This window comes from Nocardioides sp. B129/18 (assembly GCF_055282735.1).
On sequence record NZ_JBUZJI010000015.1, the window covers coordinates 1 to 56,303 of the forward strand.

The 56,303-nt window shown below is 73.7% G+C and carries 46 protein-coding genes, 2 tRNA genes, 2 pseudogenes and 3 riboswitches (1 of these 53 running past the window's edge); of the genes and pseudogenes, 22 read left to right on the forward strand and 28 right to left on the reverse strand.

The genetic code is table 11. From position 1 onward, the window contains the following. Positions 1-103 precede the first annotated feature (103 nt). Positions 104-919, forward strand: a pseudogene (locus ACZDWJ_RS11870) (tyrosine-type recombinase/integrase); the annotation flags it as partial. Between the two features lie 151 nt (positions 920-1,070). Here ACZDWJ_RS11870 and ACZDWJ_RS11875 read toward each other — a convergent pair. Continuing rightward, positions 1,071-1,167: transfer RNA gene (locus ACZDWJ_RS11875), tRNA-Phe, on the reverse strand. Positions 1,168-1,293: 126 nt separating this feature from the next. On the opposite strand from ACZDWJ_RS11875, the pseudogene ACZDWJ_RS11880 reads away from it, so the two are divergent. Next, positions 1,294-2,352 (forward strand): annotated as a pseudogene (locus ACZDWJ_RS11880) (recombinase family protein); the annotation flags it as partial. A 117-nt stretch (positions 2,353-2,469) separates the two neighbouring features. Here ACZDWJ_RS11880 and ACZDWJ_RS11885 read toward each other — a convergent pair. From ACZDWJ_RS11885 to ACZDWJ_RS11940, 12 genes are all read right to left on the reverse strand, one after another. Continuing rightward, entirely contained in the window at positions 2,470-2,625 is a 156-nt protein-coding gene (locus ACZDWJ_RS11885; protein WP_463521169.1) for a hypothetical protein, read from the reverse strand. 334 nt (positions 2,626-2,959) lie between these two features. Then, positions 2,960-3,035: transfer RNA gene (locus ACZDWJ_RS11890), tRNA-Ala, on the reverse strand. A gap of 124 nt (positions 3,036-3,159) precedes the next feature. Continuing rightward, positions 3,160-3,774: a histidine phosphatase family protein gene (locus ACZDWJ_RS11895; RefSeq protein WP_463521170.1), complete on the reverse strand. Its 615-nt coding sequence runs from the start codon at positions 3,772-3,774 to the stop codon at positions 3,160-3,162. Beyond that, positions 3,771-4,148, reverse strand: coding sequence for a ribosome silencing factor (gene rsfS, locus ACZDWJ_RS11900; protein WP_463521171.1), 378 nt, complete (start codon positions 4,146-4,148; stop codon positions 3,771-3,773). Before rsfS ends, ACZDWJ_RS11895 begins: the two co-directional genes overlap by 4 nt. A gap of 22 nt (positions 4,149-4,170) precedes the next feature. Then, the gene (nadD, locus tag ACZDWJ_RS11905) at positions 4,171-4,881 is read right to left on the reverse strand and encodes a nicotinate-nucleotide adenylyltransferase (RefSeq protein WP_463521172.1); all 711 of its coding nucleotides are present in this window, start codon (positions 4,879-4,881) and stop codon (positions 4,171-4,173) included. A 10-nt stretch (positions 4,882-4,891) separates the two neighbouring features. After that, on the reverse strand, positions 4,892-5,041 hold the full coding sequence (locus ACZDWJ_RS11910; protein WP_463521173.1) for a hypothetical protein: 150 nt from the start codon (positions 5,039-5,041) through the stop codon (positions 4,892-4,894). 28 nt (positions 5,042-5,069) lie between these two features. After that, positions 5,070-5,273, reverse strand: a complete 204-nt coding sequence (locus tag ACZDWJ_RS11915) for a hypothetical protein (RefSeq protein ID WP_463521174.1) — start codon at positions 5,271-5,273, stop codon at positions 5,070-5,072. Positions 5,274-5,334: 61 nt separating this feature from the next. Next, entirely contained in the window at positions 5,335-6,606 is a 1,272-nt protein-coding gene (locus ACZDWJ_RS11920; protein WP_463521175.1) for a glutamate-5-semialdehyde dehydrogenase, read from the reverse strand. A 116-nt stretch (positions 6,607-6,722) separates the two neighbouring features. Next, positions 6,723-7,676, reverse strand: coding sequence for an electron transfer flavoprotein subunit alpha/FixB family protein (locus ACZDWJ_RS11925; RefSeq protein ID WP_463521176.1), 954 nt, complete (start codon positions 7,674-7,676; stop codon positions 6,723-6,725). 29 nt (positions 7,677-7,705) lie between these two features. Then, positions 7,706-8,473, reverse strand: coding sequence for an electron transfer flavoprotein subunit beta/FixA family protein (locus ACZDWJ_RS11930; protein ID WP_463521177.1), 768 nt, complete (start codon positions 8,471-8,473; stop codon positions 7,706-7,708). Positions 8,474-8,703: 230 nt separating this feature from the next. Next, complete coding sequence (locus ACZDWJ_RS11935) at positions 8,704-9,057, reverse strand: hypothetical protein (RefSeq protein WP_463521178.1); 354 nt, start codon at positions 9,055-9,057, stop codon at positions 8,704-8,706. 13 nt (positions 9,058-9,070) lie between these two features. Then, complete coding sequence (locus tag ACZDWJ_RS11940; protein ID WP_463521179.1) at positions 9,071-9,850, reverse strand: enoyl-CoA hydratase/isomerase family protein; 780 nt, start codon at positions 9,848-9,850, stop codon at positions 9,071-9,073. 127 nt (positions 9,851-9,977) lie between these two features. Between ACZDWJ_RS11940 and glgX the strand changes: the two genes are divergently transcribed. Then, positions 9,978-12,158 carry a glycogen debranching protein GlgX gene (gene glgX / locus ACZDWJ_RS11945; RefSeq protein WP_463521249.1) on the forward strand — a complete coding sequence of 727 codons (2,181 nt, stop codon included), beginning with the start codon at positions 9,978-9,980 and terminating at the stop codon, positions 12,156-12,158. A 130-nt stretch (positions 12,159-12,288) separates the two neighbouring features. On the opposite strand, the gene glgP is transcribed toward glgX, so the two are convergent. Continuing rightward, a complete protein-coding gene (glgP, locus tag ACZDWJ_RS11950; RefSeq protein ID WP_463521180.1) occupies positions 12,289-14,874 on the reverse strand; it encodes an alpha-glucan family phosphorylase in 2,586 nt (861 codons plus the stop codon). Between the two features lie 111 nt (positions 14,875-14,985). Between glgP and ACZDWJ_RS11955 the strand changes: the two genes are divergently transcribed. The 5 genes from ACZDWJ_RS11955 to ACZDWJ_RS11975 are packed head-to-tail and all read left to right on the forward strand — an operon-like array spanning position 14,986 to position 23,075. Beyond that, entirely contained in the window at positions 14,986-16,962 is a 1,977-nt protein-coding gene (locus ACZDWJ_RS11955) for an alpha-1,4-glucan--maltose-1-phosphate maltosyltransferase (protein WP_463521181.1), read from the forward strand. Further along, positions 16,959-18,701 (forward strand): maltose alpha-D-glucosyltransferase, encoded by a 1,743-nt coding sequence (gene treS / locus ACZDWJ_RS11960; RefSeq protein ID WP_463521182.1) that lies wholly within the window; start codon positions 16,959-16,961, stop codon positions 18,699-18,701. Before ACZDWJ_RS11955 ends, treS begins: the two co-directional genes overlap by 4 nt. Continuing rightward, positions 18,698-20,203 carry a maltokinase N-terminal cap-like domain-containing protein gene (locus ACZDWJ_RS11965; protein WP_463521183.1) on the forward strand — a complete coding sequence of 502 codons (1,506 nt, stop codon included), beginning with the start codon at positions 18,698-18,700 and terminating at the stop codon, positions 20,201-20,203. Before treS ends, ACZDWJ_RS11965 begins: the two co-directional genes overlap by 4 nt. Then, positions 20,203-22,416: a 1,4-alpha-glucan branching protein GlgB gene (gene glgB / locus ACZDWJ_RS11970; protein WP_463521184.1), complete on the forward strand. Its 2,214-nt coding sequence runs from the start codon at positions 20,203-20,205 to the stop codon at positions 22,414-22,416. Before ACZDWJ_RS11965 ends, glgB begins: the two co-directional genes overlap by 1 nt. Next, positions 22,413-23,075, forward strand: a complete 663-nt coding sequence (locus tag ACZDWJ_RS11975; protein ID WP_463521185.1) for a hypothetical protein — start codon at positions 22,413-22,415, stop codon at positions 23,073-23,075. Before glgB ends, ACZDWJ_RS11975 begins: the two co-directional genes overlap by 4 nt. A 6-nt stretch (positions 23,076-23,081) precedes the next feature. Here the strand turns inward: ACZDWJ_RS11975 and ACZDWJ_RS11980 are convergent, their stop codons facing one another. Both ACZDWJ_RS11980 and ACZDWJ_RS11985 read right to left on the reverse strand, forming a co-directional pair. Then, entirely contained in the window at positions 23,082-24,587 is a 1,506-nt protein-coding gene (locus ACZDWJ_RS11980; protein ID WP_463521186.1) for an LCP family protein, read from the reverse strand. Positions 24,588-24,710: 123 nt separating this feature from the next. Further along, a complete protein-coding gene (locus tag ACZDWJ_RS11985; protein ID WP_463521187.1) occupies positions 24,711-25,223 on the reverse strand; it encodes an acyl-CoA thioesterase in 513 nt (170 codons plus the stop codon). 22 nt (positions 25,224-25,245) lie between these two features. On the opposite strand from ACZDWJ_RS11985, the gene ACZDWJ_RS11990 reads away from it, so the two are divergent. Continuing rightward, complete coding sequence (locus tag ACZDWJ_RS11990) at positions 25,246-26,481, forward strand: LCP family protein (RefSeq protein WP_463521188.1); 1,236 nt, start codon at positions 25,246-25,248, stop codon at positions 26,479-26,481. Then, positions 26,478-27,350, forward strand: a complete 873-nt coding sequence (locus ACZDWJ_RS11995) for a crotonase/enoyl-CoA hydratase family protein (RefSeq protein ID WP_463521189.1) — start codon at positions 26,478-26,480, stop codon at positions 27,348-27,350. The genes ACZDWJ_RS11990 and ACZDWJ_RS11995 overlap by 4 nt, the downstream gene beginning before the upstream one ends. Positions 27,351-27,425: 75 nt before the next feature. Here ACZDWJ_RS11995 and ACZDWJ_RS12000 read toward each other — a convergent pair whose 3' ends face one another. Both ACZDWJ_RS12000 and ACZDWJ_RS12005 read right to left on the reverse strand, forming a co-directional pair. Then, positions 27,426-27,974 (reverse strand): Dps family protein, encoded by a 549-nt coding sequence (locus ACZDWJ_RS12000; protein ID WP_463521190.1) that lies wholly within the window; start codon positions 27,972-27,974, stop codon positions 27,426-27,428. A 39-nt stretch (positions 27,975-28,013) separates the two neighbouring features. Next, positions 28,014-28,766 (reverse strand): dienelactone hydrolase family protein, encoded by a 753-nt coding sequence (locus tag ACZDWJ_RS12005; protein ID WP_463521191.1) that lies wholly within the window; start codon positions 28,764-28,766, stop codon positions 28,014-28,016. Between the two features lie 242 nt (positions 28,767-29,008). Further along, positions 29,009-29,190, forward strand: a riboswitch (cobalamin riboswitch). Positions 29,191-29,244: 54 nt separating this feature from the next. Here ACZDWJ_RS12005 and ACZDWJ_RS12010 point away from each other — a divergent pair. The 3 genes from ACZDWJ_RS12010 to ACZDWJ_RS12020 are packed head-to-tail and all read left to right on the forward strand — an operon-like array spanning position 29,245 to position 32,377. Further along, positions 29,245-30,129, forward strand: coding sequence for a nitrite reductase (locus ACZDWJ_RS12010; protein ID WP_463521192.1), 885 nt, complete (start codon positions 29,245-29,247; stop codon positions 30,127-30,129). Then, on the forward strand, positions 30,126-30,845 hold the full coding sequence (locus ACZDWJ_RS12015) for a precorrin-8X methylmutase (protein ID WP_463521193.1): 720 nt from the start codon (positions 30,126-30,128) through the stop codon (positions 30,843-30,845). The genes ACZDWJ_RS12010 and ACZDWJ_RS12015 overlap by 4 nt, the downstream gene beginning before the upstream one ends. After that, positions 30,845-32,377: a precorrin-2 C(20)-methyltransferase gene (locus tag ACZDWJ_RS12020; protein ID WP_463521194.1), complete on the forward strand. Its 1,533-nt coding sequence runs from the start codon at positions 30,845-30,847 to the stop codon at positions 32,375-32,377. The genes ACZDWJ_RS12015 and ACZDWJ_RS12020 overlap by 1 nt, the downstream gene beginning before the upstream one ends. Here ACZDWJ_RS12020 and ACZDWJ_RS12025 read toward each other — a convergent pair. Together ACZDWJ_RS12025 and cbiE are read right to left on the reverse strand one after the other, a co-directional pair. Next, on the reverse strand, positions 32,325-33,104 hold the full coding sequence (locus ACZDWJ_RS12025; RefSeq protein ID WP_463521195.1) for a cobalt-precorrin-4/precorrin-4 C(11)-methyltransferase: 780 nt from the start codon (positions 33,102-33,104) through the stop codon (positions 32,325-32,327). The two genes, ACZDWJ_RS12020 and ACZDWJ_RS12025, sit on opposite strands and share 53 nt — an antisense overlap. Further along, on the reverse strand, positions 33,101-34,339 hold the full coding sequence (cbiE, locus tag ACZDWJ_RS12030) for a precorrin-6y C5,15-methyltransferase (decarboxylating) subunit CbiE (protein WP_463521196.1): 1,239 nt from the start codon (positions 34,337-34,339) through the stop codon (positions 33,101-33,103). The genes ACZDWJ_RS12025 and cbiE overlap by 4 nt, the downstream gene beginning before the upstream one ends. Before the next feature lie 69 nt (positions 34,340-34,408). Beyond that, positions 34,409-34,538: riboswitch (cobalamin riboswitch) on the forward strand. A 33-nt stretch (positions 34,539-34,571) separates the two neighbouring features. Between cbiE and ACZDWJ_RS12035 the strand changes: the two genes are divergently transcribed. The 7 genes from ACZDWJ_RS12035 to ACZDWJ_RS12065 are packed head-to-tail and all read left to right on the forward strand — an operon-like array spanning position 34,572 to position 41,995. Then, complete coding sequence (locus tag ACZDWJ_RS12035) at positions 34,572-36,533, forward strand: VWA domain-containing protein (RefSeq protein WP_463521197.1); 1,962 nt, start codon at positions 34,572-34,574, stop codon at positions 36,531-36,533. Continuing rightward, positions 36,530-37,219, forward strand: a complete 690-nt coding sequence (gene bluB / locus ACZDWJ_RS12040) for a 5,6-dimethylbenzimidazole synthase (RefSeq protein WP_463521198.1) — start codon at positions 36,530-36,532, stop codon at positions 37,217-37,219. Before ACZDWJ_RS12035 ends, bluB begins: the two co-directional genes overlap by 4 nt. After that, entirely contained in the window at positions 37,212-37,826 is a 615-nt protein-coding gene (cobO, locus tag ACZDWJ_RS12045) for a cob(I)yrinic acid a,c-diamide adenosyltransferase (RefSeq protein ID WP_463521199.1), read from the forward strand. The genes bluB and cobO overlap by 8 nt, the downstream gene beginning before the upstream one ends. Continuing rightward, the gene (locus ACZDWJ_RS12050; protein WP_463521200.1) at positions 37,823-39,223 is read left to right on the forward strand and encodes a cobyrinate a,c-diamide synthase; all 1,401 of its coding nucleotides are present in this window, start codon (positions 37,823-37,825) and stop codon (positions 39,221-39,223) included. The genes cobO and ACZDWJ_RS12050 overlap by 4 nt, the downstream gene beginning before the upstream one ends. Then, positions 39,220-40,227, forward strand: a complete 1,008-nt coding sequence (cobC, locus tag ACZDWJ_RS12055; RefSeq protein WP_463521201.1) for an Rv2231c family pyridoxal phosphate-dependent protein CobC — start codon at positions 39,220-39,222, stop codon at positions 40,225-40,227. The genes ACZDWJ_RS12050 and cobC overlap by 4 nt, the downstream gene beginning before the upstream one ends. Beyond that, on the forward strand, positions 40,224-41,291 hold the full coding sequence (gene cobT, locus ACZDWJ_RS12060) for a nicotinate-nucleotide--dimethylbenzimidazole phosphoribosyltransferase (protein WP_463521202.1): 1,068 nt from the start codon (positions 40,224-40,226) through the stop codon (positions 41,289-41,291). The genes cobC and cobT overlap by 4 nt, the downstream gene beginning before the upstream one ends. Continuing rightward, complete coding sequence (locus ACZDWJ_RS12065; RefSeq protein ID WP_463521203.1) at positions 41,291-41,995, forward strand: adenosylcobinamide-GDP ribazoletransferase; 705 nt, start codon at positions 41,291-41,293, stop codon at positions 41,993-41,995. Before cobT ends, ACZDWJ_RS12065 begins: the two co-directional genes overlap by 1 nt. A gap of 14 nt (positions 41,996-42,009) precedes the next feature. On the opposite strand, the gene ACZDWJ_RS12070 is transcribed toward ACZDWJ_RS12065, so the two are convergent. Continuing rightward, entirely contained in the window at positions 42,010-42,540 is a 531-nt protein-coding gene (locus tag ACZDWJ_RS12070; RefSeq protein WP_463521204.1) for a bifunctional adenosylcobinamide kinase/adenosylcobinamide-phosphate guanylyltransferase, read from the reverse strand. Positions 42,541-42,563: 23 nt separating this feature from the next. On the opposite strand from ACZDWJ_RS12070, the gene cbiB reads away from it, so the two are divergent. Beyond that, on the forward strand, positions 42,564-43,475 hold the full coding sequence (cbiB, locus tag ACZDWJ_RS12075; protein WP_463521205.1) for an adenosylcobinamide-phosphate synthase CbiB: 912 nt from the start codon (positions 42,564-42,566) through the stop codon (positions 43,473-43,475). Here the strand turns inward: cbiB and ACZDWJ_RS12080 are convergent. From ACZDWJ_RS12080 to ACZDWJ_RS12110, 7 genes are all read right to left on the reverse strand, one after another. Continuing rightward, positions 43,378-44,181: a cobalt-precorrin-6A reductase gene (locus tag ACZDWJ_RS12080; protein ID WP_463521206.1), complete on the reverse strand. Its 804-nt coding sequence runs from the start codon at positions 44,179-44,181 to the stop codon at positions 43,378-43,380. The two genes, cbiB and ACZDWJ_RS12080, sit on opposite strands and share 98 nt — an antisense overlap. Further along, the gene (locus tag ACZDWJ_RS12085; protein ID WP_463521207.1) at positions 44,181-45,563 is read right to left on the reverse strand and encodes a cobyric acid synthase; all 1,383 of its coding nucleotides are present in this window, start codon (positions 45,561-45,563) and stop codon (positions 44,181-44,183) included. The genes ACZDWJ_RS12080 and ACZDWJ_RS12085 overlap by 1 nt, the downstream gene beginning before the upstream one ends. Beyond that, positions 45,563-46,294 (reverse strand): SAM-dependent methyltransferase, encoded by a 732-nt coding sequence (locus ACZDWJ_RS12090; protein WP_463521208.1) that lies wholly within the window; start codon positions 46,292-46,294, stop codon positions 45,563-45,565. The genes ACZDWJ_RS12085 and ACZDWJ_RS12090 overlap by 1 nt, the downstream gene beginning before the upstream one ends. After that, complete coding sequence (gene cobN, locus ACZDWJ_RS12095) at positions 46,291-49,944, reverse strand: cobaltochelatase subunit CobN (RefSeq protein WP_463521209.1); 3,654 nt, start codon at positions 49,942-49,944, stop codon at positions 46,291-46,293. The genes ACZDWJ_RS12090 and cobN overlap by 4 nt, the downstream gene beginning before the upstream one ends. A gap of 269 nt (positions 49,945-50,213) precedes the next feature. Further along, positions 50,214-50,412, reverse strand: a riboswitch (cobalamin riboswitch). A 55-nt stretch (positions 50,413-50,467) separates the two neighbouring features. Continuing rightward, a complete protein-coding gene (locus ACZDWJ_RS12100; protein ID WP_463521210.1) occupies positions 50,468-51,277 on the reverse strand; it encodes a CheR family methyltransferase in 810 nt (269 codons plus the stop codon). A 44-nt stretch (positions 51,278-51,321) separates the two neighbouring features. Continuing rightward, on the reverse strand, positions 51,322-52,305 hold the full coding sequence (locus ACZDWJ_RS12105; RefSeq protein WP_463521211.1) for a methyl-accepting chemotaxis protein: 984 nt from the start codon (positions 52,303-52,305) through the stop codon (positions 51,322-51,324). Between the two features lie 715 nt (positions 52,306-53,020). Further along, on the reverse strand, positions 53,021-54,112 hold the full coding sequence (locus tag ACZDWJ_RS12110) for an acyltransferase family protein (protein ID WP_463521212.1): 1,092 nt from the start codon (positions 54,110-54,112) through the stop codon (positions 53,021-53,023). A 124-nt stretch (positions 54,113-54,236) separates the two neighbouring features. On the opposite strand from ACZDWJ_RS12110, the gene ACZDWJ_RS12115 reads away from it, so the two are divergent. Continuing rightward, positions 54,237-56,303 carry the 5' portion of a carbon starvation CstA family protein gene (locus ACZDWJ_RS12115; RefSeq protein WP_463521213.1) on the forward strand. The gene runs 138 nt beyond the window's last position, so 2,067 of the gene's 2,205 nt are visible here — the first part of the coding sequence; its start codon is at positions 54,237-54,239; the stop codon falls past the right edge of the window.

Consider the following 56,303-nt stretch of genomic DNA (forward strand, 5'->3'; position numbering starts at 1 on the left):
CAGCGCCGACACACATCGACGCAGATCAGATGTCACCTATCCGTGCAGCAGACCCAAGAGCGGGATCGTAAGTCCCGAGCGCCGGTGGCGTCTCGGGGCCTACTTGGACTACTGGCTGCCGATCGTGAAGACGACGCGGCGACCGACGACCTATACGTCCTACGAGATGATCATCCGTCTCTACCTGAAGCCGGACCTCGGGCACTACGACCTGGTGCACCTCACCGTCGCGAACGTGCAGACGTACCTCGACGGCCAGTTGGCCGCCGGATGTTCTATTCGCACCGTTCAGAAGATCAGGACCGTCCTCTCCGCAGCGCTCACACGCGCCCAGCGGGAAGAACTCGTCGTGCGCAACGTCGCGCACTCGTTAGAGCTGCCGACATGGCACCGGCGGAAGATCACGCCGTGGACCTTCGAGCAGGCGAAGACGTTCCTCAGCGCCACACAGAACCACCCGTGGCAACCTGCATTTCTAATGCTCATCGTCTACGGCATGCGCCGTAGCGAGGTCCTTGGTCTGCGATGGTTGGACATCGATTTTCAGAATCAAGTCCTCCACGTGGAACACCAGATCCAACGGGTAGATGGCGACTGGCAACTTGGACCGGTCAAGACCAACGCCGGCAAACGGGACCTGCCACTCCTTCCCGTCGTTGCCAGCGCACTTGAGGGCCTCCGTGGACCGGACTCCAGGCCATCTGACTTGGTGTTCCAGACCCGATTCGGAACGCCCGTTGAGGGAGGAAACCTCCTCCGAGCGTTCACACGAATCAGCGAGCAGGCCGGGCTGCCCCGAATCACCCTCCATCACCTACGCCACACGGCGGCGACGTTCCTGAAGAACATCGGGCTTCCCGCACGCGACACTCAGCTTCTACTTGGCCACGCCAACATCACAACGACGCAGCAGATCTACCAGCACGGCGACGTCGAGAGTCAGACCGATGCCCTCGCCGAGGTTCAACGTGCGGTGACGGAAGCCGATGACAGCACGCGTTGCTGTCAATCGTTGCTGTCAGACACCAAAAACGGACCCGAAATGGGTCCGCATGGATTGATTCTCTCTCTGGTGGCTCCTCCCGGACTTGAACCGGGGACACAAGGCTCTTCAGGCCTCTGCTGGCCTCGCTCTGCGCTGACTTCAACAGGGGTGACGCCGTTGCTCGACGGCATTCGAAGGACGGCGTTGGTAGGCCGCGTTGCTGTCAACTTTGCTGTCAAACCGACTCCGCTGGAGGCCCATGCCGCGTGACCCTGCTCGACCGATTCCTACGCCCACTGGAGAAGCACATGACCGCACAATCCCACTCCCCCACCCTGACGGCGGTGAGCTACTACCGCGTCTCGACGAGCGACCAAGCACGCCGCGGTGGCCTGGCTGAGGGCCTCTCAATTCCCGCCCAGCGCTCGGCGTGCCGCACCAAAGCCGACGGCCTCGGAGCGACGTTGCTTCGCGAGTTCATCGATGCCGGCGAGTCGGGCAGATCTGCCGACCGCCCGGAGCTGCAGAAGCTCCTCGCCTATATCCGCGAGAACCACGTCGACCTCGTCATCGTCCACAAGATCGATCGCCTCGCGCGCAACCGCGCAGACGACGTGGCAATCAACCTCGCCATCCGCCAGGCCGGCGCAACCTTGGTCTCCGTGACGGAGAACGTGGACGAGACGCCCCAGGGACAGCTCGTCCACGGCATCTTCTCCGCTGTCGCCGAGTGGTACAGCCAGAACCTTGCGCAAGAGGTCATCAAGGGTATGGAGCAGAAAGTTCGCCATGGCGGCGCCCTTGGCAGGGCTCCAGTCGGCTACGCGAACGTGCGCACGACGGTCAACGGCACGGAGGTCCGCACGATCGAGGTCGACCCAGAGCGGGCACCGATCGTGAAGTGGGCCTTCGAGACCTACGCCAACGACCAGGACATGACGCTGTCCTCGCTGACAGAACTGCTCGAAGACCGCGGGCTGACAATCCGAGCGACGCCGAGGCAACCCGAGCGGCCACTCCAGCGAAGCCACGTACACAAGATGCTGCTCAATCGCTTCTACTGCGGGTACGTGACCTTCCGCGACGTCGAACACCCGGGGGCGCACGAGCCGCTGATCGACGAGGCCACCTTCCACGCCGTGCAGGACCGGCTCGCGGGAAACCGCCTCGGCGGCAATCGAGAACGAAAGCACGCCAACTACCTCTCCGGCAGTGTCTTCTGCGGCCGCTGCAAGTCGCGCCTGATCTACATGATGCCGACCGGCAAGAACGGGGCGCGGTACGAGTACTTCGTCTGCTCAGGGCGGCAGACCAAGAGCAACGACTGCGACGCCCCCTACATCCCCCTGGAGCAGGTCGAAGCCGCCGTCACCAAGGTCTGGGACACGGAGCACGAACCATGGCTCGGGGACGCCCTCCCCCAGATCCGTGGCAGCCTCATCGACCACCTGCGCGCGATCCAGGACGAGGCCCAACAGAACACGTCAGGCCTCCAGCGCAAGATCGAATCGATCCACCGTGACCAGCGCAAGCTCGCCGACCTCAGCATGGACGGCGTCATTCCCGCGCATATCGCCCAGGAACGACAAGCACGATTCTCCCGACAGCTCGCCGCGATGGAGCAGGAGTTGGCCGCTCACGAGCGCTCGGGTATCGATACCGAAGCGACCCTGGACGCCCTGCTCGACCGCCTCGGAGACCCCGGCCGGCTCTACCGCGACATCACGGATCCCGACCGACGCAGGTACAACCAAGCGTGGTTCTCCCGGATCTACATCGACGCGATCGATCCCGACGAGCCAGGAGGCACCGCGGCCGCTCAGGCAGCGCGTACACCGCTCGCAGCAGCCCTCGACGACAGCAGGCGCCTCGTCATGGCGTCAGGTGCCGGAAACGCAGAAGCGGACCCCTCGGGGTCCGCTTCTGTCTTCACCCTGGGCAGTCAGCCTGTCCAGGTTTCTACTAATCCACTTTTGGTGGAGCTGAGGGGACTCGAACCCCTGACCCTCTGCATGCCATGCAGATGCGCTACCAGCTGCGCCACAGCCCCAGGCTTGGCCATCTCCGCTCGCGCGGTGACGACCTGCGGAACATTAGCCGATGGGGGCACGGGGAGGAAAATCGGGGTGGCTCCCCCGTGTCGCACCCCGTCCTGCTCGCAGGCGCCCACCGGCTCAGACCGACGCGAGCCGGTTGTAGGCCTGCAGCCGCAGGGGACCGCCGGGCTCGACGACGTCGAGCGCGACCCACGCGCAGTTGTCGAGGCCGCGCAGCGACGCGCCGGTGCCCAGCGGCCAGCCGAGCAGCGCGGGCACGGTGTCGCGGATGGCCGCGCCGTGGGAGACGGCGATGCCCAGGCCGCCCTCGGGGATGCGGTCCAGCAGCTCGTGCAGGGCCGCGGACATCCGCGCGGCGACCTCGGCGGCGCTCTCCGCACCCGGCACGACCGACCACTCGCCCCGACGGAAGGACGCGAACTCCTCGGGCGCCATCGCCTCGTACTCGACGTGCGTGAGCCCCTGGCGCTCGCCGAGGAAGTACTCCCGCAGCCGCGCGTCGGCCCGGGCCTCCAGGCCGGTGGAGGCGGCGACGTAGGCCGCGGTCTGGCGGGCCCGGCGGCTGTCGGAGCACCACAGCACCGACGGACCGAAGCGCGCCAGCACGGGGGCGACAGCGGCCGCCTGGGCGTGACCGGTCTCGTCGAGCTCGGACTCGGCCTGCCCCTGGATGCGCCGCTCGGCGTTCCAGGAGGTCTGACCGTGACGCAGCAGGAGGAGCCGGCGGCTCACCGCTCGGAGGAGACGACGTCGGCCGGCAGCTCGATGAGCGGGCAGTCGCGCCAGAGCCGCTCGAGGGCGTAGAACTGCCGCTCCTCCTCGTGCTGCACGTGGATGACGAGGTCGCCGTAGTCGAGCAGCACCCAGCGGCCCTCGCGGTGGCCCTCGCGACGGATCGGCTTCGCACCGGCCTCGCGCAGCTTGTCCTCGACCTCGTCGACGATGGCGCCGACCTGGCGCTCGTTGCTCGCCGAGGCGAGCACGAAGGCGTCGGTGATGGCCAGCTGCTCGCTGACGTCGAAGGCCACGATGTGCTGGGCCAGCTTGTCGCTGGCCGCGCGGGCGGCGACGGTGACCAGCTCGAGGGCGTAGTCGGTGGCGGTCATGGGGTCTCCCTGGGGACGGTGGTCACGGGGTGTCGTGGACGGCGCTGAGCGTCACCGGATCGGTGAGGTGCTCGACGGGCTCGGCCGAGGCCGAGCGGGCCGTCGCCGGGTCGCGGCGGTGGGCCGCGGCGTCCACGACGGGATAGAGGTCGTGCTTGGCGACGTACTGGACGACGCCGTCGGGCACGAGGTACCAGACGGGCTCGCCGCGGCGCGCCCGGTCGCGGCAGTCGGTGCTCGAGATGGCCAGCGCCGGGATCTCCAGGATCGTGACGCGGTCGGCCGGGAGCCCGCTGATCGAGGTGAGGTCCATCTCGTAGCCCGGCCGGGTGCACCCGACGAACCGGGCGAGGTCGAAGAGCTCGCCGGCGTCACGCCAGGTGAAGATCTCGGTGAGGGCGTCGGCGCCGGTGATGAAGTACAGCTCGGCGTCGGGCAGCGCGGCCCGCAGGTCACGCAGGGTGTCGATGGTGTACGTCGGGCCCGGCCGGTCGATGTCGACCCGGCTCACGGTGAAGCGCGGGTTGGCGGCCGTGGCGATCACCGTCATGAGGTAGCGGTGCTCGGCTGCGGTGACCTGACGGTCGGACTTCTGCCAGGGGTCGCCGGTGGGCACGAACACGACCTCGTCGAGGTCGTACCAGGACTGCACCTCGGAGGCGGCCACCAGGTGACCGTGATGGATGGGATCGAAGGTCCCGCCCATGACGCCGACCCGGCGCCGACGCGTCATGCGACGCCGCTCAGCTGTGCTCGCGGCCGTTGCCGAAGGCGATGAGCGCGAACAGGAGGATCAGGAGGATGCCGAGGGCGAGGCCACCGATGACCCAGTGGTTGGGGCCGCCGCCCTCGGAGGAGGTCTCAGCGGCACGCACGAGGAGCTGCAACGTCATGGGAGAAGCGTACCGGGCATCGGGGCCCTCAGCCGACGTGCCCGCCACCGGTGGCGCGACCGGCCCGCCGGGAGCGGACCAGGAGCACCACGAGCAGCACGATCGCGGCGGTCACGCCGAACGCGAGCAGTGCGCCCAGCAGCAGCTCGACGCCGTCGGGGAGGAGCGGGTTCGGCTCGCCCTCGCCGGCGGCCTGCACCAGGGACGGGGACGTGATCAGGTCGAGGGCCATGCCGGGACCCTCGTGCCGGCTCGAGCCCGTGTCACCAGGGGCCGGCACGAGCCAGCAGGGATCAGCGGACGTGGCCGTCGCCGGTGACGACGTACTTGGTCGACGTCATCTCCGGCAGGCCCATCGGGCCGCGGGCGTGGAGCTTCTGGGTGCTGATGCCGATCTCGGCGCCGAAGCCGAACTCCCCGCCGTCGGTGAAGCGGGTGGAGGCGTTGACGAGCACCGCGGCGGAGTCGACGGCGGCGGTGAACAGGCGCGCGGCCCGCTGGTCCTCGGTGACGATGGCCTCGGTGTGCTGGCTCGACCAGCGTCGGATGTGGGCGACGGCGTCCTCGACGGAGTCGACGACGCGGGCGGCGATGTCGAGGGAGAGGTACTCGGTGCCCCAGTCGTCGTCGGTGGCCTCGACGACGCCGTCGAGCACGGCGAAGGTGGCGTCGCCGTGCACGGTGACGCCGGCCTGCTGGAGCGCGGCGGTGATCCGCGGGACGAACAGCTCGGCGACGTCGGCGTGCACCAGCAGGGTCTCCGCGGCGTTGCACACGCTGGTGCGGTGGGTCTTGGAGTTGAGGACGATCGCGACGGCCATGTCGAGGTCGGCGGCGGCGTCGACGTAGACGTGGCAGTTGCCGACGCCGGTCTCGATCACCGGCACCGTCGACTCCTCCACGACCGTGCGGATCAGGCCCGCTCCCCCGCGCGGGATGAGCACGTCGACCAGCCCGCGGGCGCGCATCAGCTCCTTGACGGTGTCGTGGGAGTCGGCCGGCACCAGCTGCAGGACCTCGGGATCGAGCCCGGCGGAGGCGACGGCGTCGCGGAGGACCGCGACGAGCGCGGCGTTGCTGGCCGCGGCGCTGCCCGAGCCGCGCAGCAGCACGGCGTTGCCGGACTTCAAGCAGATGCCGGCGGCGTCGGCGGTGACGTTGGGACGGGCCTCGTAGATCATGCCGACGACGCCGAACGGCACCCGGATCTGGCGCAGCTCCAGGCCGTTGGCCAGCGTGCTGCCGCGCACCACCTCGCCGACGGGGTCGGCCAGGCCCGCGACGTCGCGCAGGCCCTGCGCCATGCCGCCCAGGCGCTCGGGGGTCAGTCGCAGGCGGTCGACGATGTTGGCGGGGGTGCCGCCGGCCTCGGCGCGCGCGACGTCGTCGGCGTTGGCGGCGAGGATCTCCTGCGAGCGCTCCAGCAGGGCCGCGGCCATCGCCTCCAGGGCGGCGTCCTTGACCAGCCGGGTGGCCAGCGCCAGGCCGTGGCTGGCCTCGCGGGCGCGCAGGGCGAGGGTGGCGACGGACGCCTCGGAGCGGACGGGGCCGGGCGCGTCGGTCATGGCGCCATCGTAGTGAGCGCCGCCCGCTCCCCCGGCGGCGTTTGAGGAGCCGAGACGCGCACGAGCCCCCACCGCGGACGGTGGGGGCTCGTGACGGGGAGCAGATCCTCGGGGGATCAGCCCTTGCGCTGGTTGATCTCCTCGGTGGCCTTGGGCAGCACCGCGTGGAGGTCGCCGACGACGCCGAAGTCGACGAGCTCGAAGATCGGCGCCTCCTCGTCCTTGTTGACCGCGACGATCGTCTTCGAGGTCTGCATGCCGGCCCGGTGCTGGATGGCACCGGAGATGCCGTTGGCGACGTAGAGCTGCGGCGAGACGACCTTGCCGGTCTGGCCGACCTGGAAGCTGTGCGGCTTCCAGCCGGAGTCGACGGCGGCACGCGAGGCGCCGACCGCCGCGCCCAGCGCGTCGGCCAGGCCCTCGACGGAGTCGAAGTTGCCGCCGGTGCCACGGCCGCCGGAGACGACGATCGCGGCCTCGGTGAGCTCGGGGCGACCCGAGGCCTGACGCGGCTGCGACGCCACGATCTGGGCCTTCTTGGCGGAGTCGGAGATGGTCGCGGTGAACGCCTCGGTGGCGCCGGCGCCGGCCGACTCCTCCGGAGCGGCCGAGTTCGGCTTGACCGTGATGATCGGCGTGCCGGTGGTGACCTTCGCCTTGGCGGTGAAGTTGCCCGCGAACACCGACTGGGTGGTCGTGCCGTCGGCGTCGACGTCGACGGCGTCGGTGATCAGGCCGGAGCCGGTCTTGATCGCCAGGCGACCGGCGATCTCCTTGCCCTCGTAGCCGGAGACGATCAGGACGGCGGCCGGCGAGGTCTTCTCGATCAGCTGCTGGAGGACCTCGGCCTTGGGGGCGACGAGGTAGCCCTTGATCTCGGCGTCGTCGACCACGTAGGTCTTGTCGGCGCCGAAGGCCGCCAGCCGCTGCGCGGCGGCGTCGGCCTGGTCGGCACCGCCGATGAAGACGGCCGAGGGCGAGCCGATGCGCTTGGCGATGGCCAGCAGCTCGAGGGTGGGCTTGCGGATGGCTCCGTCGACGTGATCGACGAGCACCAGGACTTCGGACATGAGTGCTTCTCTTCCTCTCGCAGCGCTCGTCAGATGAACTTCTTGGACGCCAGGAAGCCGACCAGCGCGGTGGCGCCGGCGCCGTCCTCGTCCTTGACGATCTCGCCGGCGGTGCGCGGCGGACGGGCGGCGGTCTCCTCGACGGAGGTCCAGGCGACCGACAGGCCGACCGAGGCGGCGTCGACGCCGATGTCGGACAGCGACCAGGTCTCCAGCGGCTTCTTCTTCGCGGCCATGATGCCCTTGAAGGAGGGGTAGCGCGCCTCGCCGGTCTGGTCGGTGACCGACATGACCAGCGGCATGGTGCCGCCGATGATCTCGGTGGCGGTGTCGCCGTCGCGCTTGATGCGCACCTGGTCGCCCTGGGTCTCGATGACCGCGGCGAAGGTGACCTGCGGGAGGTCGAGGCGCTCGGCGAGCATCGCGGGGACGACCGACATGCCGGCGTCGGTGGAGGCCATGCCGCACATGACGAGGTCCGGCACGCCGATCTTCTCGATGGCCTTGGCGAGCACCAGCGAGGTGGCGATGGCGTCGGAGCCGGCGATGGCGTCGTCGACGACGTGGATGCCCTTGTCGACGCCCATCTGCAGCGCCTTGCGGACGGCGTCCACGCCCTTCTCGGGACCGACGCAGAGCGCGGTCACCTCGATGTCCTCGCCCTTCTCCTTCAGCTGGAGGGCCTGCTCGACCGCGTACTCGTCGAGCTCGGACAGCAGGCCGTCCACGCCGACGCGGTCGACGGTGTTGTCGGACTCGAACTGGCGGTCCGCAGTGGCATCGGGGACGTACTTCACACAGACAACAATGTTCATGGTGGTGATCGGCCGGTTAGGGCCCCTCCTGTGCACTCGGATGTGATCGTGAGGTTACCGCCCAGTCACCTGGCCGCACACGAGGATGCGCGGGTTGGCTATCTCACACCGCTGACAGCGTCACTGTCAGCCTCGCGGCTCGTGGCGCCGTCCCCGGCGTGAGGTCGGACGGGGGGTTGTTCCGGTGTTCGGGTGATGCGGGGCTGTGGCGGTCAGGGACGCAGCACGCGCTCGAGCAGACGTCCCACGATCAAGTAGAACACCGCACCCAATCCCCAGTTGACAAGAGCGTTCTTGCTGGCCGCGGAGTCGCCGGTGAAGGTGAAGATCCCGTTGTCGCGGGAGAACACCGACAGGTCGACGGCGTCGGCGAGGTCGAGGACCTGGCGCACCAGGGCGTTGTCGCGGTTCGCGTCGAGCGCCACGAGCAGGGCGCCGACGGCGAGGATCAGGGCCAGGACGAGGCAGATCGTCCACACGGCACGGGCCAGGGCGAGGCGCAGCGCTCGGGTGCTCTGCTCGGGTCCCTGGCCGTCGCCGCCCTTGCTCCGGGTCAGGCGCGCCATGCGCCCGCCCCGCTCACCGGCCAACGAACTGCGCCTTCCCGGGACCGCTCTCCACGAACGAGGTCATGCCGATGCGGCGGTCCTCGGTGGCGAACAGGGAGGCGAACTGCATGCGCTCGATCTCCAGACCGGTCTCGAGGTCGACCTCGAGACCGCGGTCGATGGCCTCCTTGGCCGCGCGGACGGCATAGGTGGCCGCCGTCGCGAACTGCGCGGCCCAGGCCACGGCGGCGTCGTAGACCTCCGCGGCCGGGACGACGCGGTCGACCAGGCCGATGGAGAGCGCCTCGTCGGCCTTCACGAACCGGCCGGTGAGGATGAGGTCCTTGGCCTTGGAGGGGCCGACGAGCCGGGTCAGGCGCTGCGTGCCGCCGGCGCCGGGGATGATGCCGAGGAGGATCTCGGGCTGGCCCAGCACGGCGTCGTCGGCGGCGAAGCGGACGTCGGCGCACAGCGCGAGCTCGCAGCCGCCGCCCAGGGCGTAGCCGGTGATCGCGGCGACGACCGGCTTGGGGATGCGGGCCACCGCGGTGAAGGCGGTCGTGAGGCCGGCGGAGCGCTTGATCATGTCGGTGTGCGACATGTCGGCCATCTCCTTGACGTCCGCGCCCGCGGCGAAGACGCGCTCGCCGCCGTAGAGGACGACGGCCTTGACGTCGTCACGCTCGGTGGCCTCGGCGGCGGCGGCGCGGATCTCCTCCTGCACCTGCTCGCTCAGCGCGTTCATCTTGGGTCGGTCCAGTCGCAGCGTCGCGACGCCGTCGCTCACCTCGAGTCGGACGAACTCGCCCATCGTGTCTGCCACCTCTCCCGACCCGCACGGGCCGGCGTCGTGTCGTCGCGACCGGGGCCGATGCCGCCGGAGTCGCCCATCCGCTCCGCACTCTGCCAGGTTCGGCAAGAATGAGGCGGTGAGCGCGATGACGTGGACGCACCTGGGACAGACCTCGCGGGTCTGGCCCGGCCGCAACTTCCCCCTCGGAGCCACCTGGTCGGCGGAGTCGACGAACTTCGCGGTGTACGCGCCGGCCGGCACCGCCGCCTGGGTCTGCCTGTTCCACGAGGTCGACGGGATCGAGGAGGAGGAGCGGTACGCGCTCACCGAGCGCTCCCAGGGCATCTTCCACGGCGCCATCCCCGACGTGGCGCCGGGCACCCGCTACGGCTTCCGCGTCGACGGCCCGTGGGACCCCGCGCAGGGCCTGCGGTTCAACGTCGACAAGCTGCTGCTCGACCCCTACGCCCTGGCCATCGCCGGCGACCTCGACCCCCAGCAGCCCGCCTTCGGCTACGTCTTCGGCGAGCCCGAGACCCGCCAGGGCGACGACTCCGCGCCCTACGTGCCGCGCAGCGTCGTCGTCGACCCGACCTTCGGGGGTGGGTTCGACTGGGAGGGCGACGCGCCGATGCACCGGCGCTGGCGCGACACCGTCATCTACGAGGCCCACGTCAAGGGCATGACCGCGCTGCACGACCGCGTCCCCGAGGAGCTGCGCGGCACCTACGCGGGCCTGGCCACCCCGGCGGTCATCGACTACCTGTGCGACCTCGGCGTCACGGCCGTCGAGCTGCTGCCGGTGCACCAGTTCGTCTCCGAGCCGGCGCTGACCGAGCGCGGCGCGGCCAACTACTGGGGCTACAACTCCATCGGCTACTTCGCCCCGCACAACGCCTACGCCGCCTCCGGCGAGCACGGCGAGCAGGTGCGCGAGTTCAAGGAGATGGTCAAGGCCTTCCACCGCGCCGGCCTCGAGGTGATCCTCGACGTCGTCTACAACCACACCGCCGAGGCCGGCCCGCTCGGGCCCACCCTCAGCTTCCGCGGGCTCGACGACCGCGGCTTCTACAAGCGCGTCGCCCCGCAGGCCGACCCCGCCACCGGCGCCCCGGGCGCGTTCGACGACACCTACTGGGACGTCACCGGCTGCGGCAACACCGTCAACTCCGGCGACCCGCTCGCGCTGCGGCTCATCCTCGACTCCCTGCGCTACTGGGTCACCGAGATGCACGTCGACGGCTTCCGCTTCGACCTCATGTCGGCGCTGACCCGCACCGGCTACGACATCGACATGGGCTGCGACCTGCTGGTGGCCATCGGCCAGGACCCCGTCCTGCGCCACGTGAAGCTCATCGCCGAGCCGTGGGACGCCTCCATGGACGGCTACCTGGTGGGCCGCATGCCCCCGCCGTGGACGGAGTGGAACGACCAGTACCGCGACGAGATCCGCGACTTCTGGCGCAACCACACCTCCGGCATCCGCACCGTCGCCACCCGGCTGGCCGGCTCCTCGGACCTCTACGCCGACGACGGCCGCTCCGCGTACGCCTCGATCAACTTCGTCACCGCCCACGACGGCTTCACGCTGCGCGACGTCGTCACCTACGAGAGCAAGCACAACGAGGCCAACGGCGAGGACAACCGCGACGGCACCGACAACAACCGCTCGTGGAACCACGGGGTCGAGGGCGAGACCGACGACCCCGCCCTCGTGGCGGTCCGCCGGCGCCAGGCCGCCAACATGATGGCCACCCTGTGCCTGTCCAACGGCGTCCCGATGATCACCGCCGGCGACGAGCGCGGGCGCACCCAGCGCGGCAACAACAACGCCTACTGCCAGGACAACGAGATCTCCTGGATCGACTGGCGTCCCGACGACGCCTGGCTCGACGTCTACGAGGTCACCAAGACCGCCCTGCGACTGCGGCGCGAGCACCCCGCCCTGCGCCAGCGGCACTGGTTCGAGGGACGTCCCGCGCTCAAGGGCGGCCCCAAGGACCTCGCCTGGCTGCACCCCACCGGCCGCGAGATGACCGACCGCGACTGGCACGACCCCGAGCTGCGCGCCGTCGGCATGTTCGTCTCCGGCGCCCCCCTGCGCTCCCCCGGCCCGCGCGGGGAGCAGCAGATCGACTCCTCGTTCATGATCTGGTTCAACTCCGCCTGGCTCCCCCAGCCCATCCAGCTGCCGGAGAACGACTGGGTGCAGACCGGCACCGTCGTGCTCTCCACCGACTTCAAGCTCCCCGTCGGGACGCAGGTGAAGGCCGGCGACCGGCTCTCGATCGGGCGTCGGTCGACGGTGGTGCTGCGGGAGGGGTGAGTCGGGCCGGGGAGCCAGAAGTTCCCCGGCTGACCGGGGAACTTCTGGTTGGTCAGGGGAACTTGGGGGCCTTCACACCCAAGTTCCCCTGACCAATCTCGTGGTCGTCCACAGTCAGTGGACGCCGGGCTCAGCCCTGCGGCAGGGCGACGACGCCGAGCTCGGCGACCGAGGCCAGCCGGTCGTGGCGGGGCACGACGCGGACGGTGTAGCCGAAGCCGCCGGCGTGGTCGAGGACGACCTGGCCGTCGAAGCGGTGACGGCCGGCCTCGTAGGACTCGGTGACGGCGAGGTCGAGGACGCGGGTCTCGACGAGCTCGTCGGCGCTGGTGGTGCGGCCGTGAACCAGCTGCACCGCGACGTCGGCCGGGGCGAGGTCGCCGAGGGCGACGAAGGCGCGGACGGCCATCGTGGCGCCGACCTCGGGGGCGTCGCCGACGCCGGAGGACTCCACGTGCTCGACGCGCACGCCCGGCCAGGCGCCGACCACGCGGGCCTTCCACTGCGCGAGCTCGACGGCGCCGGCGAAGTCGGCGTTGAGCGCGCGGGCGGTGGCGGCGGCCGGGGTGTAGAGCTCGCGGACGTAGTCGCGCACCATCCGGCTGGCCAGCACCTTCGGGCCCAGCGAGAGCAGGGTGTGGCGCATCATCTCGACCCAGCGGGTCGGGACGCCGTCGGCGTCGCGGTCGTAGAAGCGGCTGGCGACCTCGTTCTCGATGAGGTCGTAGAGCGCCGCCGCCTCGAGGTCGTCGCGCTTGTCGACGTCCTCGACGCCGTCGGCGGAGGGGATCGCCCAGCCGTTGGAGCCGTCGAACCACTCGTCCCACCAGCCGTCGAGGATGGAGAGGTTGAGCCCGCCGTTGAGCGCGGCCTTCATGCCCGAGGTGCCGCACGCCTCGTAGGGGCGCAGCGGGTTGTTGAGCCACACGTCGCAGCCGGGGTAGAGCGGCAGCGCCATCGCGATGTCGTAGTTGGGCAGGAAGACGATGCGGTGGCGCACCGCGGGGTCGTCGGCGAACCGGACGAGCTCCTGGATGAGGCGCTTGCCGCCGTCGTCGGCCGGGTGGGACTTGCCGGCGATGATCAGCTGGACCGGCCGCTCGGGGTCGGTGAGCAGGCGCTTGAGGCGCTCAGGGTCGCGCAGCATGAGGGTGAGCCGCTTGTAGGACGGCACCCGGCGGGCGAAGCCGATGGTGAGGACGTCGGGGTCGAGGGCGTCCTCGACCCAGCCGAGCTCGGCCTTGGCGGCGCCCCGCTCGATCCAGGAGGCCTCGAGGCGGGCGCGCGCCTCGTGGACGAGCCGCTCGCGCAGGGTGCGCTTGACCGACCAGATCTCCGCGGCCGGCACCTGGCCGATGACGTCCCAGAAGGCGTCGACGTCGTCGCCGTGCGGGTCGGCGCCGCGGCCGGCGGCGAGCTCGAAGATCTCCCGCGCCACCCAGGTGGGGGCGTGGACGCCGTTGGTGATCGAGCCGATCGGCACCTCGGCCTCGTCGAAGGCCGGCCACAGGCCGTTGAACATGCCGCGCGAGACGTGGCCGTGCAGCAGCGAGACGCCGTTGGCGCGCTGCGCGAGACGGAAGCCCATGACGGCCATGTTGAACACGGCCGGGTCGCCGCCGTCGTAGTCCTCGGCGCCGAGGGCGAGGATCCGCTCCACCGGGACGCCGGGCGTGGCGCCGGGCTCGGCGAAGTACTGCTCGACGAGGGTGCGCGGGAAGCGGTCGATGCCGGCGGGCACCGGGGTGTGGGTGGTGAAGACGGTGGACGCGCGACTGACCTCGAGCGCGGTGGCGAGGTCGAGGCGCGGGCCGGCGTCGGCGACCGTGAGCTCGCGGATGCGCTCGAGGCCGAGGAAGCCGGCGTGGCCCTCGTTGGTGTGGAAGACCTCCGGCTCGGGGTGGCCGGTGATGCGGCAGTAGGCGCGCAGGGCGCGGACGCCGCCGACGCCGAGCAGCAGCTCCTGGCGCAGGCGGTGCTCGGAGTTGCCGCCGTAGAGGCGGTCGGTGACGTCGACGTAGGCCTGCGGGTTGCCCTCGACGTCGGTGTCGAGCATCAGCAGCGGGACACGGCCGACCTGCGCCACCCAGATGCGCGCGACGAGGTCGGGCCCGCCGGGCATCGCGATGGAGATCGTGGCGCGCTCGCCGGTGTGCTCGCGCAGCAGCGAGATCGGCAGCTCGTCGGGGTCGAGCAGCGGGTAGGTCTCCTGCTGCCAGCCCTCGCGGGAGAGCGCCTGACGGAAGTAGCCGTGCCGGTAGAGCAGGCCGACGCCGACGATCGGGGTGCCGAGGTCGCTGGCGGACTTGAGGTGGTCGCCGGCGAGGATGCCCAGGCCGCCGGAGTACTGCGGCAGCACGGCGGTGATGCCGAACTCGGGCGAGAAGTAGGCGATCGCCCGCGGTCCCTCGGACCCGACGCGCTGCTGGTACCAGCGGTCGGAGGCGAGGTAGCGGTCGAGGTCGTCGCCGGCCTCGGCGAGGCGGCCGAGGAAGGCGTCGTCGGCGGCCAGGGCGTCGAGCCGCTCGCGGGAGACCGCGCCGAGCAGGCGCACGGGGTCGTGGCCGGTGCTCTCCCACAGGTCGGCGTCGACGGCGGCGAAGACGTCCTGGGTCGGCGGGTGCCACGACCAGCGCAGGTTCGCGGCGAGGGTCCCCAGGCCGGCGAGCGCGTCGGGCAGCACGGGACGGACGGTGAAGCGACGGATGGCACGCACGGGCGGGACGCTAGTCGACTTCTTTGATCGTTCCAACCCCTCTGGGCGTGGCGCTGCGGACCACCCCCGCGGCGGCTTGCACGCAGGGTCGCGGCCCGGTTGGGTGGACGCATGGTCGGTCGCATCCCCGTCATGGACGTCATGCCCCTGGTCGATCGCGGAGCACGCCCCGCGAAGGCCACCGCGGGCGAGCCCCTGCCGGTCACCGCCACCGTGTTCCGCGAGGGTCACGACGCCCTCGGCGCCGAGGTCGTGCTCATCGACCCGAGCGGTCGACGTCGTCCGCCGGTGCGCATGGAGCCGGTCGGCGGCGACGTCCCCGACCTCTGGCGCGCGTGGGTCACCCCCGACGTCGAGGGCGCGTGGTCCTTCGAGGTCCACGCCTGGTCCGATCCCGTCGCCACCTGGCAGCACGCCGCCGGCATCAAGATCCCCGCCGCCATCGACGTCGAGCTGATGTTCGCCGAGGGCGCCCTGCTGCTCAAGCAGGTGCGCGCCGGGCTCCCCCGCGGCACCACCGGCGAGAAGGCGCTCATCGACGCCGGCGTCAAGGCCTGCGCCGACCGTCGGCGTCCCCCTGCCGCCCGCCTGGCGGTGCTGGAGGACCCCGGCATGACCGCAGCGCTGGAGGCCTACCCGCTGCGCGAGCTGCTCACCGTCGAGGGGCCCTTCCCGCTCCAGGCCGACCGTCCCCGGGCGCTCTTCGGCAGCTGGTACGAGCTCTTCCCGCGCTCGGAGGGCGCCGCACCGGACGCCGACGGCGTGCTGCGCAGCGGCACCTTCGCCACCGCCGCGAAGCGCCTGCCGGCCGTGGCCGAGATGGGCTTCGACGTCGTCTACCTGCCGCCGATCCACCCCATCGGCGAGGTCAACCGCAAGGGCCCCAACAACACCCTCACCCCGGGCCCGCACGACGTCGGCTCGCCGTGGGCGATCGGCTCCAAGGACGGCGGCCACGACGCCGTCCACCCCGACCTCGGCACGCTCGAGGACTTCGACGCCTTCGTCGCCACGGCCCGTGAGAACGGCCTCGAGGTGGCCCTCGACCTCGCCCTGCAGGCGGCGCCCGACCACCCCTGGGTGACCTCGAACCCGGAGTTCTTCACCACCCGCGCCGACGGCTCGATCGCCTACGCGGAGAACCCGCCGAAGAAGTACCAGGACATCTACCCGATCAACTTCGACAACGACCCCGAGGGCGTGCGCGCGGAGATGCTGCGGGTGGTGCGCCACTGGATCGGCCACGGCGTGCGGATCTTCCGCGTCGACAACCCCCACACGAAGCCACTGGACTTCTGGGAGTGGCTGCTGGGCGAGGTGCGCCGCACCGACCCCGACGTCCTCTTCCTCGCCGAGGCCTTCACCCGCCCGGCGATGATGCGGGCGCTCGGCTCGGTGGGCTTCCACCAGTCCTACACCTACTTCACCTGGCGCACGGCGAAGGGCGAGATCGCCGACTACCTGCGCGAGCTGTCGTCGCAGACCGACCACCTGATGCGGCCGAACTTCTTCGTCAACACCCCCGACATCCTCCACGCCTACCTGCAGTACGGCGGCCCGGCGGCGTTCAAGGTGCGTGCAGCGCTGGCCGCCACGTCCTCCCCGACGTGGGGCGTCTACGCCGGCTACGAGCTCTACGAGCACGTGGCGGTCAAGCCCGGCAGCGAGGAGTACCTCGACTCCGAGAAGTACCAGCTGCGGCCGCGCGACTGGGACGCCGCCGCCCGCGAGGGCCGCACCCTCGCGCCGTACCTGACGATGCTCAACCGCGTGCGCCGCGAGCACGTGGCGCTGCAGCGGCTGCGCAACGTCGTCATCCACGCCACCGACGACGAGCAGATCCTCTGCTACTCCAAGCGCGAGGGCGAGGACCGCGTCATCGTCGTGATCAACCTCGACCCCCACGGCACCCGCGAGACGATGGTCCACCTCGACCTCGCCGGCCTGGGCCTGGAGCCCGGGGAGGCCTTCGTCGTCCACGACGAGGTCACCGACCAGGACTGGACCTGGACCGAGCACGCCTACGTCCGCCTCGACCCCCACCACGAGCCCGCCCACGTCCTGACCGTTCGGAGGACCGCCCCGTGACCGACGTCCAGCCCGAGCCCGCCCGCGAGGTGCAGCACGCGGCCCACCCCGAGCCGGAGTGGTTCAAGTCCGCGGTGTTCTACGAGGTGCTCGTGCGCTCCTTCCGCGACTCCAACGGCGACGGCACCGGCGACTTCAAGGGCCTCATCGAGAAGCTCGACTACCTGGCCTGGCTCGGCGTCGACTGCCTGTGGATCCCGCCGTTCTTCCCCTCGCCGCTGCGCGACGGCGGCTACGACGTCGCCGACTACACCGGCGTGCTGCCGGCGGTGGGCACCATCGAGGACTTCCGGGAGTTCCTCGACGCCGCCCACGAGCGCGGCATCCGCGTGATCATCGACTTCGTCATGAACCACACCAGCGACCAGCACCCGTGGTTCCAGGCCAGCCGCAGCGACCCCGAGGGTCCCTACGGCGACTTCTACGTCTGGTCCGACACCGACGAGCTCTACCAGGACGCGCGGATCATCTTCGTCGACACCGAGCCGTCGAACTGGACGTGGGACCCCGTGCGCCAGCAGTACTTCTGGCACCGGTTCTTCAGCCACCAGCCCGACCTCAACTTCGACAACCCGGCCGTCGGCGAGGCGATGATCGAGGCGATCGCGTTCTGGCTCGACATGGGCCTGGACGGCTTCCGCCTCGACGCCGTGCCCTACCTCTACGAGCGCGAGGGCACCAACGGCGAGAACCTCCCCGAGACCCACGCGTTCCTCAAGCGGGTGCGCTCCTTCGTCGACGAGCACTACCCCGGCCGGGTGCTGCTGTGCGAGGCCAACCAGTGGCCCGCCGACGTCGTGGAGTACTTCGGCGACTTCTCCGTCGGCGGCGACGAGTGCCACATGGCCTTCCACTTCCCCGTGATGCCGCGCATCTTCATGGCGGTGCGGCGCCAGTCGCGCTTCCCGATCTCGGAGATCCTCGAGCAGACGCCGGCGATCCCCGACAGCTGCCAGTGGGGCATCTTCCTGCGCAACCACGACGAGCTCACCCTCGAGATGGTCAGCGACGAGGACCGCGACTACATGTGGAACGAGTACGCCAAGGACCCCCGCATGAAGGCCAACATCGGCATCCGCCGTCGGCTGGCCCCGCTGCTCGACAACGACGTCAACCAGATCGAGCTGTTCAACGCGCTGCTGCTCTCCCTGCCCGGCTCGCCGGTGCTCTACTACGGCGACGAGATCGGCATGGGCGACAACATCTGGCTCGGCGACCGCGACGGCGTGCGCACCCCGATGCAGTGGACGCCGGACCGCAACGCCGGCTTCTCCAGCGCCACCCCGGGCCGGCTGGACCTGCCGCTGATCCAGGACCCCGTCTTCGGCTACGCCTCGGTCAACGTCGAGGCGCAGATGGAGAACCCGTCCTCGCTGCTGCACTGGACCCGCCGGATGCTGCACGCGCGACGTCACCACCCGGCCTTCGGCCTGGGCACCTTCCACGACCTCGGCGGCTCCAACGGCGCGGTGCTCTCCTACGTCCGCGAGCACGTGGCCGAGGACGGCACCGAGGACGTCATCCTGTGCGTCAACAACCTCAGCCGGTTCCCGCAGCCGGTGGAGCTGGACCTGCGCCGCTTCGCCGGCCGCCGCCCCGTCGAGCTGCTCGGAGGCGTGCAGTTCCCCGAGATCGGGGACCTGCCCTACCTGCTGACGCTCGCCGGCTACGGCTTCTACTGGTTCCGGCTCACCGCGTCCGGCCCGACGACGACCTCCGAGGAGGGACCCCAGCTGTGAGCGACGCCCCCCGCACGATCGAGCCCCTCGACCACCTCGACCCGCAGGTGCTCGCCGACTACCTGGTGCGCACCCGCTGGTTCGCGGGGAAGGGACGCCCCTTCGACGTGCGGGCGGTGCGTCGCATCGGCGCGGTCCCCCACCTGCCCGGCACGCCGGCCGACGCCCCCGTCGTCGCGGTGCACCTGGTGGAGGTCGCCTTCACCGACGCCGTCGGCGGCAGCGCGAGCTACCAGGTGCCGCTGGCGCTCTACACCGACGTGCAGCCGCATCTCGAGCACGCCTTCCTCGGCTGGTGGGAGGAGCCGGCCGACGCTCCCCTGCCGGGTTGGGTGCACGCCTACGACGCCGTCCACGACCGCGACGCGATGGCGCTGTGGCTGCGCGCCTTCGACGCCGCCGCCGCGGCGCCCGACGCCACGCTCGTCGACGACGGAACCGGGCTGCGGTTCCGGCGGCTGCCCGGCCACGACCTCGAGGCCGACGCCCCCGCCTCGCTCTTCGCCGGCGAGCAGTCCAACTCCTCGGTGTTCTACGGCGAGGACGCCGTCATGAAGGTCTTCCGCCAGCCGACGGCGGGGGTCAACCCCGACGTCGAGGTGCACGAGGTGCTCACCCGCGCCGACTCCCCCCACGTGGCCGCGCTCTACGGCTGGCTGGAGACCGGCGAGGGCGACGACGTCGTCCAGCTGGCGATGCTGCAGCAGTTCCTGCGCACCGCCACCGACGGCTGGGAGCTCGCGCTCTCCAGCGTCCACGACCTCTTCGCGCAGGCCTTCACGCTGCCGATGGACCCCGACGACACCGCCGCCAACGAGGTGCACGCCCGGGAGGCCGGCGGCGACTTCGCCGGCGAGTCCACGCGGCTGGGCGAGGCCGTGCGGGCCGTGCACGAGGTGCTGGCCGAGCGGTTCGGCACCACCCGGCTCGACGCCGAGCAGACCTCGGCGCTGGCCGCGGGCATGACCCGTCGACTGCGCGAGGCCGTCGCCGCCGTGCCCGAGCTCGGGGCGCACGCCGCCGCGATCGAGGACGTCTACGGCCGCGTCGCGGCGCTCGGCGAGGTCACCGTGCAGCGCGTGCACGGCGATCTCCACCTCGGCCAGACCCTGCGCACCTCGCGCGGCTGGAAGGTCGTCGACTTCGAGGGCGAGCCGTCGGCCACCCTCACGGAGCGTCGTCGGCCCGACAGCCCCTGGCGCGACGTCGCCGGGATGCTGCGCTCCTTCGACTACGCCCCGCGCGTCGTCGAGCGCGACGTCGCACTCGACCACCCCGAGTCGGCCGCCCAGGTCGGCGAGCGCGCCGCGGAGTGGGCGCACCGCAACCGCAACCACTTCCTCACCGCCTACGCCGGCGGCGACCTCGAGGCCCCCGAGCGGGTGCTGCTGGACGCCTACCTGGCCGACAAGGCGGTCTACGAGACCGTCTACGAGACCCGCAACCGGCCCGACTGGGTCGCCATCCCGCTGCGTGCCGTCGCGGAGATCGGAGCCGCCTGATGAGCGCCCTCGACCCCTCGATCCTCCCGGTGCCCACCGTCGAGCTCGAGCAGCTGGCCCGCGGCGAGCACGGCCACCCCCACGCCGTCCTCGGCGCCCACCCGCACGACGGCGGCGTCACGGTGCGGGTGCTGCGTCCGCTGGCCTCGGCCGTGCAGGTGCGCGGCGCGTTCGGCGTCGTCGACCTCGAGCACGAGCACGAGGGCGTGTGGGCCGGCGTCGTCGCCGTGCCCGACGTGCCCGACTACCGCGTGGCGGTGGCCTACGACGGTGAGGACGTCGCCGACGTCGCGGTGCAGGACGACGCCTATCGCTTCCTGCCCACGCTCGGCGAGATCGACCTCCACCTCATCAACGAGGGCCGCCACGAGCAGCTGTGGCAGGTGCTCGGCGCCCGCGTCCACCACTACGAGGTGCCCGGCGGCGAGCCGATCAGCGGCACGTCGTTCGCGGTGTGGGCGCCCGGCGCCCGCGGCGTGCGGGTCAAGGGCGACCTCAACCGCTGGGACGGCCGCGAGCACCCGATGCGCCAGCTCGGCACGTCCGGGGTGTGGGAGCTGTTCGTGCCCGGCGTCGGCAGCGGCGCGGCCTACAAGTTCGCGGTGCTCGGCTCCGACGGCGCCTGGCGCGACAAGGCCGACCCCATGGCCACCTGGGCCGAGGTGCCGCCGCACACGGCGTCGCGGGTCTTCGAGTCCACCTACGCCTGGGGCGACGGCGCCTGGATGGCCGCGCGCGCCGAGCAGCAGCCGGTCGCGGCGCCGATGAGCGTCTACGAGATGCACCTGGCCTCCTGGCGGCGTCACCCCGACGGCGGCATCTGGAGCTGGGAGCGGCTGGCCGACGACCTCGTCGCCTACCTCGCCGACCTGCAGTTCACCCACGTCGAGCTGATGCCGGTGATGCAGCACCCCTTCGGCGGCTCGTGGGGCTATCACGTGACCTCCTACTTCGCCGCCGACAGCCGCTTCGGCGACCCCGACGGCCTGCGCCTGCTCATCGACCGGCTCCACCAGGCCGGCATCGGCGTCATCCTGGACTGGGTGCCCGGGCACTTCGCCACCGACGAGTGGGCGCTGGCCCGCTTCGACGGCACCCCGCTCTACGAGAGCCCCGACCCCCAGCGCGGCTGGCACCCCGAGTGGGGCTCCTACATCTTCGACCTCGGCCGCGCCGAGGTGCGCAACTTCCTCTACGCCAACGCGCTGTTCTGGCTCGAGGAGTTCCACGTCGACGGTCTGCGCGTCGACGGCGTCGCCTCGATGCTCTACCTCGACTACGCCCGCAAGAACGGCGAGTGGACCCCCAACGTCCACGGCGGCCACGAGAACCTCGAGGCGGTGCAGTTCCTGCAGGAGATGAACGCCACCGTCTACAAGCGGGTGCCCGGCATCACCACGATCGCCGAGGAGTCGACGTCGTGGCCCGGCGTCACCAAGCCCACCTCGGAGGGCGGCCTGGGCTTCGGCTTCAAGTGGAACATGGGCTGGATGCACGACTCCCTGGGCTACCTCGCCCGCGAGCCGATCCACCGCTCCTACCACCACGGCGAGCTCACCTTCAGCCTCGTCTACGCCTTCAGCGAGAACTACGTGCTGCCGCTGAGCCACGACGAGGTCGTGCACGGCAAGGGCTCCCTGCTGCGCAAGATGCCGGGCGATCGCTGGCAGCAGCTGGCGAACCTGCGCGCCTACCTCGCCTTCATGTGGGCCCACCCGGGCAAGCAGCTGCTCTTCATGGGCGGCGAGCTGGGCCAGGAGTCGGAGTGGGCGGAGTCGCGCGAGCTCGACTGGTGGCTGCTCGACCACCCCGAGCACCGCGGCGTCCACGGCCTCGTGCGCGACCTCAACGCCACCTACCGCGCCACGCCGGCGCTGTGGCGCCAGGACTCCGACCCCGCGGGCTTCGCCTGGATCGACGCCAACGACGCCGGCCGCAACGTCTTCAGCTTCGTGCGCCGCGGCACCGACGGCGACCCCGACCTCGTCTGCGTCGCCAACCTGTCGGCCGTCCCCCACCCCGGCTACCGGCTCGGCCTTCCGTCGAGCGGCACCTGGGAGGAGGTGCTCAACACCGACGCCACCGGCTACACCGGCTCCGGCGTGGGCAACCTCGGCGCCGTCACGGCCGTCGACGGCGAGTGGAGCGGCCAGCCGGCCCACACCGACCTGGTGCTCCCGCCGCTGGCCACCGTCTGGCTGCGGCCGGCATGAGGGGCGCGCGGCGGCTCGGCACCGCGCTCCCCCTCCTGCTCCTCCCGCTCGCGGCCTGCGGTGACGCCGACTCCGCCGCGGACGCCGACGGCCGCGAGGAGATCTCGCCGCCGGCCGTCGCCTGGGTCGCAGCGGACGTGCTGCGCGACGCCGTCGGCACGCCCGACTCCGGCACCACCGACTCCCTGGGCGACTCCGACGCCGGCCGCGGGGTCGCCGGCGCCGACCTGCGCTTCGGCTCCGACGGCGAGTACGACGGCGACTCCGTCGCCGTGTCCGTCATCGCCGACGCCTCGCCCGCCCTCACCGGCTGCGACGTCGCGGATCCTGACACCGGCGAGCGCCCGCGCGACTGCGTGGAGACCCCGCGCGGGGTGCTGCGCTGGGAGGACGAAGACCCCGAGGAGGACCCCGGGCTCGTCTACGTCGTCGCCACCCGCGACGACGGCGCCGCGGTCGTCGCGCGCTACAGCGGGCCGGTGATCACCGGCGACCCCCGTCGCCAGCGGCTGGAGGTCGACGTCGACACGCTCTTCGACGTCGTCTCCGACCCCCGCCTCGACCTGCGCACCGACGCCGGCCTGCGCCGACAGGGCGAGGACGCTCCCTGGTGGCGCGGTGGCGAGGACGGGCCTCAGGTCACCGAACCTGCCGGCTGAGGCGCGTCAGCAGGCCGAGCCGAGGTCGTCGGACTCGTTGGCGACGTAGCCGGTCTTGAGGGTGCCCACCGAGCCGCCGGTGATCGGCTGGTCGGTGGAGCCCGAGCCGGAGCCCGTGGAGCCCGAGCCGGCCGCGCGGACCGTCTTCGGCTTGGCCTTGGCGTTGCCCTCGGCCGCGGCGATGGTCGAGGCGACCTTGCGGTGGATGAGGGCGAAGTCGGGGTCACCGGTGTTGATGAGCGGCGGGACCAGCGAGAGCGTCGAGACCTTGGCGCCACGCGCCTTGAGGGCCAGCGAGGCGAACGTGCCGAACTGCGAGGCCGGGATGCTGGTGGAGATCAGCGCGCTGGAGGCGTCGGCGATCTTCTCGAAGTTCGCGATCGCCTTCTGCGGGCTGATCTGGTGGAGCATCGCGTTCATGACGCACTTCTGCCGTGCCATGCGCGAGTAGTCGTCGGAGTCGGCGCGCGAGCGGGCGTACCAGAGCGCCTGGCGGCCGCTGAGGCGGTGCTCGCCGGCGGGGATGTAGCCGTTGATCGCCGCGCCCACGCCGCCGATCGGGATGGGGGAGCGCACGTTGAGCTTCACGCCGCCGACGGCGTCGACGAGGTTGCTGAAGCCCTGCAGGTTGACCATCGCCCAGTAGTTGATCTTCAGGCCGGTGATGCCCTCGATGGCCATCATCGTGGCGTCGATGCCGGGGTGCTTCGACCCCGGGAAGAGGTCGGTGTGGTCCATGGCCCAGGTGTTGACGCCGTTGAGGTAGTCGACGTCGAAGCCGTCGGGGAACTGCTTGGCCATCACCGAGCCGGGCGCGAAGCGGGCCTTGGCCATGTTGCGCGGCAGCGAGATGAGCACGGTGCGGCCGGTGTCCTCGTCGATCGAGGCGACCGTCATGGAGTCCGGGCGCAGGCCCCAGCGGCCCCTGCCGGAGTCGCCGCCGAGGAGCAGCACGTTGTAGCGGCCGTCGTGGGCGCCGGTGACCTTGCCGTCGCCCGAGAGGGTCATGACGAGGTCGCGCTGGACGCCGACCATGTGGGCGCCGAAGAGCAGCGAGCCCGCGACGCCGAAGCACAGCAGGCCGTTGACGCCGACGACGGCGCGGCGGTGGGCCAGGCCGAGGGTCAGCGGCTGGCCCAGGCGCCAGGCGTCCATGAACAGGGCGGCCCACCCGATGGCCAGCACCAGCATCGTCAGGCGGATCGCGAGCAGCGGGCCCGGCGCGAAGGCGAGCTCGAGGCCGAGGTCGCGGTCGAACGCGACGGCCAGCGCGGTGACGAGGACGATCGCCCACAGCGTCAGCCAGATGCGCAGGGCGATCTTGCCGACGGTGCGGTTGCCCGCCGCGAGCTGGGCCGAGCCGGGGGCGACGAGGGTCATCGCCATGAACGACAGGGCGCGACGGAACCGGATCCGAGCGGCCCGCTCGGCGACCGGCGTCCGCGGCGGGTCGACGGGAGGACGCAGCGACGGACGGCGACCCTGGTGCGACCCGGGGGAAGTGACGGGCATGCGCATCAGTATCACCAGTCACAGCCGTCACACGGGGACGACGCGCGGGGAGGTGCGCGACCTCCTCGGACCGGGTCTCGGACCGGACCTCGGACGGGGCCTCGGACGGGCCTCGGACGGGCCTCAGACGGGGCGGCGGCCGGCGTCGATCTCGGTCTTGCGGGCCAGCCGGTGCGCGCGCCGGATCTCGGCCTCGCGGTGGCGGCGACGGTCCTCGTCGGTCTCCAGCAGCAGCCCGGGGATCGGGCGGGGGCCGCCGTCGGGGTCGATCGCCACGAACACGAAGTAGGCCGAGCCGACGTGCAGCGAGGTCTCCGAGGCCTCGTTCCACGGCTGGGCCTCGATGCGCACCCCGATCTCCATGGAGGAGCGGCCCACCCAGTTGACCTGCGCGTGGGTGCGCACGATGTCGCCGACGTGCACCGGACGCAGGAAGACCATCTCGTCGAGGGCGGCGGTGACCGCCGGGCCGCCGGAGTGGCGCTGGGCCACCGCGCCGGCGGTGGAGTCGGCCAGCTTCACGATCTCGCCGCCGTGCACGTTGCCCAGCAGGTTGGTCTGCGCGCGGGAGGTCAGCACCGCCAGGGAGACGCGGGCGTAGGACGAGGTGTGGCGCGGCGCGGCGAGGTCGCTCATGGCTGCACGCTAGCCTCAGAGGGTGCCTGAGCGTCCTGACGGTCGGGGTGGAGAGTTCGGCTGGCTCTACGGCGGCAAGGACGGCTCCACGCCCCCGGAGAACCCCGATGCCACCCGCGTCATGCCCACGATCCCGCGGGGATCGCGCGGCTCGTCGTCCCAGCCGCCCGCTCAGCCGGCGCCCCCGCCGCGCCAGCCGGCCCCGCAGCGGCCCGGTGGTCCGGGCGGCCCCGGGGGACCGAGCGGCCCCGGCGGCCCGCACGAGTACGGCGGCTCCCGCGGCCCGCGGCTGCGGCGTCCCCGCTTCCGGGTGCGCTACCTCGTGGCGCTCCTCGCGCTCTGGGTGGTCTACCTCGTGGCCGTGCCGATCATCGTCTGGAACAAGGTCGACGACGTCGCCTTCGAGCCCAGTGGCAACCGCCCGGCCGAGCAGCCCGGCACCACCTACCTCCTCGTGGGCAGCGACTCCCGCGGCCAGCTGAGCGCGGCCCAGCGTCGCCTCTACCGCACCGGCAACGCCGAGGGCCGTCGCACCGACACGATCATGCTGCTGCACACCGGCTCGGGACCGAACCTGCTGATGTCGATCCCGCGCGACTCCCTCGTCGACATCCCGGGCTACGGCACCACCAAGATCAACGCCGCCTACGCCTATGGCGGCGCGCGGCTGCTGGTGAGGACGATCGAGCAGAACAGCGGCATCCGCATCGACGACTACGTCGAGATCGGGCTGGGCGGCCTGGTCGACATCGTCGACGCCGTCGGCGGCATCAAGATCTGCCCGACGTTCGACATGAACGACAAGCTCGCGGGGCTCGACATCAAGAAGGGCTGCCAGCAGGCCGACGGTCGCGTCGCCCTCGGCTACGCCCGCTCGCGCCACTCCGACCCCCGCTACGGCGACATCACCCGCGCCAAGCACCAGCGCGAGGTCGTCTCCGCGGTCGGCAAGAAGGTGCTCTCCCCCGCCACGTTCCTCAACCCGTTCCGCTACTGGCGCGTCGTCAACGCCGCACCGGAGTCGTTCGCGGTGGGCCGCGGCATGAGCGCGGTGCGCGCCGGCATGTGGGCGATGGCGATGAACAGCGTCAACGGGAAGAAGGGCCTGACCTGCGGCGTCCCGATCAGCGACCTCGCGGTGCACTGGGACCCCACGCGCTCGAAGAAGATGTTCCAGGCGATCATCGACGACGACACCTCCAGCATCGGCACCAGCCTGTGCTCCCCCACCGGACTCCCGAAGGCGGTCACCGGATGACCCAGCAGTACGAGACCCTCACGTTCGAGGTCGACGAGGACGGCGTCGCGCTCCTGACGCTGCACCGGCCCGACGCGCTCAACGCCTTCGACCTGCAGATGGCGCGCGAGCTCGAGCAGGTCTTCCTCGTCGACGCCCAGGACGACGCCGTCCGCGCGGTCGTCGTCACCGGCTCGGGTCGCGCGTTCTGCGCCGGCATGGACCTCTCGGCCGAGGGCAACGTCTTCGGCCTCGACGAGAGCCTCGACCCCGACCCGGCGCAGTTCCGCGCGCACTACGACGAGGAGCCGTACCAGACCGGCCTGCGGGACACCGGCGGCAAGGTGACGCTGGCCATCCACGCGCTGCCCAAGCCCGTGATCGCCGCGATCAACGGCCCCGCCGTCGGCATCGGCGCCACCATGACGCTCGCGATGGACCTGCGGCTGGCCTCCACCAAGGCGCGCATCGGGTTCGTCTTCGGGCGTCTGGGCATCGTGCCCGAGGCCTGCTCGTCGTACTTCCTGCCGCGCATCGTCGGGGTCTCCCAGGCGCTGGAGTGGGTCTACTCCGCCGACATCCTCACCGCCGAGCAGGCGCACGCCGGTCGCCTGGTGCGCTCGGTGCACGAGCCCGACGAGCTGCTGCCCGCCGCGCTGGAGCTGGCCCGCTCGTTCGTCCGCGACCGCTCCCCGGTGGCCCTCGGCCTGGCGAAGCGGCTCATCTACCGCAACAGCGGCGCCGACCACCCGCTCGAGGCGCACCTGACGGACTCGCTGGCGATGTACTGGACCTCGATCGGCGACGGCAAGGAGGGCGTGGCCGCGTTCCTGGCCAAGCGCACCCCCCAGTTCACCAGCAGCGCCCGCGACCTCCCCGTCATCGAGTAGGCGCCTGCTCGGGACGCACGACGGCCCGCCGTCCCCTCGAAGGAGTGGGGAGGCGGGCCGTCGGTCTGTGGCGGGTCAGCCGGCCGCGCGCGCGGCCTCCTGCTCGGAGGTGGCGCCGGCGGTGCTCAGCTGGCCCGACTTGTCCTCGAGGTGCGCGCGGATGAACCAGTGGAACAGCTCGAGCTGCTCGGTCTGGGCGATGAACATGTCCTGCGTGACGGGGTCGAGCTCCTCGAGCTCCTTGATGCCGTCGCGGTAGCTGGTGATGACGCCCTGGTAGACCACGTCGAGCGCGCCCAGGTGCTCCTGGGTGGTGGCGCGACCGATGCTGTACTCGTCCCAGGTGCGACCCTCGACGATGGCGCCGGGGGTGCCCTGCGGCGAGCCGCCGAGGGTGGCGATGCGCTCGGCGAGGTCGTCGGCGAAGCCGCGGACGACCTCGACCTGCGGGTCGATCATCTCGTGGACGGAGATGAAGTGGGGCCCGACGACGTTCCAGTGCACGTGCTTGAGCGTCAGGTGCAGGTCGTTGGCCGCGACGAGGCGGTCCTGCAGGAGTGCGACGACGCGCTCGGCGTCGTCCTTGGAGATTCCGGGGGTCGTGTACGCGAGTGGGGTGGCCATGCTTCGGACGTTACCCACGGCGCCGGGGCGCCGATCCACCTAACGGGTGGGCGTCAGCGTCCGCTGGAAGAGGGCCTGCAGCACCTCGAAGTGCCGCTCCGCCGAGACCTCGTGGAACATCGAGGTGTCGGCCATGGTGTAGCCGTGCGCGGCCCCCGCGTACACCTCGTTGAGGTGCGGACGGCCGGCATCGCTCAGGGCCTGCTCGAGCGCCTCGACGGCCTCCAGCGGCATCGAGGCGTCCTGGTCGGCGTGGCCGTAGACGAACTCCGCGGTGCTGGCGGCGATCTGCAGGTGCGGGCTGTCGGGCCCGTCGACGACCAGCCCGCCGCCGTGGAAGCCGCCGACCGCCGCGACCGTGCCGGGGTGAGTGCCCGCGGCGCGGGTGGCCAGCCGGGCGCCCATGCAGTAGCCGGTGACGCCGATCGGGCCCGCGCCGGCGCGCAGGTCGCCGGTGAGCGCGGCGATCCAGGCCTCGGTGTCGGGGTCGGAGAGGTCGGGCGTCAGGCCGGCGACGCGGTCCATGACGCCGGAGGCGAAGAAGGCCTCGCGGGCGCCGGGCTCGCGCAGGTCCTCCTGCGGGGCGAGCTCGGCGGCGCTGCCCCAGCGGTGGAAGACGTGCGGCACCAGCACGCGATGGCCCCAGGACGCGATGCGGTCGGCCATCGCTCGGGTCTGCGGACGCAGGCCGATGGCGTCGATGAAGAACAGGACGCCCGGAGCGCCCTCCTCGCCGGTGACGTAGGCCTCGGCGGAGCCGCCGGGCACGGAGATCTGCAGGTCGTGTCCCATGCTCGCGACGGTACGACGGCGGCGCCACGGCCCCGCGCGTCGAAGGGGTGGGGCCGGAGGGAGTGAAGGCCGAGGCCGCCGACGTGGGGGGTGAGGACGGCCCCGGCGACGCCCTTCCTACACCCGGCCCGACCCCCGCCGTGGGCGAATGCGTCCGATTCCTCCCGTGGAAGGGGGAATCGGGCGTCCCGACGCCGGATGGTCCAGAGCAGTCGTGCGGCGAGCATCACGCGGCGTCGGGTTGATAGCCTCCGAGAGCCAGTCACATGGGAACCCGGTGAGAGTCCGGGACTGACGCGCAGCGGTGTGGGTGACGGGCGGGACGGGTCGGCTCCGCGCCGACAGCCACTGGACCCCGGTCTGGGAAGGCGTCCCGACCCGGTGGATCCCGAGTCCGAAGACCTGCTGGCCCTTGCGGCGACCGCCGCGAGGTCGCACGGGGCGACGCGCTGAGCCTCCGACCTCGGAGGACACCCCTGTGGCCCCCACCGCACCCGCCCGGACCCGCCGCGACCGCTGCCCCGGCGTCCTGCGTCCCTGGCCCGCCGACGACGGCGCCCTCGTGCGCGTCCGCCTGCCCGGGGGGCGGATCGGGGCCGACGCCCTGCGCGCCCTGGCCGACGTCGCGGTCGAGCACGGCGACGGCGACCTGCACCTCACCGCCCGCGCGAACCTGCAGCTGCGGGCGCTGCCCACCCGCGACGGACGGCTCACGGCGCCGGTGCTGGCGGCCGTCGAGGCCACCGGACTGCTGCCCAGCCGGGCCCACGACCGCGCGCGCAACCTGATGGCCTCCCCCCTCACCGGGCTGGCCGGCGGCCGGGCCGACCTGCGCGGGCTCGTCGCCGATCTCGACGCCGGCCTGCGCGCCGACCCGGCGCTGGCCGCCCTGCCCGGACGCTTCCTGTTCGTGCTCGACGACGGCCGCGGCGACCTCGCCGACCGCGAGGGCGACCTCGGACTCGTCGCCCTCGACGCCGACATCGCCCAGCTGCGGGTCGGCGCACACGGCTGGGGGCCGGTGCTGCCGCTGGTGGACGCGCCCGCCTCGCTGCTCGGCCTGGCCCGCGCGTTCCTGCGGGTGCGCGGCGCCGGCGAGGACGCCGCCTGGCACGTCGACGAGCTGGCCGCGCCGCTGCTCTCGGCCCACCACGTCGACCCGCGGGCGCTCGTGCGCTCCGACCCGCCCGCCCCCGGCGTCCACGCCCCCGGGGTGCGCCTGCACGCCGTGCCCGACGGCCGCCTCACCCCGGCCGTCCTCGATCAGATCCTCGCGCCCGCCCACGGCGCCCCGCCCCGCCACCTGGTCCTCACGCCCTGGCACGGCGTGGTGGCCGTCGAGACCTCGGAGACCGCCGCATGACGACCGTCCAGCACAGCGACCAGCACGCCGGCCAGCTCGACCAGCAGCACAGCGACGACCTGCGTCCCCCCACGCGTCGCTACCCCTACGAGACCCAGGGGGCGGCGATCTACGAGGCGTCCTTCGCCACGATCCGGCGCGAGAGCGACCTCGCCTCCGTGGCGCCGGACGCGGAGAAGGTCGCGGTGCGGATGATCCACGCCAGCGGTCAGACCGACCTCGTGCGCGACCTCGTCGTGCACCCGCGGCTCGGCCCGGCCGGACGGGCCGCGCTCGCCGCCGGAGCGCCGATCCTGTGCGACGCCCGCATGGTGGCGATGGGCGTCACCGCCGGACGCCTGCCGGCCGGCAACGAGGTGCACTGCCTGCTCTCCGACCCCCGCGTGCCGGCGCTGGCCGCGCGGTTCGGCACCACTCGCAGCGCCGCCGCGGTCTCGCTGTGGACTCCCCACCTCGACGGCGCCGTGGTGGCCATCGGCAACGCCCCCACCGCGCTGTTCCACCTGCTGGAGATGATCCTCGACGGCGCGCCCCGGCCGGCCGCGATCCTCGGCTGCCCGGTGGGCTTCATCGGCGCCGCGGAGTCCAAGCAGGCGCTGGCCGACCTCGCCCGCGACCACGGCGTCGACATCCCCTTCGTCACCGTCCGCGGGCGCCGTGGCGGCTCGGCGATGGCCTCGGCGGCCGTCAACGCGCTCGCGACGGAGGTGGAGTGATGACCGCTCCCACCGGCCGGCTCAGCTGCGTCGGCGTCGGGCCCGGCGACCCCGAGCTGATCACCCTCAAGGCCGCCCGGCTCATCGAGTCCGCCGACGTCGTGGCCTACCACGCGGGCGTCGGACGCGAGTCGCACGCACGCCGCATCGCCGCGGCCCACGTGCGGCCCGGCGTCGTCGAGGAGGTGCTGCGCTACCCCGTCACGACCGGGCGCACCGACCACCCCGGCGGCTACGACGGCGCGCTCACCGACTTCTACGCCGCCTGCACCGCGACGATCGGCGCGCATCTGGAGGCCGGGCGGCACGTCGTCCTGCTCGCCGAGGGCGACCCGCTCTTCTACGGCTCGGCGATGTACCTCCACGACCGGCTCGGCGTGCGGTTCGCCACCGAGGTCGTGCCGGGCGTCCCGGCCTTCGCCGCGGCCACCGCCGCCGCCGGAACCCCGCTGGTGCGCCAGACCGACGTGCTCACGGTGCTGCCCGGCACCCTGCCCGAGCCGGAGCTCGCGCGCCGCCTGGCCGACACCGACGCCGCGGTCATCATGAAGCTGGGCCGCACCTTCCCCGCCGTCCGCGACGCCCTCGGCGCCGCCGGACGCCTCGAGGACGCCGTGTACGTCGAGCGGGCCTCCTTCGCCGACCAGCGGGTGCTGCCGGCCGCCGAGGTCGATCCCGACGACGTCCCGTACTTCTCGCTGGTCGTCGTGCCCGGCGACTCCCGGCACCGCGACGACGCCGCCCGCGTGCGCCTGGCCGCGCCCGACGAGCCGCGCGGCAGCTCGCACGACGCCTGGGCCGCCGAGCTGCTGGTGATCGGCCTCGGGCCGGGCCCCGACGCCTGGCTGACGCCGGAGGCCACCTCGGCCCTGGCGCGCGTCGACCACGTCGTCGGCTACGCCCCCTACGTCGACCGCGTGCCGCAGCGGCCGGGCCTGACCCGGCACTGCTCGGGCAACACCGTCGAGCTCGACCGCGCGCGGCTGGCGCTCGACCTCGCCCGCCGCGGCGAGCGGGTGGCGGTCGTCTCCGGCGGCGACGCCGGCGTGTTCGGCATGGCCGCCGCGGTGTTCGAGGCGGCCGTCGACTACCCCGACGTGCCCGTGCGGGTGCTGCCCGGCGTCAGCGCCGTGCAGGCCGTCGCCGCCCGGGCCGGGGCGCCGATCGGCGGCGACTTCGCCGTCGTCAGCCTCAGCGACCGGCTCAAGCCGTGGGAGACCGTCGAGCGGCGACTGCGGGCCATCGCCGAGGCCGACCTCGTGCTCGGGGTCTACAACCCGGCCTCGCGCACCCGCCGCGACCAGATCGTGCGGGCCCGCGAGGTGCTGCTCGAGACGCTCCCGGCCGACCGGCCGGTGGTCGTCGGGCGCCACGTCGGACGCGCCGCCGAGGCCGTCGAGGTGACCACGCTGGGCGCGCTGGACCCCGAGACCATCGACATGGGCTGCCTGGTGATCGTGGGCTCGAGCGGGACGAGCGTCACCGACGCCGGTCGCGTGTGGACGAGTAGAGGAACGACTCCCCCGGCGTGACCTCGCCGTCGGCGGCCCCGTCGACCGCTCCGTCGCGCGCCAGCGCCCGGCCCACCAGGATCACCGCGGCCTGACGCAGCCCCGCGGCCTCGACCTGCGCGGCGATGTCGCCGACCGTGCCGTGCAGCACGAGCTCCTCGGCCTGGCTGACCCGGTGGACGACGGCCACCGGGCAGTCGGCGCCGTAGAACGGCTCGATCTGCGCCATCAGCTCGGCGGTGCGCGTGATGCCGAGGTGCAGCGCGAGGGTGGCGCGGGTGGCCGCGAACGCGGCCAGCGACTCGCCCTCCGGCATCGCGGTGGAGCGCGCCTGCGGGCGGGTGATCACCACCGACTGCGCCACCAGCGGCACCGTGAGCTCCCGACCCACCCGCGCCGCCGCGGCCGCGTAGGACGCCACGCCGGGCACGACCGTCCACGGTACGCCGGCGGCGTCGAGGCGACGGGTCTGCTCGGCCAGCGCGGAGTACACCGACGGGTCGCCGCTGGTGAGCCGCACGACCTGGCTGCCCAGCGCGTGCGCCTGCACGAGGTGGGCGGTGATGGCGTCGAGGTCGAGGTCCTGGGTGTCGACGCGCTCGGCGTGCGCGGGTGCGTGGGCGAGCACGGCGTCGTCGAGGTAGGTGCCGGGGTAGAGCACGACGTCCGCCTGCTGCAGCAGCGCGACGGCGCGCAGGGTGAGCAGGTCGGCGGCGCCCGGTCCGGCGCCGACGAAGTGGACGGTCATGCGGACTCCTGGGGGTGCTGGGGTGCGGGGCTGCGCCACGCCCACTGGGTGACGGTGCGGGCCGGCGTCCAGCCGGTGAACCCGCCGACGGGGGCGGCGGTCTCGACGGCGTGACGGGTGAGCTCGCCGCCGTGGGCGCGGTGGGCGTCGGCGAGCAGACGCTCGGTCTCGAGGGTGACGCCGTGGACGACGAGGACGCCTCCGGGCGCGAGGGCGTCGAGGCAGGACTCCAGCACCCCGGGCACGGTGGCGCCGCCGCCGATGAAGATCGCGTCGGGGCGGGGCAGGTCGGCGAGCGCCTCGGGGGCGCCGCCGGTGACGACCTCGAGCCGCGGGACGCCGAGGCGGACGGCGTTGCGGCCGATCCGCGCGGCGCGCTCGGGGTCGCGCTCGATCGCGACGGCGCTGGTGCCCGGGTGGGCGCGCAGCCACTCGACGCCGATCGACCCGGCGCCGGCGCCGACGTCCCACAGCAGCAGGCCGGGGGCGGGCGCCAGACGGGCGAGGGCGCTGGCGCGCAGATCGCGCTTGGTGAGCTGGCCGTCGTGCTCGAAGGCGTCGTCGGGCAGGCCGGCGGCCCAGCCGAGCGCGGGCGGTCCGTCGCACTCCAGGGCCAGCACGTGCAGCGCGCTCGCGCCGCCGGGCCAGGCCTCGGCGGTGCCGACGACGTGGTGCTCCTCGGGCGCGCCGAGGTCGCCGAGCGCGGTCATCCGGGTGGCGCCGTAGCCCGCCTCGACGAGCAGCGGCGCGAGGAGGTCGGGGGTCGTGGCGTCGGAGGACAGCACGAGCAGTCGGCGGCCGGGCGCGAGCTCGCGCAGCACCGACTCGAGGCGCCGCCCGACGACGGTGAGGACGTGCGAGGACTCCGCGCCCCACCCGAGCCGGGCGCGGGCCAGGGCGGGCGAGGACACCGCGGGCACGATCTCGACGGCGTCGGCGCCGAGCCGCTGCGCCAGGAGCGTGCCGACGCCGGAGACCGTCGGATCGCCCGAGGCGAGCACGACCGCGCCGGGGTGCTCCTCGGCCAGCGCGAGCGCGGCGTCGAGGTCGAAGGGCCGCGGCCAGGTGCGGCGCACCGGCGCGACGTCGTCGGGCAGCAGAGCGAGCTGACGAGCGCCGCCGAGGGCCGCCGGGACGGCGCGCAGCCGGGCCCGGATCGGCTCCGCGAGCCCCTCCCAGCCGTCGGCGCCGAGGCCGATCACGAGCAGGCGCGGGGTCCGAGAGGGCGGGGGCACGGACCGGGACGCTACTCGACGCCGCCGGGGTCTAGGGTGGGGCCCGCAGTCCCGAGGTGCCCTGCGCACCGGTCGTCCGCGGCCGGAGGCGTCGGGAGAATCTGGGAAGCCGGTGAGAGTCCGGCACAGGCCCGCTGCGGTGATCGTGAGCCCACCCGCCCACGTCAGTCCGAAGACCGGCCTCGGTGACTGGCACACAGTTGCCGACCTGGCGGACGAGCGGGAGCCTCCCATGCCACAGAACCCTGACCCTGCCCTGCCCGTGCGCGGGGCCCATCCCCCGGCCTACCCGTTCTCCGCGGTGGTCGAGCCGGGCGACCTCGCCCTCGCGCTCGTGCTCAGCACGGTCGCGCCGCAGATCGGCGGCGTGCTGGTGCGCGGCGAGAAGGGCACGGCGAAGTCGACGATCGTCCGCGCCCTGGCCGCCGTCGCGTCCGGGCCGCTCGTCGAGCTGCCCGTCGGCGCCACCGAGGACCGCGTGCTCGGCTCGCTGCACCTGGGCCGCGCGCTGGCCGACGGCGCCGCGGAGTACGAGCCGGGCCTGCTGGCCCGCGCCGACGGCGGGATCCTCTACGTCGACGAGGTCAACCTGCTGCCCGACCACCTCGTCGACGTGCTGCTCGACGCCGCCGCCACCGGCCGCGTCACCGTCGAGCGCGACGGGGTCTCGGCCACTCGCCACGCCCGGTTCGTGCTCGTCGGCACCATGAACCCCGAGGAGGGCGAGCTGCGCCCGCAGCTGCTCGACCGCTTCGGCCTCGCCGTGGCCGTCGCCGCCCCGCGCGACCCGGCGCTGCGCGTCGAGGTGGTGCGCCGCCGGATGGCCTACGACGCCGATCCCGCCGCGTTCGCCGAGGCCTGGGCCGCCGAGGAGGCCGCTCTGGCCGCGCGGATCGGTGACGCCCGGGCCCGCGTCGGCGCCGTCGTGCTGCCCGACGCCGTGCTGGTCGGCATCGCCGAGCTGTGCGCGGCCGCCGAGGTCGACGGCCTGCGCGCCGACCTGGTGATCGCCCGCGCCGCCAGCGCCCACGCCGCCTGGTGCGGACGCACCGAGGTCACCCGCGACGACGTCCGCGTCGCCGCCCGCCTCGCGCTCCCCCACCGGCGCCGCCGCGACCCGTTCGACCCGCCGAGCCTGGAGCCCGACGAGCTCGACGACCTGCTCGATGACGCCCTGGGCCCCGAGGAGGACCCGGACGACGACCCCGACGGCGGGGGCGACGGCGGGGGCGACGAGGGCGGCTCCGACGACGGTCCGCAGGACGGCTCCGAGGCGCCCGGGGACCAGCAGGGCCCCAGCGAGGAGCCCAGCGAGGAGCCCAGCGGCGAGGGCGGCAGCGAGGGCGGCGAGGGCCAGACCCCGCCCGGCTCCCGGGAGCAGGCCGGCGCGCCGTCGCGGGCGCGGCTGTTCACCGTGCCCGGCACCGGCCGCGGCACCAGCGGACGCCGCAGCCGCGCGATCGGCGAGCGGGGCCGCGTCGTCGGCTCGCGCACCCCGCACGGCCCGGGCGACACCGCCGGCGGGCTGCACCTGGCCGCGACGCTGCGCGCGGCCCTGCCGCACCAGGGCGCCCGCGGCCGCACGCAGGGGCGTCCGGTGCTGGCCGCCGACGACCTGCGCCTGGCCGTCCGCGAGGGCCGCGAGGGCAACCTCGTGGTGCTCTGCGTCGACGCGTCGGGCTCGATGGCCGCCCGGCGCCGCATGCGCGAGGTGAAGACCGCCGTGCTCAGCCTGCTCGTCGACGCCTACCAGCGTCGCGACACCGTGGCCCTGGTGACCTTCCGCGGCACCGGCGCCGAGCTGGTGCTGCCGCCCACCGGCAGCGTCGAGGTGGCCGCCCGCCGGCTCGACGACGTCGCCGCCGGGGGCCGCACGCCCCTGGCCGAGGGGCTGGAGGAGGTGGGCCGGCTGCTGGCCCGCGAGCGGCGCCGCGACGGTCGACGTCGTCCGCTGCTGGTGCTGGTCACCGACGGCCGCGCCACCGCCGGCCCCGACGCGGTCGCCCGCTCGCAGGCCGCCGCCGAGGCCCTCGCCGGCTTCGGCGTGGCCACCGTGGTGCTCGACTGCGAGTCCGGCCCGATGCGGCTGGGACTGGCGGCCACCCTCGCGAGCCGGCTGCGCGCCGAGCACGTGCCGGTGGGCGAGGTCGACGCCGCCGCCCTCACCGGCGCGGTGCGCGCCCGCGTCGCATGAGCACCACCCCGACCGCTCCCCCGCTGGTCTCTCCGCTGGCAGAGGCGCTCTACGAGGTCGTCGGACGCCGTCGCGACGTGCGCGCGGAGTTCACCGGCCGCGCCCCCGACGACGTCGTCCTGCACCGCGTGCTCGCGGCGGCCCACGCCGCCCCGAGCGTCGGCAACAGCCAGCCATGGGACTTCGTCGTCGTCCGCGACGCCGCCACCCGCGACGCCTACGCCGCGCACGTGGCCGAGGAGCGGCTGGCGTTCGCGGCGTCCCTGCCGCCGCAGCGTCGCGCGACCTTCGAGCCGATCCGCGTCGAGGGCATCCGCGGGTCCGGGCTCGGCGTCGTCGTCACCCACGACCAGCGCCGTGGCGGACCCCACGTGCTGGGCCGGGCCACCGTCGCCGAGACCGGCGTGTGGTCGACCTGCCTGGCCGTGCAGAACCTCTGGCTGGCCGCCACCGCGGAGGGCCTCGGCGTCGGCTGGGTGTCCTTCCACCGCGAGCCGTTCCTGCGCGAGCTCCTCGGCCTGCCCGAGGCCGTGCGGCCGGTGGCGTGGCTGTGCGTCGGCGAGGTGAGCCACCTGCAGGAGACCCCCGACCTCGAGCGCCTCGGCTGGCGCGGACGCCGTCCGCTCGCCGCTGCCGTGCACGCCGAGCGATGGACGGACCACTCCGGAGAGGACCACCATGCCTGAGGGCCGCCCCCTGACCGTCCCCGACGACGGCCTCACCACCGCCCAGCGGCGGCGCCTGCCGCTGCTGATGGTGCACACCGGCGACGGCAAGGGGAAGTCGACCGCCGCGTTCGGCCTGGCGATGCGCGCCTGGAACCAGGGCTTCGACGTCGGGGTCTTCCAGTTCGTGAAGTCCGCGAAGTGGCGCATCGGCGAGCAGACCGTCTTCGAGCGGCTCGCCGAGCTGCACCGCGACGAGGGCCTCGGCGGACCCGTCGAGTGGCACAAGATGGGCGCCGGCTGGTCGTGGTCGCGCAAGGCCGGCGAGGCCGAGGACCACGCCCGCGACGCCGCCGCCGGGTGGGCGGAGGTCAAGCGCCGCCTGGCGCAGGAGCGTCACGACCTCTACGTGCTCGACGAGTTCACCTACCCCACGGAGTGGGGCTGGGTCGACGTCGACGACGTCGTCACCACCCTGCGCGAGCGTCCGGGCCGGCAGTTCGTGATCGTCACCGGACGCCGCGCGCACCCCGCGCTCGTGGAGGCCGCGGACCTCGTCACCGAGATGACGAAGGTCAAGCACCAGATGGACCGCGGCCAGAAGGGACAGGCGGGCATCGAGTGGTGAGCCCAGCCGCCCCCGCCTGCCCCGCGTCCCCTGGCACGCTGCCGCGGGTGGTCGTCGCCGCGCCCGCCACCGGCCAGGGCAAGACGACGCTGGCCACCGGGCTGATGGCCGCGCTGCGCCGCCGCGGCCTGGAGGTCTCGGGCCACAAGGTCGGCCCCGACTACATCGATCCCGGCTACCACGCGCTGGCCTGCGGACGGCCGGGCCGCAACCTCGACCCGCACCTGGTCGGCGAGCACCGCGTCGCGCCCCTGCTGCTGCACGGCGCCCGCACCCCGGTGCCGGCCGACGTCGCGGTGGTCGAGGGCGTCATGGGCCTCTTCGACGGCCGCATTGGAGGCCGCGGCTTCTCCTCCACCGCCCACGTCGCCACCCTCGTCGACGCCCCGGTGCTGCTGTGCGTCGACGTCGCGCGCTCCTCGCGCACCCTCGGCGCCGTCGTGCACGGCCTGGCCACCTTCGACCCCCGGGTGCGGGTCGGCGGGGTCGTGCTCAACCGCGCCGGCTCGCCGCGGCTGGTGGCCGAGGTGAGCGAGGCGATCGCCGAGGCGGGCGTGCCGGTGCTCGGCTCGCTGCCCTCCGACGACGCCTTCACCGCGCCCTCGCGTCACCTCGGCCTGGTGCCGGCCGCCGAGCGGGGTCTGGGCGTCGAGGCCCTCGACGCGCTGGCCGCGAGCGTCGCCGAGCACGTCGACCTCGACGCGGTGCTCGCGCTGGCCGCCTCGGCGCCACCCCTCACGGCGACGCCGTGGGACCCGGCCGCCGAGGTGCGTCCCGTGGCCGGACGTCCGCGGGTGGCGCTGGCTGGCGGCCGGGCCTTCACCTTCCGCTACGCCGAGACCGAGGAGCTGCTGCGCGCGGCCGGCTGCGAGCCCGTCGAGCTCGATCCGCTGCGCGACGAGCGGCTGCCCGAGGGCACGGCCGCACTGCACCTGGGCGGCGGGTTCCCCGAGGTGCACGCCGCCGAGCTCACCGCGAACGCGCCGCTGCGCGCCGCCGTCCGGGCGGCCGTCGCCGACGGCCTGCCCGTGGTGGCCGAGTGCGCCGGCCTGCTCTACCTGGCCGACTCCCTCGACGACGTCGCGATGACCGGCGCGCTGCCGGCCACCGCGCGGATGGCCGAGCGGCTGACGCTGCGCTACCCCCGGGCCCGGGCGGCGTCGGACTCGCTGCTGACCCGCGCCGGCGAGGAGGTCACCGGCCACGAGTTCCACCGCACCGTCACCGAGCCCGCCGCGGGCAGCGGCGCGTGGACGCCGGCCTGGGAGATCGACGGCGCGCCCACCGGCTTCGCCTCCCCCACCGTGCACGCCTCCTTTCTGCACCTGCACCCGGCCGGCACGCCCCACCACGTCCAGCGCCTGGCCGAGGCGGCGGCCGCTCGGAGCGGACCGTGATCACCGCCGACCCGCTGCGCCACCACGGCGACGTCGAGGCCACGCCCGGCCTGCTCGACCTCGCCGTCAACGTGCTCGACCTGCCGCGTCCGGCCTGGCTGGAGCGAGCCATCCTCGCGAGCCTCGACGAGCTCGCGCGCTACCCCGACCCGGCCGAGGCCCGTGCGGCCGTCGCCGCCCACCACGGCCGCGAGGTCGCCGAGGTGCTGCCCACCGCGGGCGCCGCCGAGGGTTTCACGCTGATCGCCCGGCTGCGCGCCTGGCGACGGCCGGTGGTGGTGCACCCGCAGTTCACCGAGCCGCACGCTGCCCTCGCGCAGGCCGGCCACCGGGTCGAGGCGCACGTGCTCGCGGCGCCGTACGTCCTGGACCCCGCGGCGATCCCCGACCACGCCGACCTCGTCGTCGTCGGCAATCCCACCAACCCCACCGGCGTGCTGCACCCACGCGAGACGCTGCTGGCGCTGCGGCGGCCCGGCCGGCTGGTGGTGGTCGACGAGGCGTTCATGGACACCGTGCCCGGCGAGCCGGCGTCGCTGGCGGACCTGCCGCTGGACGACGTGATCGTCACCCGCAGCCTCACCAAGCACTGGGGCGTCCCGGGCCTGCGGGCCGGGCATCTGCTCGGGCCGGCCGACGTCGTCGCCGCGCTGGAGCAGGCGCAGACGCCGTGGTCGGTCTCGACGCCCTCGCTCGCCGTGCTGCGCGCCTGCGCGAGGCCCGAGGCCCGCGCCGAGGCCGAGCGGCGGGCCGCGCTGCTGCAGGCCTGGCGCGTCCACCTCGAGGCCGGCCTGACCCGGCTCGGCGTCCCCCACCAGCCCTCGACGACCTCGTTCGTCCTGGCCACCCCCGGTGCCGGCGTGCACGCGGCGCTGCGCGAGCGCGGCGTCGCGGTGCGTCGCGCCGACACCTTCCCCGGGCTCGGGCCCGACCACGTCCGCGTCGCGGTGCGTCCTCCCGACGTCACCGACCTCGTGCTCGAGCACCTCCAGGAGATCCTGTGAACCCCCTTCCCACCGCCCTTCCGAGCACCGTCGCCGCCCCCGACGAGTCCGCCCGGGCCGCGGCCGCCGAGCGCCTGGCCGGCCTGGCCACCCCCGCTGGAGCGCTCGGACGCCTCGGCGAGCTCGGGGTCTGGCTGGCGGCCTGCCAGGGCGCGGTGCCCCCGCGGCCGATCGGGTCCCCGCGGCTGGTGGTCTTCGCCGGCGACCATGGCGTCGCGGCCCACGGCGTCAGCGCCTACCCCGCGGCCGTCACCGGCGCGATGCTGGCGACCTTCGCCTCGGGACGATCCGGGGCGAGCGCGCTGGCCGCGGCCCACGGCGTCGCGCTGCGGCTGGTGGACGTCTCGGTCGACCTGCCCGCCGACGCGGCGCCCGCGCCCGACCGGATCCGCCGCGGGTCGGGGGCGATCCACCTCGAGGACGCCATGACCCGCGAGGAGTGCGAGGCCGCCCTCGCGCTCGGCGCCCGCGTGGCGCGCGAGGAGATCGACGCCGGCGCCGACCTGCTGCTCAGCGGCGACCTCGGCATCGGCAACACCACCCCCGCCGCCGCGCTGGTCGCGGCCGCGCTCGGGCTCTCCGGCGTCGACGCCGCCGCCCTCGTCGGCCGCGGCACCGGCGTCGACGACGACGGCCTGGCGCGCAAGCAGGAGGTCGTCGTCGCCGCGCTGGCCCGTGCCGGCGAGCGGGCGGCCGACCCCGTCGAGCGGCTCACCGCCCTCGGCAGCCCCGACCTCGCCGCCGCCACCGGCTACCTCGTCACGGCGGCCGCCGCCGGCGTCCCGATCCTGCTCGACGGGCTGATGGCGGTGGCCTGCGCGCTCACCGCCGAGCAGCTCGCGCCCGGCGTCGCCGCCTGGTGCGCGGCCGGCCACCGCTCCCCCGAGCCCGGCCAGACCGCAGCCCTGGAGCGCCTGGGCCTCGAGCCCCTGCTCGACCTCGGCATGCGCCTGGGCGAGGGCAGCGGCGCCGTCGCCGCCGTGCCGCTGGTGCGCGCCGCCTCCGCCCTGCTGCGCGACGTCGCCCTGCTCAGCGAGGTGCTCCCGGCGCCCGAGGACGCCTGATGCGCGACGGCTGGCGCCTTGCGCTCGGCACGCTGACCGTCGTCCGCACCCCGCCGCCGCGGACGGTGACCCCGGACGTCGCCCGCGCCGCCATGCTGCTCGCGCCGCTGGCCGCGCTGCCGCTCGCCGCGGGCGTCGTCGTGGTGCTGCTGGTGGCCGACGCCCTCGGCCTGCCCCCGCTCGCCGCCGGCCTGCTGGGCGTCGCAGTGCTCGCGCTCGGCACCCGCTGCCTGCACCTCGACGGTCTCTCCGACGTCGCCGACGGACTCACCGCGAGCTACGACGCCGAGCGCTCGCTCAGCGTCATGCGCTCAGGTGCCTCCGGGCCTGCCGGCACCGCGGCCGTCGTCGTCGTGATCGGCCTGCAGGCCACCGCTCTCGGCGCCCTCGGCCACGACCTCGCCGGGGCGCTCCTCGCCGGCCTCGGCGTCGCGCTGAGCCGATGCGCCCTCTGGATCGCCTGCGCCGCCGGCGTCCCCGCCGCGCGCGGAGGCGAGGGCCTCGGCGCCACCGTCGCCGGCGTCGTGCCGCGTCCCGTCGCCGGGCTCGGCGTCCTGCTGCTCGGCGTCGTCCCCGGCCTGGTCGTCGTCGGGCTCGTCGCCCGCTGCCGCACCCGCCTCGGCGGCATCACCGGCGACGTCCTCGGCGCCGGCGTCGAGCTGGCCTGCGCCGGCCTCCTGCTGACCCTGGCGGCGCTCGCATGACCGGCGCGATCGGGCTAGAGCCGCAGCACCCGACCCGCGACGACGAGGTGCACCTCGTCGCAGGCGGCGCCGAGCCGCTGGTTGAGGGTGCCGAGGAGGTCGCGGAAGAGCCGGCCGGAGCGGTGAGCGGGCACGACGCCGAGGCCCACCTCGTTGGTCACCAGCACCACGTGCGGACCGAGGGCCGCCACGATCCGCGCGGCCTCGTCCTCCAGCCAGGCGTGCAGGGCGTCGGAGGGGTCGTCCCAGCGGCCGGCGGCGTCGAGCGCCGCGGTGAGCCAGGTGCCGAGGCAGTCGACGAGGACGTGCTCGTCGGTGGCCAGCGCCGCGGGGAGGTCGTGGCCCTCGACGGTGCTCCAGTGCGCCGGACGCCGCTCGCGGTGAGCCGCGACGCGGGCGGCCCAGTCGTCGTCCCAGGACGGATGGTCGGGCGTCGGGCCGGGCGCCACGTAGCGCACCGGGCCGTCGGCGGCGGCCGTGGTCACGAGCTCCTCGGCGTGGCGGGACTTCCCCGAGCGCACGCCTCCGGTCACCAGCACCCGCACGGGTCCTCCTCCTGGGCGGCGGCATGAGCCGCGATCGTCTGCTCGGCCTGGCCCTCGGGCTGCTGGCCGACCGGCTGCTCGCCGATCCACAGCGCCTGCACCCGGTGGCCGGCCTCGGCACTGTGGCACACCGGCTCGAGCAGGTCACCTGGCGGGACTCCCGGGCGGCGGGCGTCCTCCACGTGACGCTGCTGGTCGGCGCGTCCGCCGCCCTCGGCGCCCGCATGCCGCAGGGCGCGCTGGGCACCGCGGTGGCCACCTGGACGGTGCTCGGCGGCACCACGCTCGACCGCGAGGCCGCCGCCGTCGAGGCCCGTCTGGCAGCCGGCGACCTGCCCGGCGCCCGACGTCAGGTGGCCCGGCTGGTGGGTCGCGACGTCGAGACCCTCGACGAGCACGGCGTCGCCCGCGCGGCGCTGGAGTCGGTGGCGGAGAACACCAGCGACGCCGTCGTGGCGCCGCTGGTGTGGGGTGCGCTGCTCGGGCCCACCGGCCTGCTGGCCTACCGCGCGGCCAACACCCTCGACGCGATGATCGGGCACCGCACGCCGCGCCTGGGGCGCTTCGGCTGGGCCGCGGCCCGGCTCGACGACGTCCTCAACCTGCCCGGCGCGCGGCTCACGGCCGGTCTCGCGGTGGTGCTCGGGGACGACCCGTCGGCCGCGTGGGCCACCTGGCGCCGCGACGCCCGCCACCACCCGAGCCCGAACGCCGGACCCGTCGAGGCCGCGTTCGCGGGGGCCCTCGGCGTGCGCCTGGGCGGCGTCAACCACTATCGCGGGGTGGCCGAGGACCGTCACGAGCTCGGCGACGGCGCGCTGCCGACCCACCGCGACCTCACCCGCGGTCGTCGGCTGGCGCGCCGGATCGGCCCGGCTGCGCTGCTCGCGCTCGCACCCATCGCCGTGCGGCACGGACGTCGTCGACCTCGCTGACCCGGCACAGCCCCGCCGGCGGCCTCGGACGACGCACCACCACCACCGGGACGCCGAGCGCGGCCGCGGCGTCGAGCTTGGGACGCGTGTGCTCGCCGCCGGAGTCCTTGGTGACCAGCGCATCGACGCCGTGCTCCCTCATCAGCGCCACCTCGCCGTCGAGCCGGTAGGGCCCGCGGCTGCGCAGCAGCGTCCAGGCCGGCGGGACCTCGACGTCCTCCACGACCCGCACCAGCGCCGCGAGCTGCGGCAGCGCCTCGGCGAACGGCCCGAGCCCCTGGCGTCCGACGGTGAGGAACGGCCGCCGTGCGCGGCCGTCGAGCAGGGCCCGCGCCGCGGCGTCGTGGTCGGCGACCCACGTCCAGGATCCGGCCTCGGGCAGCCCCGCCCAGCCCGGACGCTGGAGCCGCAGCAGCGGCACGCCGGCGCGGTCGCAGGCGGCGACGGCGTTGGCGGTGATGCGTCCGGCGAACGGATGGGTGGCGTCGACGACGACGTCGTGACGCGCCGCCTCGGTGGCGAGGCCCTCGACGCCGCCGAAGCCGCCCACGCGCACCTCGCCCACCGGCAGCGCCGGCCGCGAGACCCGTCCGGCCAGGGAGGAGAGCACGGCGTCGCCGTCGGCCACCAGCAGCGCGGCCAGCGCCCGCGCCTCCGCGGTGCCGCCGAGCAGCAGCACCCGGAACGCGCCGCTCACGGTGCTCATCAGCCGACGCCCTCGCGGGCCAGCGCCAGCAGGGCGTCGACGTCGAGGTGCTCCTCGACGAGGTCGCCCAGCAGATCGATGCGACGCTGCCGGGCCTCGTCGAAGCGGGCGGTGCTGGTGACGCCGAGCGCCGCGGCGAGGTAGGCGGCCCGGTGCGCGTCGTCCTCCAGCGCGCCGTGCACCATCGTGCCGCGGACAGCACCGCGCTCGGTCTCGCCGGTGATCCGGCCGTGGTGGATCTCGTAGCCGGGGCCGTGGCGACGCAGCGTCTTCTCGGGGGTGAACTCGGTGCGCAGATCGAGCAGGCCCAGGCCGCGCTCGACGCCGGGGGCGCCCTCGACGCCGTGCGGGTCGGCGATCTCGCCACCGAGCATCTGGCAGCCGCCGCAGATGCCGAGCACCGCTCCCCCGGCCCGGGCGTGGGCGAGGACGGCGTCGGCGAGCCCGCGCTCGCGCAGCCAGGCGAGGTCGCTGCGGGTGGCGCGGGTGCCCGGCAGGACGACGAGGTCGGCGCCGGCGAGCTGGCGCGGGGTCGAGGCGAACACGACGTCGAGGCCCGGCTCGAGGCCGAGGGCGTCGAGGTCGGTGAAGTTGGAGATCCGCGGCAGCCGCACCACCGCGACCCGACGCGCCCCGTCGGTGCTGCGCCGGCCCTCGAGGTCGAGGGCGTCCTCGGAGTCCAGCCACAGGTCGGGATGCCAGGGCAGCACGCCGTAGAACGGGCGTCCGGTGCGCGCGGAGAGGTCGTCGAGGCCGGGACGCAGCAGGTCGAGGTCGCCGCGGAAGCGGTTGACCACGAAGCCCGAGATGAGGCGGCGATCGGCCTCGTCGAGCAGCATGAGGGTGCCGTAGAAGGCGGCGAAGACGCCGCCGCGGTCGATGTCGCCGACGACGATCGTCGGCAGGTCGGCGTGCCGCGCCAGGCCCATGTTCACGTAGTCGCCGGCACGCAGGTTGATCTCCGCCGGGCTCCCGGCGCCCTCGGCGACGACGACCTCGAACCGCGAGGCGAGGTCGTCGAAGGCGGCGTGCGCCGCGGACGCGAGGTGGCGGCGGCCGTCGACGAAGTCCATCGAGGCCACCTCCCCGGCCGGGCGGCCCATCAGCACGACGTGGCTGCGACGGTCCGAGCCGGGCTTGAGCAGCACCGGGTTCATCGCGACCTCCGGCTCGACGCGCGCCGCGAGCGCCTGCACCCACTGGGCGCGGCCGATCTCGCCGGCGTCGTCGGGCGGGCCGACGACCATCGAGTTGTTGCTCATGTTCTGCGCCTTGTAGGGCGCGACGCGCACCCCGCGACGCGCCAGCGCCCGGCACAGGCCGGTGGTGACGACGCTCTTGCCGGCGTCCGAGGTGCAGCCGGCGACGAGGAGACCGGCCATCAGCGCGGCGCCCGCAGCAGGTAGGCGTCCATGACCCAGCCGGCGTCGGCGCGGGCGGCCTCGCGGTCGGCGAGGATCGCCGCGCGCTGCTCGGCGAGGACGCCGTGTCGCAGCCGCTGCGAGGGCGAGCCGAGGTTGGCGCCCCACCAGATGCGCCAGTCGTCGAGCCCGAGGTCCTCGGCCGGCAGCACCCCCGAGGTGAGCATGACGACGACGTTGCGCTGCCCGGCCGCGAGCGCGTCGGGCAGCCGCCGCTCGGTGGTGACGTGCACCGGCTCCCCCACCTCGTGCAGCACGATGCCGTGCGCCGCCGCGAGCGCCGACGGCGCGCTGATGCCCGGGACGACGACCAGCCGCGCACCGAGGCGCCCGACCAGGCCGTGGGCCAGCCGCACGGTGGAGTCGTAGAGCGCCGGGTCGCCCCACGCGAGCAGGGCTGGGTCGCCGTCCCCCGACGTGATGGCGGCGACCCAGCCCTCCTCACGTGCGGCGTGCCAGCGCCGGACCTCCGCCGCGTAGTCGGCGGGGTCGGGGTCGCGCACCGGGTCGTCGACGGCCACCAGCGGCACGCCATGGTCGGCGCACAGGGCCGCGCGGGCCGCCAGCAGCGAGTCGTCGCCGCGCTTGCGGGCCGCGACGACGAACCCCGAGGCGCGCAGCGCGCCCCGGGCCTCGTCGGTGAGGTGAGCGGGGCCGAGGCCGACCCCGATCACCCGCAGCGTGCGCGTCACCGGTCCTCCAGCTCGCCCTCGAGCTCGAGGTAGACCTGCTGCATCGCCGCGACCGTCTCCGGGTCCGGCTCGGCCCACAGCCCGCGGCGGGCGGCCTCGTCGAGTCGCTCGACGATGCCGCGCAGCGCCCACGGGTTGGCCTCGCGCAGGAACTCCTGCGTGGTGGCGTCGAGGACGTAGGACTGCGCGAGCGCCTCGTACATCCAGTCGTGCACCACGCCCGCGGTGGCGTCGAAGCCGAAGAGGTAGTCGACGGTGGCCGCGAGCTCGAAGGCGCCCTTGTAGCCGTGACGCCGCATCGCGCCGATCCAGCGCGGGTTCACCACGCGGGCCCGGAAGACGCGGGTGGTCTCCTCCTGCAGGCTGCGGGTGCGCACGACGTCGGGGCTGGTGGAGTCGCCGACGTAGGCCTTCGGCTCGGCGCCGGTCAGCGCGCGGACGGTGGCGACCATGCCGCCGTGGTACTGGAAGTAGTCGTCGGAGTCGGCGATGTCGTGCTCGCGGGTGTCGACGTTCTTGGCCGCCACCGCGATGCGCGCGTAGTGACGGCGCAGGTCGTCGCCGGCGGGCGCGCCGTCGAGGCCGCGGCCGTAGGCGAAGCCGCCCCAGGCGGTGTAGACCTCGGCGAGGTCGGCGTCGTCGCGCCAGGTGCCGGCCTCCATCAGCTGCAGCAGGCCGGCGCCGTAGGAGCCGGGCTTGGAGCCGAAGATCCGGACGGTGGCCCGCCGCTCGTCGCCGTGCTCGGCGAGGTCGGCGCGGGTGTGGGCGCGCACCAGGTTGTCGGCGTCGTCCTCCTCGAGCCCGGCCACGAGCCGCACGGCGTCGTCGAGCAGGGACACCACGTGCGGGAAGGCGTCGCGGAAGAACCCGGAGATGCGGACGGTGACGTCGATGCGCGGACGCCCGAGCTCCTCCAGCGGCACCACCTGCAGGCTGGTGACGCGACGCGAGGCCTCGTCCCACAGCGGCCGGACGCCGAGCAGCCACAGGATCTCGGCGACGTCGTCGCCGCTGGTGCGCATCGCCGAGGTGCCCCACACCGAGAGGCCCACCGAGCGCGGCCACTCGCCGGTGTCCTCGCGGTAGCGGCGCAGCAGCGAGTCGGCCAGCGCCTGGCCGGTCTGCCAGGCCAGGCGCGAGGGCACGGCGCGGGGGTCGACGGTGTAGAAGTTGCGGCCGGTCGGCAGCACGTTCACCAGGCCGCGCAGCGGCGAGCCGCTGGGGCCGGAGGCGATGAACCCGCCGTTCAGGGCGTGCAGCACGGCGTCGAGCTCGTCGGTGGTGCGCCCCAGCCGTGGCACCACCTCGGTGGCGGCGAACCGCAGCACCCTCACGACCTCGGGCTCGTCGTGGAGGCCCTCGGCCGCAGCCGGGTCCCAGCCGGCCGCCTCCATCGCCTCGACGAGCTCACGGGCGCGCTGCTCGGCCTCGTCGATCGCGCTCAGCGACGCCTCGCCCTCCTTGAGGCCTAGGGCGGCGCGCAGGCCCGGAACGGCCCCGGCCTCGCCGCCCCACACCTGGGAGGCGCGCAGGATCGCGAGCACGAGGTCGACGCGCACCGAGCCGACCGGCGCGCCGCCGAGCACGTGCAGGCCGTCGCGGATCTGGGCGTCCTTGATCTCGCAGAGCCAGCCGTCGACGTGCAGCAGGAAGTCGTCGAACTCCTCGTCGTCGGGACGCTCCTCCAGGCCGAGGTCGCGGTGCATCTCCGCGGCCTTCATGAGCGTCCAGATCTCACCGCGCACCGCCGGGAGCTTCGCGGGGTCCATCGCGGCGATGTTGGCGTGCTCGTCGAGGAGCTGCTCGAGGCGGGCGATGTCGCCGTAGGTCTCCGCGCGCGCCATCGGCGGGATGAGGTGGTCGACGATCGTGGCGTGCGCGCGCCGCTTGGCCTGCGCGCCCTCGCCGGGGTCGTTGACGAGGAAGGGGTAGATGAGCGGCAGCGAGCCGATGGCGGCGTCGGTGGCGCAGGAGGCCGACAGCGCGGCGTTCTTGCCCGGCAGCCACTCCATCGAGCCGTGCTTGCCGAGGTGGACGACGGCGTGCGCGCCGAAGCCGCCGCGCTCGGGGCTCTCCTCCAGCCAGCGGTAGGCGCCCAGGTAGTGGTGGGACGGCGCGAGGTCGGGGTCGTGGTAGATCGCCACCGGGTTCTCCCCGAACCCGCGGGGCGGCTGGATGAGCAGCACGACGTTGCCGGCGCGCAGCGTCGCGAGCACCAGGTGGCCGTCGTCGTCGACGAACAGGCGACCGGGCGCGGCACCCCAGGCCTCCTCCATGTCGCCGCGCAGGTCGGCGGGCAGGTGGGCGGTCCAGGCGCGGTAGGCCTCGGGGCTGATCCGCACGTGCGCGTCGCCGAGCTGGGCGGTGGTCAGCCACTCCTCGTCCTGGCCGCCGGCGGCGATGAGCGCGTGGATCAGCGCGGTGCCCGCGGTGGTGTCGGCCGCGAGCGCCTCGGCCGGATCGGTGGGCTCGGGGCCCTCGCCGAGCAGCGGCAGGATCGGGTTGTCGGGCTGGTCGGCGCCGAGGTCGTAGCCGGCGTCGCGCAGACGACGCAGGAGCCGGATCGTCGAGGCCGGGGTGTCGAGGCCCACGGCGTTGCCGATGCGCGCGTGCTTGGTCGGGTAGGCCGAGAGCACCAGCGCCAGCCGCTTCTCCGACGCCGGCAGGCGCCGCAGACGGGCGTGGTTGACCGCGATCCGGGCCACCCGCTCGCAGCGCTCGGGGTCGGCGACGTAGCGCGGGAGGCCGGCGGGGTCGTCGGGGTCGACCTCCTTGAAGGAGAAGGGCGCGGTGATGATGCGCCCGTCGAACTCGGGGATCGCGATCTGGGTGGCGCAGTCCATCGGCGTGACGCCGTCGTCGGACTCCTCCCACTCCGCGCGGCTGCTGGTCAGGCACAGGCCCTGCAGCACGGGGATGTCGAGTGCGGCGATGCGGGCGACGTCCCACGTCTCGTCGTCGCCGCCGGCGCTCACCGCGGCCGGCGTCGAGCCGCCGGCGGCCAGCACGGTGACGACCAGGGCGTCGAGGTCTCCGAGGGCCTCGAAGAGCGCGTCGGGCGCGGAGCGCAGGGAGCCCGCGAAGACCGGCACGCCGACGGCCTCGCCGGTGGCGTCGATCGCGTCGGCGAGCGCGTGGGCGAAGCCGTCGTTGCCGGACACCTCGTGGGCCCGGTAGTACAGGACGCCGACCCGCGGACGCCCCTCTGCGCCGGGCACGACCGCCCGCTCGGCCAGCCCCCAGGCGGGCACGACCGCGGGCGGCTCGAATCCCTCGCCGGTGAGGAGCACGGTGTCGGAGAGGAAGGCGTGCAGCTGGCGCAGGTTCGCCGGGCCGCCCTCGGCGAGGTAGCGGTGGGCCTGGGCGGCGGTGCCGGCCGGCACCGTCGAGAGCTCCATGAGGGCGGCGTCGGGCTGCTGCTCGCCGCCGAGCACCACGAGCGGGACGCCCGAGGCGCGCACGCCGGCGAAGCCCGAGCACAGGTCGCGCGGGGAGCCGAGCACGCGGGCGACGACGAGGTCGCAGCCGGCGAGGGTCTCGGCCATCGACTGGTGGCCGGGGCGGGCGGGGTTGGCGAGCACCCAGTCGACGCCGCTGGCGCGGGCCGAGAGGAGGTCGGTGTCGGAGGTGGACAGCAGGGCGAGGCGCATGGCGCTCCGATCGCGGATCGGCCGAGAGGATCGGCGGGGAGCCGACACGGGAGTGGCCCGAGGTCGACGGGGAGGCGGGACGAGCGTCGTCAGCGCGGGCGCGCGAGGACGCCGTCAGGTCCGGTGCGGGCGCGCAGGCGTGCGCGCCCCGGACGAGAGGACGGGGCGCGGCTCAGCGCGCGGGGCCGTGACGGCGGGGACGCCCTGAGGCGTCCCGGGGTGGCGGGTCGTGCGGTCGCTGGCGCATCGGTGCTGTCTCCAAGCCCTCGTGGAACTGACGCGCCGTGGCCGGTCTCCTGGCTTCCGTGTCATCACCCGGCGACCGACCTTCCCAGGATCGCTCCCAGTGGCCCGCCCCTCCCGATCACGCTGGAAGGAGCCGAGGGTCGCCGTGCTCGACGGCTACAGTGGCGAGGGCCGCGCCGGCATCTGACCGGCTTCCCGTGCACCACGGCAGGCTCAACCTAGCAGCAGACGACGCTCCCCCGACCGGTCGGCTCAGCGGGGCTCTCAGCGGGTCGGGTCAGCGGGGCCGGTAGAGCCCCGGGCTGCCGGGCACCGCCACCCAGGAGTCGTCGACGCCGACCGTCGACTCGGTCGCGCCGAGCAGCAGGTGACCGTCGGGGGCGATGACGCGGCGCACGCGGCCGAGGACCTCGCGCTTGGTGGCGACGTCGAAGTAGATGAGCACGTTGCGCAGCAGCACGACGTCGTACTGGCCGTGGACGGCCAGGGGCCGGCACAGGTTGGCGACCTTCGCGGTGACGCACCGCGCCAGCTCCGGGCCGACGACCCAGTGCTCGCCGTCGCGCTCGAACCAGCGGGCCAGGCGCTCGACGCCGAGGCCGCGGCCGATCTCGACCGGGCTGTAGCGGCCGGCCCGGGTGCGCTCGACCATCGCTGGGCTGAGGTCGGTGGCGAGCATCTCGAGGTCGAAGCCGATGAGGTCGGGGGTCTCCAGCGCCGTGATGAGCGCGCTGTAGGCCTCCTGACCTGACGAGCAGGCGGCGCTCCACAGCCGCAGGCGACGCCCGGGACGGCTGCGGGCCAGCGTCGGCAGCACCTCGGTGCGCAGGGTCTGGAACGGCGCTCCGTCGCGGAACCACAGGGTCTCGTTGACCGTCATGGCCGCGACGATCTGGGCGTGGGTGCGCGCGCTCGGATGGTGGCGCAGGTCGCGGACGAGGTCGGGGATGCCGCGGAACCCCAGCTCCTGGGCCACCGGCGTCAGGCGGCTGCTGACGAGGTAGTCCTTCCCGGGCTCCACGACGATGCCGGCCTCCCGGTGGACGAGCTCGCGGAGGAAGGTGAGGTCGAGCTGGGTCGGGGTCACGGGCGTCGCCTGTCGGCTCGGAGGTGGGGGGACGGGAGGGCGGATCAGAGCCGGAAGTGCTGCACCTCGGCGCGCAGCTTCTCGGCCATCCGGGCCAGCTCCTCGACGGCACCGAGGTTCTGGGCGACGGCCTGCGTCGTGGTGCTGGTGGCGGTGGCGACGCCGGTGACGTTGTGGGCGATCTCGGTGGTGCCGGTGGAGGCGGAGGCGATGATCCGGTTGATCTCGTTGGTGGTGGCCGTCTGCTCCTCCACGGCCGCCGCGATCGTCATCTGGTGGTCGTTGATCGCGAGGATGACGTCGCGGATCTGACCCATGGCGTCGACGGCGGCGAGGGTGTCTGCCTGGATGGCCTCGACCCGGCTCGAGATGTCCTCGGTGGCCCGCGACGTCGACTGCGCGAGGTCCTTGACCTCGTTGGCGACGACGGCGAAGCCCTTGCCGAGGTCGCCGGCGCGAGCGGCCTCGATGGTGGCGTTGAGGGCCAGCAGGTTCGTCTGCTCGGCGATCGAGGTGATCACCTTGACGACGTTGCCGATCTCCTGGCTCGAGGCGCCCAGGCGCGCCACCTGGTGGTTGGTGCGCTCGACGTGGTCGACGGCACCCGAGGCGACCCGGGCGGCCTCGTTGGCCGACTGGGAGATCTCGATGATCGCGGCGCTCATCTGCTCCGAGCCCGACGAGATGGTCTCGACGTCACGGCTCACCTCGCCGGCGGCCCCGGCGACGACGCCCGCCTGGACGGCGGTCTCCTCGGCGTTGGCCGCGATCTGGCTGGAGGCGGTCGAGAGCTGACTCGAGGCCGCGGCCACGTGCTCGCTGGAGGACATCACCGTGGAGACGATGTCGGCCACCGAGGCGATGGAGGCGTTGATGGAGCGCTGCAGCGCGCCGAGCTCGGCGCTGGCGTCCTCGGGCACCCGCTGGGTCAGGTCCCCCTCGGCGAAGCGCGCGACGGTCGCGGCGATGCCGCGCAGCGGCCGGGTGATGCTGCGGGCGATGAGCACCGAGGCGCCCACCAGCAGCACGAGGGCGACGGGCGCCGGTGACCAGGACGGTCCACCTCAGCCGGGCGATGGTGGCGTCGAGCTGGTCCTGGGAGGTGCCGCGGTCCATGGCGAAGTCGTCGAGCGAGCTGCCGATCTGCTCGTCGAGGGCGGTGATGCGTCGATCGATGGCCCCGAGCTCGCGACGCGCGGCGGCCGGGTCGCGCTCGGCGGTGGTGAAGTAGGCGCTGAACGCCGTCTCGAGGCTGGCGAAGTCAGCGGTGATCTTCTCGGCCTGCGTGGTGTTGTGGTGATCGAGCGGGAGGCGTCCCAGCGCCGCCAGGGAGGCACGGGCCTTCGCGAAGTCCTGGGTGCCCTCGGCCGACGAGCCGGCCGCGTCGCCCTGCAGCGCGGAGAAGGCCCGCCCGCGCAGGTCGCTGACCGAGCCGCGGACGTCGGTCATGAGCGTGCGGCCCTCGGCGATGGAGGAGGCGACCTCGTTCTCCCGGGCGACCGAGCCGGCGCTGGAGATCGCGCTGGCCCCGATCGTGACCGAGGCGACGGCGCCGATCGCCGCGATCGCCGCGAGGCGACGCCCGACGGTCCAGGTGATGGTGGGTCGTGCCATGGGTCCCCCTGCTCGCAGCGACGGAGGCTCCCGTCGGTCACCTCCACCCATCGGCGGCGCGCGCGGGCGACTGACGGGACGTTCGTCCCGACGACCCCGGGCCCGAGGTCCCTGGCGAGGTCCCCGGGCTCAGGACCGCTCGAGGCCGGTGCGGACAGCCGCCCGCAGCCGCGGCGCCCACGGCCGCTCGACGAGGTGGTGCACGCCGATCGCGAGGGCCAGCGCCAGCGTCGCGGCCAGCACGAGGACGAGGTAGGTCGGGAGCCGGTCGTGGAGCACGTCGATGATCGCGAAGCCGAACTGGCCGTGCACCAGGTACAGCGGGTAGGTGAGGGCTCCCAGCCAGCTGAGCAGCCGCCAGTCGAGATGGCGCAGCGGACCGCTGGTGACCAGCCAGATCGCGACGACGCCGACGACGAACGCAGCCGTCGTGACGCCGCCGCTGATGGGGCGGCCCTCGAAGCTGGGCGAGGTGTCGGCGTAGTCGAGCAGGTAGTCGGCGCAGAGCACGAGCTCGAGCCCGATCATCAGCCACACCACCGCGTCGCCGCGGTCGCGATGGACGAGGTAGAGGAGCATCCCGAGGGCGAAGAACGGACCGTAGGGCGCCAGCGCGAGCGTGGCGACGAGGTCGGACCCGCTGCCCTCGGCGAGCCGCCCGATCAGGGGCACCAGCAGCGCGAACGCGAGGACCCGGCGCCGGGTGATGCCCACGCACAGGAACACCGCCACCAACAGGTAGAACAGCAGCTCGTACCAGAGCGTCCAGAAGGCGCCCTGGACGTCGCGAGCCTCGTAGCCGTGCTGGAGCATCGTCAGGTTCACCAGGCCCTCGCGCAGGTCCGGCGAGCGGCCGCCGTCCCAGAAGGCCTGCAGCAGCAGGGTCATCAGCACCACGGCCCAGTAGGCCGGGAAGAGCCGCGCCACGCGGGAGGATGCGAAGGCCGGGAGGTCGCGCCCCCAGGCGGTCATGAGGATCACCAGACCGGAGATCACGAAGAACACGTGGACGCCCAGGAAGCCGTAGCGGGTGACCTCCGACAGCGTCGGGAAGACCACCTGGGTCGGCTTGCCCCAGTCGTCGATCAGGCTGCCGGTGTAGTGGTAGGCGAGCACCGATCCCGCGGCGAGGAAGCGCAGGGCGTCCAGGCCGCGCATCCGGGGGGCGACGACGGCGCTCGCCGCGGCCGCGGCGGGGCTCGGATCGGGGACGTCGCGCACGAGCACGGAGCCTAGATCACCGCCCGGGACCGACCGACTCTGCGCGCGATGGGTGACGGCCGTCACCGGGGATGGCAGGGTGAGGTCTGCTCGTCTTGCCTTCGACCACCTCGGGAGTGCGTCCATGTCAGGTCCTCACCTGTCCACCCTGTCCCCCGACGTCGCGGATCCCCGTCCGCCGCGTCCCGCCTGGCTGCGTCGCCTTCTCTGGGCGCTGGTCGGGGCTGTCGGCGGCGTCTCGTGGGCCGTGCTCGCACTCGCGCGCGGGGAGGACGTCTCCGCGCTGTGGATCCTCTTCGCCGCGCTCGCCTCGTACGCGATCGCCTACCGCTTCTACGCCCGGTGGATCGCCCGGCGGGTGCTGGAGGTCGACGACTCCCGCGCCACCCCGGCCGAGCGGATGGAGGACGGCGTCGACTACGAGGTCACCGACCGGCGGGTGCTCTTCGGCCACCACTTCGCCGCCATCGCCGGAGCCGGCCCGCTCGTCGGCCCGGTGCTCGCCGCGCAGATGGGCTACCTGCCCGGCACGATCTGGATCATCGTCGGCGTCATCCTCGCCGGCGCCGTCCAGGACATGGTGGTGCTGTTCTTCTCGGTGCGGCGCGACGGGCGCTCGCTGGGGCAGATGATCCGCGATGAGATCGGCGTCGTCGGCGGCACAGCCGCCCTGGTGGCGGTCTTCGCCATCATGATCATCCTGCTGGCGGTGCTCTCGCTGGTCGTCGTCAACGCGCTCGCGGAGTCGCCGTGGGGCGTGTTCTCCATCGGCCTGACGATCCCGATCGCGCTGCTCATGGGCTTCTGGCTGCGGGTCGTGCGCCCGGGCCGCGTGCTCGAGACCACCGCGCTCGGCGTGGTGCTCCTGCTGGCCGCGATCGTCGGCGGCGGCTACGTCGAGCAGCTCGGCCTCGAGGGACCCCTGACGCTCTCGAAGGAGACCCTGACGTTCCTGCTCATCGGCTACGGCTTCCTCGCCTCGGTGCTGCCGGTGTGGATGCTGCTGACCCCGCGCGACTACCTGTCGACCTTCATGAAGGTCGGCGTCATCGTGCTGCTGGCCGTCGGCCTCGTCATCGCCCACCCGACGCTGCAGGCCGACGCCGTCAGCCCGTTCGCCTCCTCCGGCAAGGGCCCCGTCTTCGCCGGGCAGCTGTTCCCGTTCGCGTTCATCACGATCGCCTGCGGCGCCCTCTCGGGCTTCCACGCCCTCATCTCCTCGGGCACGACCCCGAAGATGCTGGCCAAGGAGAGCCAGGTCCGGATGATCGGCTACGGCGGCATGCTCATGGAGTCGTTCGTGGCCATCAGCGCGCTCATCGCCGCCTGCGTCATCGACCAGGGCCTGTACTTCTCCATCAACGCCCCCGCCGGGCTCACCGGCGGCACGGTCGAGGAGGCGGCGCGGTTCGTCGGCACCCTCGGCTTCCAGATCACCCCCGACCAGCTCGCGGCCGCCGCCCGCTCGGTGGAGGAGCAGTCGCTCATCTCCCGCACCGGCGGCGCCCCGACGCTGGCCTTCGGCATCTCGCAGGTCTTCTCCGACGCCTTCGGCGGCGGGCTCGCCGCGTTCTGGTACCACTTCGCGATCATGTTCGAGGCGCTGTTCATCCTCACCGCCGTCGACGCCGGCACCCGCGTGGGCCGGTTCATGCTGCAGGACACCATCGGCAACGTGTGGCCGCGCTTCGGCGACGTCTCCTGGCGTCCGGCCGCCTGGTCGGCCTCCGCGGTCGTCGTCGGCGCCTGGGGCTACATGCTCTACGTCGGCGTCACGGACCCCCTCGGCGGCATCAACCAGCTCTATCCGCTCTTCGGCATCTCCAACCAGCTGCTCGCCGCCATCGCGCTGACGCTGTGCGTCACGCTGCTGGTCAAGCACGGCAAGGCCCGCTACGCCTGGGTGCCGGGGGTGCCGCTAGCCTGGGACCTGCTGGTCACCCTCACCGCGTCGTACCAGAAGGTCTTCTCCGACGATCCCGCCATCGGCTACTTCGCCCAGGCCGACCGCTACCGCGACGCCGCCCGCGCAGGGGACCTCCTGGCCCCGGCCACCACGGCCGACCAGATGGACACCGTCGTCCGCAACTCCACCACCAACGGCGTCCTGCAGGCGGTCTTCGCGCTGCTGGTGATCATCGTCGTCGCGAACGCCGCCCTCGTCGTGGTGCGGGCGCTGCGGGCCGGCGGC

What these genes read in the sequence shown, in the direction of transcription:
- rsfS (WP_463521171.1), bottom strand. Translation starts at nt 4,148, where the DNA reads ATGACCGCCACCGACTACGCCCTCGAGCTGGTCACCGTCGCCGCCCGC.
- nadD (WP_463521172.1), bottom strand. Translation starts at nt 4,881, where the DNA reads ATGACGCGTCGGCGCCGGGTCGGCGTCATGGGCGGGACCTTCGATCCC.
- ACZDWJ_RS11910 (WP_463521173.1), bottom strand. Translation starts at nt 5,041, where the DNA reads ATGACGTTGCAGCTCCTCGTGCGTGCCGCTGAGACCTCCTCCGAGGGC.
- ACZDWJ_RS11915 (WP_463521174.1), bottom strand. Translation starts at nt 5,273, where the DNA reads ATGGCCCTCGACCTGATCACGTCCCCGTCCCTGGTGCAGGCCGCCGGC.
- ACZDWJ_RS11920 (WP_463521175.1), bottom strand. Translation starts at nt 6,606, where the DNA reads ATGACCGACGCGCCCGGCCCCGTCCGCTCCGAGGCGTCCGTCGCCACC.
- ACZDWJ_RS11925 (WP_463521176.1), bottom strand. Translation starts at nt 7,676, where the DNA reads ATGTCCGAAGTCCTGGTGCTCGTCGATCACGTCGACGGAGCCATCCGC.
- ACZDWJ_RS11935 (WP_463521178.1), bottom strand. Translation starts at nt 9,057, where the DNA reads ATGGCGCGCCTGACCCGGAGCAAGGGCGGCGACGGCCAGGGACCCGAG.
- ACZDWJ_RS11940 (WP_463521179.1), bottom strand. Translation starts at nt 9,850, where the DNA reads ATGGGCGAGTTCGTCCGACTCGAGGTGAGCGACGGCGTCGCGACGCTG.
- glgX (WP_463521249.1), top strand. Translation starts at nt 9,978, where the DNA reads ATGACGTGGACGCACCTGGGACAGACCTCGCGGGTCTGGCCCGGCCGC.
- ACZDWJ_RS11955 (WP_463521181.1), top strand. Translation starts at nt 14,986, where the DNA reads ATGGTCGGTCGCATCCCCGTCATGGACGTCATGCCCCTGGTCGATCGC.
- glgB (WP_463521184.1), top strand. Translation starts at nt 20,203, where the DNA reads ATGAGCGCCCTCGACCCCTCGATCCTCCCGGTGCCCACCGTCGAGCTC.
- ACZDWJ_RS11975 (WP_463521185.1), top strand. Translation starts at nt 22,413, where the DNA reads ATGAGGGGCGCGCGGCGGCTCGGCACCGCGCTCCCCCTCCTGCTCCTC.
- ACZDWJ_RS11980 (WP_463521186.1), bottom strand. Translation starts at nt 24,587, where the DNA reads ATGCCCGTCACTTCCCCCGGGTCGCACCAGGGTCGCCGTCCGTCGCTG.
- ACZDWJ_RS11985 (WP_463521187.1), bottom strand. Translation starts at nt 25,223, where the DNA reads ATGAGCGACCTCGCCGCGCCGCGCCACACCTCGTCCTACGCCCGCGTC.
- ACZDWJ_RS11995 (WP_463521189.1), top strand. Translation starts at nt 26,478, where the DNA reads ATGACCCAGCAGTACGAGACCCTCACGTTCGAGGTCGACGAGGACGGC.
- ACZDWJ_RS12000 (WP_463521190.1), bottom strand. Translation starts at nt 27,974, where the DNA reads ATGGCCACCCCACTCGCGTACACGACCCCCGGAATCTCCAAGGACGAC.
- ACZDWJ_RS12005 (WP_463521191.1), bottom strand. Translation starts at nt 28,766, where the DNA reads ATGGGACACGACCTGCAGATCTCCGTGCCCGGCGGCTCCGCCGAGGCC.
- ACZDWJ_RS12015 (WP_463521193.1), top strand. Translation starts at nt 30,126, where the DNA reads ATGACGACCGTCCAGCACAGCGACCAGCACGCCGGCCAGCTCGACCAG.
- ACZDWJ_RS12020 (WP_463521194.1), top strand. Translation starts at nt 30,845, where the DNA reads ATGACCGCTCCCACCGGCCGGCTCAGCTGCGTCGGCGTCGGGCCCGGC.
- ACZDWJ_RS12025 (WP_463521195.1), bottom strand. Translation starts at nt 33,104, where the DNA reads ATGACCGTCCACTTCGTCGGCGCCGGACCGGGCGCCGCCGACCTGCTC.
- ACZDWJ_RS12035 (WP_463521197.1), top strand. Translation starts at nt 34,572, where the DNA reads ATGCCACAGAACCCTGACCCTGCCCTGCCCGTGCGCGGGGCCCATCCC.
- bluB (WP_463521198.1), top strand. Translation starts at nt 36,530, where the DNA reads ATGAGCACCACCCCGACCGCTCCCCCGCTGGTCTCTCCGCTGGCAGAG.
- cobO (WP_463521199.1), top strand. Translation starts at nt 37,212, where the DNA reads ATGCCTGAGGGCCGCCCCCTGACCGTCCCCGACGACGGCCTCACCACC.
- ACZDWJ_RS12065 (WP_463521203.1), top strand. Translation starts at nt 41,291, where the DNA reads ATGCGCGACGGCTGGCGCCTTGCGCTCGGCACGCTGACCGTCGTCCGC.
- cbiB (WP_463521205.1), top strand. Translation starts at nt 42,564, where the DNA reads ATGAGCCGCGATCGTCTGCTCGGCCTGGCCCTCGGGCTGCTGGCCGAC.
- ACZDWJ_RS12080 (WP_463521206.1), bottom strand. Translation starts at nt 44,181, where the DNA reads ATGAGCACCGTGAGCGGCGCGTTCCGGGTGCTGCTGCTCGGCGGCACC.
- ACZDWJ_RS12085 (WP_463521207.1), bottom strand. Translation starts at nt 45,563, where the DNA reads ATGGCCGGTCTCCTCGTCGCCGGCTGCACCTCGGACGCCGGCAAGAGC.
- cobN (WP_463521209.1), bottom strand. Translation starts at nt 49,944, where the DNA reads ATGCGCCTCGCCCTGCTGTCCACCTCCGACACCGACCTCCTCTCGGCC.